The following is a 57,671-nucleotide window of genomic DNA, read 5'->3' on the forward strand; positions in this document are numbered from 1 at the left end:
AAGCACAAAGCAACAGGGCGGATAGACGGAATGCAAGCGTTAGCTATGGCTTTTGGTGTAACAAATAAAGAAGATGAGTTGGAAAACAATTTATCAGATCACATCCTAAACGTAGGAATACGGTCCTTATAATGAATATTTTTAATTTATTTAAACGTAAATCGCAAGGCGTTACCACCTCTCAAGAGGTACCCAATTACATCGGTCTTTCACTAGATACTTACGCGGGTCGCAGAGTTAGCCCAGCCCTAGCTATGCAGCTAACAGCGGTGTTCGGTTGCGTGAGGGTATTAACAGAATCAGTTGGAATGTTACCTTGTTTTTTATATCAAGCGACCGATAAAGGGCGCAAGAAAGCACCTAAAGAAAAACTGTACTCGCTTTTGTACGTTGCACCAAATAACTATATGACACCGCAGGAGTTTTGGGAGTATCTAATCGGTTGTCTTTGTTTGCGAGGTAACTTTTACGCTTACAAAGTTAAAGTATTCGGTGAGGTCGTTGAGCTACTCCCGCTTTTACCTGGTAGCGTACAGCCCAAGCTTAATGAGAAATGGGAACCTGTTTATCAAGTCACATTCCCCGACGGCTCTTGTGATGTTTTATCCCAAGAGGAAATTTGGCATGTACGCACATTCTCAATGGATTCTTTAGTTGGACTAAGCCCTATTAGTTATGCACGGCACGCTATAGGGCTAGGTTTAGCAACGGAAGAACACGGCTCCAGACTGTTCAGTAATGGTGCGGTATCAAGTGGTGTATTACAAACTGACCAAGTGTTAACTGATGAAGCGTACAAACGATTAAAAGACAATTTTCAAGAGCGCCATCAAGGTTTATCAAATGCACATAAGCCAATGATTCTAGAAATGGGTTTAAAGTGGAGCAACATCAGTATGTCCGCCGAAGATGCCCAATTTCTAGAAACAAGGAAATTTCAATTAGAGGAAATATGCAGAATATTCCGAGTGCCGATGCACATGGTGCAAAACACAGACAGGGCTACATTTAATAATATTGAAAATCTAGGTATGGGATTTGTTAACTACTCATTAGTACCGTATCTAACACGTATTGAACAGCGCATAAATGTTGGTCTGGTTAATAAAGAAAAGCGAGGACAGTTTTATGCCAAATTCAATGTAGGAGCTTTATTGCGTGGCGATATGAAATCACGTTATGAATCGTACGCCACAGGTATTAACTGGGGCATTTTGTCACCGAATGAGTGCCGAGATTTGGAAGAGCGTAACCCAAGAGAGGGTGGTGACATCTATCTAACCCCAATGAATATGACTACTAAACCACAGGATAATAACAAAAATGCTAAACAAAAAGAGACTTGATATACCCTTTGAAATTAAGTCAATCAGTGATACAGGTGCGTTTACGGGCTACGGCTCGGTGTTCGGCGTAAAAGATAGTTATTCCGATATTGTGATTAAAGGTGCTTTTACGAATTCGCTTAATAAGTGGAAAGAAAAAGGGCGTTTACCTGCACTCCTTTGGCAACACAAAATGGACGAACCTATCGGCTATTACACAAAAATGGTTGAGGACGATAACGGATTATACCTTGAGGGGCAGTTATTAATTGATGATGATCCACTCGCAAAACGAGCACATGCTCATATGAAAGCAAAATCATTATCGGGATTGTCAATTGGCTATATATTAAACGATTATGATTATGACAAGGAAAAATCTGCATTCATTTTAAAGGATATTGACCTTTGGGAGGTTTCCGTTGTCACGTTCCCTGCCAACGATGAAGCAAGGATTGATAACGTAAAAAGTATTTTCGAAAGTGGGGATATACCGCCGCCGAAAGAAATAGAAAGAGTACTGCGTGACGTTGGACTCTCCAGAACTCAGGCAAAGGCGTTTATGTCTGAGGGATACTCTTCACTAAAACAGCGAGACGTTAGTAATAGCGAAGAAAACGCATTAAATATTTTAAAATCTATTTTTAACTAGGAGTTTATATATTATGGCAGTAGATCAAAAAGATGTTGAACTGGTCGCGCAAGAAATTAAAAATCAATTTGAGCAATTTAAAGCAACAAATGACAAGCGATTAGACGCTATCTCACAAGAAAAAAGTGCATTAGCTGAAAAGGTTGAAACCTTAAATGGCAAATTATCAGAATTAGATAATGTAAAAAATATGCTAGAAAACGAACTAAAAGAGGTCAAACGCCCTGCAGGCGGTAACAAACAAGCCTCAGCACATAAAGAAGCGTTTGCCATGTTCATCCGCAAAGGTGACGAACAAGGATTAGCCGAACTGGAACGAAAAGCAATGCAAACGGGTACGGATGCTGACGGTGGCTTTGCAGTACCAGAAGAACTAAATACTGATATTTTAGCCGCATTGCGTGATGAAGTTGTGATGCGTCAAGAATGTACGGTAATGACGGTTGGCACACCTGATTGGAAAAAGCTAACCAGTAAAGGTGGCATTGCTAGTGGTTGGGTCGGTGAAACCGATGAGCGAACAGAAACAGGAACACCAAAACTCGGTGTTATTTCTCCTGTCTGGGGTGAAATCTACGGTAATCCATACGCCACGCAAACCATGCTTGATGATGCCTTTTTTAATGTTGAATCTTTTATTGTGAATGAGCTTTCTCAAGAGTTTGCAGAAAAAGAAGAAGAGGCATTTACACTCGGTGACGGAAATAAAAAACCGAAAGGCTTTTTAGCTTACGAAACTACAGCGCAAGCAGATAAAGATCGCGATTGGGGTAAATTACAAAACGTTGTAGCAGGTGCGGCGAATCTAACAACTGATGATATTGTGAAGTTAACTTACACACTGCGTAAGGTCTATCGTTCAGGTGCTAAATTTATGATGAACAATCAATCATTGTTAGCGGTTCGTTTACTAAAAGATTCTAATGGTAATTACATCTGGCAACCAGGCTTACAAGTTGGCCAACCATCATTATTATCGGGTTTTGCTGTCGCTGAAAATGAGCAAATGCCTAATATCGGCGACAGCTCAGGCAAAGCACCAATCGCATTTGGTAACTTCAAACGTGGCTTTTATATCTTTGATCGCATTGGTATTCGTATGTTACGAGACCCATACACTAAGAAGCCATTTGTTGGATTCTATACAACCAAACGTGTTGGCTCTATGTTGAATGATAGCAATGCTATTAAAGTGTTAACTATGCCAGCGGTTCAATCACGTTCAGCAAAATCTTAACTGAAATGACAAGGCCCTTTATTAAATAAAGGGCTTAGAGGTTTTTATGTCTACCATAACTTATAAATTTCCAACGCTAGATGAAATCAAAAACCAATGTCGAATTGATAATGATGATGAAGACAATTTATTAAATATATATTTAAAGGCCGCAATTAGTAGAGCACAGAATTACACCAACCGTATATTTTATGAGGATGAAATACCGGCTGACGCATGCCCATCAGCCATGTTAGTTGAACCAGATGTAAAAATTGCAATTTTGTTGGCTGTGGGGTATTGGTATCAACAACGTGAAGATGTTGCTAACGAACAGTTATATTCTATTCCTCTTGGCTTCAATGCCTTATTAAACTCTTACAGGTATATACCAATATGATTAGAGCGGCAGGCAAACGAAATCAAAAAATATTGATTCGCCGAAGGTTTGATATTCCTGTTGGTTTTAGTGATGTAGATCCTGAATACTCAAAAGGTTTTTACAAATGGGCTAAAGTCACACAACCGAACTCTGCAACCTATTTTAATTCAATTCAGACCGAGAATGTAATCACTCATTATTTCGAAATAATTGCCAACGACGGGATGCCAATATCTGTTGATTATGAAATTGTTTGGAACTGTTCAGTTTATCGAATTAAACGATGTCGTTGGTTAGATCAGTTAAAAAAATATCTTTTACTTGAATGTGAGGAGTTTGCACTAAATGAATGATTACAACGTTCATGTTGATTTTAAATTAACCGAAGTGGCTGAACTTGACCGAAAAAAATTGCGTAAAACCTTCGTCAAAATCGGTAGAAAAATTCAAGCAACATCACGCGCATTAGTCAGTAAAAAACAGGTTTCCAAAAGTGGTGAATATCCGGGATATCGAAGTGGTAAGTTGAGTCGTTCTATCGGTTATAAAGTGCCTCGTCCTACATCACGGCGACCAGGACTCATGGTTATTGTGATGCCGAATGTTAAAGGCGGAAACAATATGGAAAAGCTAATGGGTCCGTATTATCCAGCATTTTTATTTTATGGCGTTAGGCGTAATGCAAAACGAGGGAAAAGCCATAAAAAAGGAGCATCAGGTGGAACGCCTTGGCGCATTGCACCACGTAAAAACTTTATGATTGATGCGTTAAATAAAGAATCATCATGGAGTAAATACACGTTAGCTAAAGAGCTAGTCAACTCAATGAAGCAGGTTAAACAATGAAATTATCACATATCGTCCACACATTGCGTCATTTTAGCCCTAGCTTTGAAGGTCGTGTTGGGGGAGCTGCTGAATTTTCAGCTATTAAAGATACAGCATTTTTAAAATTACCTGCCGCTTATGTGGTTCCGCTTGATGATAGAGCAGAAGATAACCAGTCACAAACGGATTATTGGCAAAATGTGACTGAGGGGTTTGGAGTTATTGTTGCATTAAAGCCACTTGATGAGCGAGGACAACACGAAGCATACGACATTGTCGAAAACATAAAAACCGAACTTTGGCGAGCATTGCTTGGCTATGAACCTTCACCTGCGCATTATCCTATTCAATATGATGGTGGTGATTTACTTGATTTAGATCGAGGGAGAATTTTTTATCAATTTAATTTTAGCGCAGTGCGGGAAGTTGGGTTTGATGATACTCGACAATATTTTGATTTAAACGCTATTGATAACCCAATTCCTGATCCTGACTGGCAACCCGATATAAACAAACCAGATATTACCGAACCTCCGCAGTACAACCCGTTAAACATCGGCGACTTTGATACTTTAGCAGGGGCTGTTAATGAACAGGATTCAAAGGTAACCGTTAATTTTGAACACAATAATATCTATGAGGGCAATAATGATAATTAAACCAGTGAGTGGCAAGCAGGTATATGACCCCAATAGCGGGGATTATTTACCAGCAGACGGTCGTAATGTTGAGTTTAACCAATACTGGGCTAGACGACTAACAAATAATGATGTTGAAGAAGTTACAAACATCAAAGTAAAACAAGAAAAAAAGGTAGCTAAAAATGACAATTAGTTTTAACAACATTCCTAGCAATATAAAAGTGCCGCTATTCTATGCGGAAGTGGATTCCTCTGCGGCCAATACAATCCAAGATAGCGGTGCTTCATTAATTATTGCTTATCCATTGGCTGAAAGTCCAATTGAGCGTAATAAACTTATTATTATGCCAACAGCAGATCACGCTAAAAAACTAGCAGGACGAGGCAGCCAATTATCTAGAATGGTTGAAGCTTATCGCAACACTGATACTTTTGGTGAGCTTTTTGTTATTGCGGTAGATGAGCCAATTGCGGGGTCAAATTCAACTGGTACCATTCAAATATCGGGGACAGCGGAAGAAACAGGCACATTAAGTCTCTATATCGGCAACAGTAAAATTCAATCACGAGTAACTGTTTCTGATACTGCTGAAACCATAGCAAACGGCTTACATAATGCGATTAATACTCATCTTGATTTACCTGTTACCGCAACCGTGACGAATAGTACAATAACGCTAACAGCTAAAAACAAAGGGTTGAGTGGCAATGACATTCCTTTGTGCTTTAACTACTATGGCACAATTGGCGGAGAAGAAACACCTGACGGATTAAATATTACAATCGTGCAAATGCATGGCGGAACAGGTACTCCAGATTTAACGCCCGTTATTGCGGCTATGGGTGACAAACTCCTTGATTTTATCGCATTCCCATTTAATGACTTATCATCTTTGGCAACATTTAATCATGAAATGGATGATACTACGGGTAGATGGAGCTATGCGCGCCAATTGTATGGACATGCTTATACCGCTAAAAAAGGTGATTTATCCGAACTTGTAGAGTTTGGCGATAAATTAAATTACCAACATATTACCGTTGCAGGTTATGAGAAAACCATTCAAACGGGTATTGATGAATTAATTGCGATGCGAACTGCTCGTAATGCTGTATTTATTCGTAATGATCCGGCTCGACCAACGCAAACTGGATTATTAAATGGTGCATTGCCAGCATCTGATAGCAATCAGTTTACACTAACAGAGCAACAATCATTATTAAGCCATGGCATTGCGACAGCATATGTTTCTAGCGGTAATTTATTAATTCAGCGAGATATCACTACATATCAACGTAACAGTTACGGCATTGCGGATAATAGCTATCTTGATAGTGAAACACTTCATACACTTGCATATGTATTACGTAAATTACGTAGCGTGATCACATCGAAATACCCACGTCATAAACTGGCTAACGACGGAACCAGATTTGGTGCAGGGCAGGCAATTATTACACCCGCAGTAGCTAAGGCGGAAATCAACGCCACTTATCGTCAACTAGAATTATTAGGCTTAGTTGAAAATTTTGATGTATTCAAGAAGAACTTAATTGTTGAACGAAATGTTAACGACCCAAATCGATTGGATGTGTTATTCCCACCCGATCTCGTTAATCAACTACGCGTTTTTGCTGTGTTAGCACAGTTTAGATTGCAATATCCAGAGGAGAAAAACTAATGACACAACGACGTATTGCAGGAACAACTTACATTAAAGTTGATTCTATCCAGTTATCGTTAACGGGCGGTATTGAAGTCCCAATGAATACTAACGTTAAAGAAAGTATTTTGGGGTTAGATAATAGCGTTCACTATAAAGAAACATTCCGTGCACCCTACATTAAAGGGACTTTTAAAGTACCGAGTGATTTTCCAATCGACAAGTTAATGTCTAGCGATTCAATGACAGTTACAGCAGAACTTGCCAACGGTAAGGTTTACGTTTTATCTAATGCTTGGGTTGAAGGTGAAGTTAATCACAATGCCGAAGAAGGTACAGCAGAAATCGAATTTCACGGTGAAGAAGGATTTTATCAATAATGAAAGAAATTAAATTATCACAGCCGATTATGGCACACGGCAATGAGTTACATGTACTCGAATTAAAAGAGCCTACAGTCAAAGATATCAAAAAATTAGGCTTTCCATTTGATGGCAATATGATTGGTGACCCTAAAAAAGTGGCTGATTACATTGTTGCGCTAGGTAACGTTACGCCAAGCTCCGTTGAGCAACTTACACCCTATGATTTTTTAATGATTACGGGTGAAATTATGATGTTCTTCGGCCCAAAGGAGAAGGAGGAGAATACAGCGGAGGAACAACCGACAGCGGAATAATTACAATCGAATATCTTGTAAACCTTTGTTTTGACCTCGCCAAGTACTGGCAACTTTCCCCTTTTTATATCATAGAAGAACGTTCACTATCCGAAGTTTTTGAATTATGTGAACAAGCAAATCGCATAGAAAATAGCAAGGAATCATAAATGGCAGGCTTTAACTTAAAAGCAGTGGTGACATGTGTTGATAAACTGTCACCTCAATTAAATACCATGAAAGGCAAACTTGAAAAGTTCCAAAAAAAAATGAACAAATCAGGCTTTGGCAAACTTGGTTTAAAAGATGCTGTAACAGGTTTGGCTATTTCTGCGCCGTTTGTTAAAGGGGTGAAAGATGCGATGGCGTATGAAGAAGTGATGGCTGACATTAGGAAAGTCGTTGACTTTGATACGCCTGAACAATTTAAACAAATGGGCCAAGATATTCGTGAAATGTCATTATCATTACCGATGGCTGCGAAAGATATTGGAGCTATTGTTGCCGCAGGCGGGCAAGCAGGTATACCCAAAGAGGATTTAAAGCAGTTTGCCGAAGATGCCGTAAAAATGGGTATTGCTTTTGACACATCAGCCGAAGAAGCAGGTAGTACAATGGCTACTTGGCGCACAGCTTTAAAACTCACTCAAAGTGAAGTTGTTGGGCTATCCGACAAGATCAATTTATTGAGTAACACACAAAATGCAAAAGCAAAAGATATATCAAGCGTTGTATCACGGATCGGTACACTTGCAGCAACCTCAGGGGTTAGTGCAGATAAATTAGCGGCATTAAGTTCAACAATTATTGCAACGGGTACCAATACCGATCAAGCGGCTACAGGTATTAAAAACTTTATGCTGACGCTAACATCAGGAAAAGCAGCGACAGCGAAACAACAAAAAGCTTTGCAACAGTTAGGTTTCACATCAACTCAAATAGCGAAAGGGATGCAGAAAGACGCCGAAGGGACGATCATGTCGGTACTTGAATCGCTAGGTAACGTGTCGGAGGACAGGCGTACTGCTGCATTAACGGTTTTATTTGGAAAAGAAAGTGTTGCCGCAATATCGCCATTACTCAACAATATGGAGTTATTAAAGGAAAACTTTAAACGTGTCGGTGATCAATCGCAGTATGCTGGATCAATGCAGAAGGAGTATGAATCCCGTTCAAACACGACGGCAAATAAACTACAGCTTTTTAACAATGCGCTAACCAATATTAGTTTATCAATTGGTGATGCGCTGTTACCTGAATTTACTGAGTTATTAAATCAAATGCAGCCGCTAGTTGTTTCATTCGGTCATTTCATCCAAGAAAACCCTGAACTAGTGAAGATGGTTGCAATGGCGGTTGCGGGGTTAATTGGTCTTCGTGTTGCGTGTGCGGGGGTGAATATCATTGTTGGCGCGCTATCAACAGGGATCAGTATTTACAACGGCGTGCTCAAAGCTAATGAATTGGCAACAAAGTTTCATTCGGCAGCTCAAATAAAATTATCAAATGTATTTAAAAAGGTACGTGCAGCATCAATGGCTTTAAATGCGGTAATGGCGGCGAACCCAATAGGATTTATTATGACTGGCATTGCTATCGCCGCAGTGTTAATTATCACATACTGGGATGATATAGTTAAATTTTTTAAGTGGTTGTGGGGGGTGATTAAGCCTTATGTAATGCCGATTATCAATTTCTTTATTGAAGGGTTCAAAGTTGGAGCTTCTTTTATTGTTAATGCTTGGGGTGCTGTTAGTAAGTTCTTTAGTGGATTATGGGAATTTATCAAACCCTTTGTCATGCCTATCATTAACTTCTTTATAGCAGGTTTTAAAGCAGGCGGTGAAGGGATTGTAAAATCATGGGAAGTTGTAGGTAAATTCTTTAATGGTATCTGGGAGTTTATCAAGCCTTATGTAATGCCGATAATTAATGTATTTGTCGAACCATTTAAAAATGCGGGGGAAGCTATTCCAAAAGTGTGGGAAAGTGTTCAGAATTTCTTTAAAAACTTGTGGGATAACGTTAAGTCAGGCATCCAACCGCTACTAGATGCGTGGGACTATATTTTTGGTGATGATGAAAAGGAAGTAAAAGTTAAGATTGATACGGCAAATTTACCGAAAGAAATGGCGAAACCAATGGTTACATATCCGTATTATCAAGCACCACAAATGCCACTAAACAACTTTTCAAATAATAATGTAAATCGCAACAGTAAAGGCGAGCTTGTTGTTAAGTTTGAGAATGCACCGAATGGCACAGTAGTAAAAGAGACAAAACAGGCATCAGGTTTTAATACTAAAACTGACGTTGGCTGGAATCCCTACGCTAACTTTGGGAGAAATTAATGAGTTTTATGAGCTTTATGAACTTAAACTGGTTAAATAATTTATTGCCGGCCAGTTTCCGAGGTGTTCCTTTTCAAGTTAGCGGTACATCATCAGAGTTTGGACGGCGGAATCAGACGCATGAATACCCGTTTAGAGATGTACCCTATACCGAAGATCTGGGACGTTCAGCACGTAAAAATAAAATTGACGCCTTTGTGGTTGGTGATGATCACAAAGAACAAGCTGAAAAACTTGTAGAGGCAATTGAAGAAGAGGGAGCAGGAACATTAATACATCCTATTCTTGGCGAACTTAATGTCAATATTGTGGGTACAGCAACAGTCAGCAACTCCGTTGAAAACGGTCGAATGAGTGTTATTTCATTTTCATTTGTCGAAGCTGGTGAGTTAATATTCCCTGATTCGTCGGTAGCGACTGATGATGTAGTTGATGAAAATGCAGATAATGTAGATCAGGCACTATTAGATGCGTTTGAAGATTTTGACTTAATTGATGCGCCTGATTTTGTACAGCACAGCATTCTTGATGACACCATGTCAATTTTAAATGACATCGCTGATGCTTATAATGCGATAACTCCGTATGTTAATGATGCGGTTAAAATCCTAAATGGTGACTTGTCGCCAATCCTTGGTGCGGGTGGTTCATCCATTATTAATTCAATCAAAAATGTTTGGAAGAGTGCAACAAAATTTTCCAATTCTATAAATGGGTTGATAGCAAGAGCAAAAGTATTTAACGGTATATCATTTATAAAAAGCATTTTACCCGGTGCTATTTGGTCAACCGATAGCAAATCAACTAAAAAAAGAAAGAAAAATCAAAACTTAATTAATACTGCTATTCGAGTAACCGCACTAACAGAAGCATCACGAATAATCGCATCACTACCGAAACAGGTTGAAGATAAAAGGAAGCAAGCTTTTGCTCCTGTGGCATTAGAATCAACAAAAGGTAAAAAAGAGCATTCTTTTGACCAAGATCATACGTTACCAACTCATCATTCAACGGCTAACATAACAAACACTCCCGTATCAACATCATCAACAGTTGAAAAAAGTAACACAATTTCATTTGATGATTTACTGGATATCAAAGAATCCATTAATGAATCCTTTGATAAAGAATTGTCACGAACCGAGCATGATGGTTTATACATTGCGCTAGTAAAATTAAAGGCTGCGGTTAACCAAGATATCAATGCACGCTTAATCAAAATAGAAAAAACAATTGTCTATATTCCTAATGAAGTGTTGCCTGATTTGGTTTTAGCTCACTATCTTTATAACAATGCTATGCGTTGTGAGGATATATCGATTCGCAACAACATTCTTCATCCTGGTTTTATTCCTGTTAAAGAGCTGCGAGTACCGAAACCATGAATCAAAATAAAGTTTTTTTGAAAGTTAACCGTCAGTATTTTGGTGGCTGGACTGATGTAAGTATTTCGGCAGGTATTGAACGGCTAGCCCGTGATTTTAATGTCACTATCACCCGTCAATGGCCTTCATCAACTGACAATACAGAAACAAAAATTGATGTTAAAAATGGTGATTTAGTTGAAGTGTATATCGATGATGATGTGGTTTTAACCGGTTACGTTGAAGCGTTGCCGATTCGGTACGATGCAGGGTCGCTATCAATGGGCATTGTCGGTAGGAGTAAAACGGCTGATTGTGTTGATTGTAGTGCGGTACCCAAACAATATAGCGGTAGTTCAACTATTCAAGTTATTCAAGATTTGGTTAAACCATTCAAACTGAATGTTATTAATCAAGGCAGTGATGCAGGTTCCGTTAGTATTCAAGCGGATCAGGGGGATACCGTTTTTGATGTCATTAGTAAAATAATGGGCATGCAACAAATTGTTGTGTTTGATGATGAGCAAGGGCAAGTAATAATTGGTGATATTGGTTCAGATGAGGCAAACACAGCTTTGGTTTTAGGGGCTAATATTTTGTCTGCGGATACTGAAAAGAGTATCAAAGAACGGTATTCCGATTATTTTGTCTCAGGGCAAGGCGTCGGTGATGATGAAAACTTTGGTGAAGCAACACTAGCATCAGTTAGATCCACATCTAAAGATGAAGGGATCTTAAGATACCGCCCTCTAATCATTAAACAGTCTGGCGATTCGAATAACGGTACTTGCCAAGAACGCTGTGAAATGGAAAAAGTGCTGAGAGCAAGCAAAACCAGAGAAGTTACATACACGGTTCAAGGTTGGCGGCAAGGTGATGGAACGTTATGGAAACCGAATCAAATGGTTGTCGTTGATGATCCGCTACTGGGTTATGATAATGAAAAACTGGTTATTGCCGAAGTTAAATACAGCTTAAGCAGTCGAGGAACGTTATGTGAATTAAAAGTAGGACCCGTTGAAGCATATTTGCCAGATAGGAAGAAAACCAAGAAGAAAAAAGGTAAGAAAGCCGATGGCGAGGTATTTTAATGCGTAAAGTTTTAAATAAAATAATGAACCTTGTATCTCGTTGCTATATCACATTCAGTAATAGCGCAAGCAAATGCCAGACGTTGCAAATCAAAATGTCGGGAGGTGAACAAAAAAGTGATGTCGAGCATATCGAGCCATACGGGTTCACATCAAGACCATTGGATGGCGCAGAAGCAGTGGCGCTATTCTTAGACGGCGATAAGTCGCATGGAGTTGTTCTGGTAGCGGGCGATCGTCGCTATCGTATTAAGTCGCTTAAAAAAGGTGAAGTTGCTGTTTATACAGATGAAGGCGATTACATTATTTTTAATCGCAATAATGAAATCAATGTAAAAACAAAAAAATTTATTGTGAATGCTGATGATGCAATAGAGTTAAATACAAAAAGCTTAACAGTTAACGCATCATCAGGAACACAATTTAATACACCATCATTAAAATCTTCTGGGGAAATAGAGGATAAAACTAGCACTATTTCAGATATCAGAACCGTTTATAATGGTCATACACATAACGAAACAAACACGGTAACACGCAATCCAAATCACAAAATGGGTTAGTTTGTATAGACGTTTAATTCAAAGGGGACAAATTGCGCCTTTATTCTGTCAAAATAATACGTCATTTCAAAAGGCGCATCTTTTGCTAATACCCACAGATGTCCCGCTTGTTTTAAAGCATCGTCTTTGGATGCCAGTTTAGGCTGTAACATCCTCATTACAGAATATGTTGAACACAACATACCTTGTCGTGCTTGCTCATTTTTAGCATTGCCAGTAGATGTTATTTGTATGTTGGTTAATTTATCTTTTTCGTTAATTTTTAATATGACAGTAAACGTAACGTTACCTAGATTAAATTCTTGATAACCGTTTGCACCATCATTTATTAAACGCAACTCATCTACTTTCATTTCTGCACATTGTGGAATTGTGTTGAAGTATTTTTTTACCCCTTTATCAAACTGTTTAGCGGTTAATGACAGAGCTTTTTGTTCTGCGCTCGCTGAGGCTGTTAATAAAACTAAAACTAACAAAAACAATCTTTTCATTCTTTATTCCTTATTCTGTGAGTTAGTAACATGTTTATAAACGTTAATGACAAATTGATGTCAATGTCATCACATACAAAACCACTGTATCGATCTTTAATAATTTCGCTATTCACATGGCGAAGAAAAAACGCCAGTGATGATTCAGAACACCCTTACGGTTGGTGGGGCGATTCTTATCCTAGTATAGCAAATGACAAAATTGGGTCACGCCTTTATTTATTGGCTCGCTCAAAATTAACCAATCAAACAGCGAACTTTGCAAAAATTTATATAAAAGAGGCTGTGCAATGGATGATTGATGACGGGATAGCTTCTCGAATAGATGTTTCAGTAAAGCGAACCGATTTAACTGTTTTAGTTGCTACTATCAATATTTACAAAAAAGATGGCAGCAATGAAGAATTTAGGTTTGACAATTTATGGAGTGATATTAATGTCTAGTGGATTTTCAAGACCAACATTACCCGATTTAATCACAACAATACGCAATGATTTATATGCTCGACTAGCTGTTGATGATGAATTAATTTCACTGCGACGCAACGATCCTGAAGTCTATGGGCGAGTTATAGCGGGGGCTACCCATGTGTTATTGGGCTACATTGAAAATATGGCTAAAAATATTTTACCTGATCAGGCCGATGAAGAGTGGTTAACTCGACATGGAAATATGAAGCGTTGCTATAGAAAACAACCTACGCCTGCGGTTGGTTATATTCGATTTGATGAAGTGGCTGATGGCATTGTTATTAATAAAGACCAAAAGGTCAGGCGTCAAGTTGATCAGTGCATGTATACAGTTACCAAAACGACAACATCAGCAAATAATGTTTTAAGAGTGCCTGTAGTGTGTGATGAGGTAGGCAAAAAAGGGAATTGTGATGATGGTACCAGTATGTCACTGATTACCCCTGTTACTGGTCTATCATCAACTTGTTTTGCTGATTCTATTGAGTCAGGTGCTGATGTCGAGGATTTAGAATCTTTTAGGAAACGAGTTATCGATAGATGGTATTACACACCTCAAAGCGGCGCAGATCAAGATTATGTACAGTGGGCCAAAGAGGTTCATGGTGTTACACGAGCTTGGTGTTATCGTCATTGGGCTGGGGCGGGTAGCGTTGGCGTGATGGTTGCAAATAGTGATCCCGTTAATCCCGTTTTAGACAATACCACAATTCAAAATATCAAAAAACATATCGAGCCATTAGCCCCCGTTGCCGGCTCTATGCTAATTGTTTTTTCACCGATACCTAAGCCAATTAATTTTAAAATTATGGTCACACCTGATAACCCAGAAATTCGTTACCAAATAGAAGCCGAGTTAAAAGAATTTTTGCTACGGGAAGGGAAACCACAATCAACAATATTTAGATCGCGTATTAGCGAAGTGATTAGCTCTTCATTCGGCGAGTATGCTCATGAATTAGTTTACCCCGATAAAGATATTTTTGTAGAAAAAAATCAGGTAGCTGTCTTCGGAGGTATTGAGTGGATTTAGAAAAACAATACCGAAGCATGGTAGGGCACCTATTACCATACGGCCCAGCATGGAATAAATCAGAGCCAATCCTTTTATCGCTAGCATTAACACTATCAAAAACTCACGTTCGATTAGATGATTTAATGCAAGAGATTAATCCTAAAACGACGACAGAGCTGATAGATAGATATGAGCAAATTTGCGGATTACCAGATAGTTGTTACCCATCCGAGGTTCAGACACTAACTACTCGGCGCAACCGTTTAGACTCTAAAATAAATTTGATCGGTGGCATAAGTAAAAAATTTTTTTTACAAGTTTTAAAAGCCAACGGCTATTCAGACGCCACGATTACAAACTATAACAATGATGTTTTTACCTGTGAATCAACATGCCAAGACTATTTATATGATGAAGAGTGGCGTTTTTATTGGATTGTAAACATACCTCACAATTATCAAATAACAGAAATGACCTGTAACGACGGGTGCGATTCGCATTTGAGAACGTGGGGGGATAAACAAATCGAATGCATAATTGAAAAATTATGCCCATCACATACTTATGTAATTTTTAAATACGGAGCAATCAATGCATAGAATTGACACATCTACTGCCCAAAGAGATAAGTTTGGTCAAGGGAAAAATGGCTTTACTCGCGGTAATCCACAAACAGGCACGCCAGCAACACAACTAGACTATCTATATTGCGATGCCATTCAAGAAGAAATCGCCAACGCGATTGAGTCAGCAGGCATTAAACTGGATAAATCAAAGCATGACCAACTCGCTACAGCCATTAAAGAATTTGTCAAAAAAGGTAGCGTAAAGCTTAACTCATCAACTAACAGCACATCAGAAACCGAAGCAGCAACACCGCTGGCTGTGAAAAAAGTGAATGATCAGGCTGTTACAGCGTACGACAGAGCAAATATAGCAAACGCAAATGCTATTTCAGCTAACAGTAATGCTAATAATGCACACAGAAATATTGAAAACCTCGGTGGTAGAATATCAAACATTGAACATAAATTTGTGCCAACTACTACAGAATCACGAGTGTACTCAAATGATAAGAAAACGTATTTATTAGTGCGCGATGATGGTATTGTCGCCGCGTATAATACAGATAAAAATCAAATGGTTTGGGGGTTTGATGCGAAAGGAGAACTCGGGGTTGGCACTATTCATTCGAGTCATATTTTGGGTTTGTCTGAGCACGTGACAAACATGTTTAATCAATCTTTTGGTCAGCACGGATACACTAAGATGCCGAACGGATTAATTACACAATGGGGTATAGCGAACAGTCTCGGAGCGGATGGAAAAAATGGCACATTACAGTCGTTTTTTATTGCATTTCCGAATGCGTGTTTTTCAGTAGTCACGAGCGATGTTGGTAACGGCGTTAACCCAACCGCTGCTGCGCCGGTGTCAAATTCACAATTTAGATGTTGGGGGAAAACCCCAATAAACGGCGCCCCCTACTCAAATACATCAATGTTTTACATAGCGATAGGATTTTAAATATGAAACATTTTTACAGTCATACAACACAATCATTTTATATAGATGAAATTAATCATGAAATACCAACTGATTCTATTGAAATCACTGAAGAACAGCATAATGAGCTATATAACGCAATGAACAAAGGTTGCGTTATATTTAATGATTTAACGTACTCTGATGCGCCACCTTCATCATTTCATAAATGGAACAAGAAAAATAAGAAATGGATGTTAGATAAAGAAGCTGAAAAAGAGTTTAAAATCAAACAACATGAAGCTTTTAGAGATTCTTTATTAAATGAAGCTAATGCTGAAATTGATATTCTGAATCGTGCAATTAGATTGCGTCGTGCAACAGATGTAGATAAAAAACGGCTAGAACAATTAGAAAACTACACAATTGATTTATATGAATTAGATGTAAATGATATTAATGTAGTATTTCCAGACAAGCCTTAAAAAGTAAAAGTGGCAATTACGCCACTTTATCTTTATTTTTTATCATTTCAACTTGTTCAATTGCTTTTTCAATATCACTGAAATCGATCATTTCTTTATTTAGTAAATGATGTTCCAAATCCCACCATTTCAATTCCAATAATTTATCTATGATATCATCTGAAAAACGATATCGTATAATCTTTGCAGGAATGCCTGCTACAATAGCATATGGAGGAACATCTTTAGTGACAACTGCTGATGAACCAATAATAGCTCCGTCACCTATTTTTATTCCTGTTTGTATAACAACATTTGCACCGATCCAAACGTCATTGCCGATTGTTGTGATTTCTAATGAATTGAATTTGTCGGTTTCATTATATTGAAATGGGTGTGTTGACAGCCAATTTGTGGGATGTCTATCTGCGCCTATGTTGATATTTGCAGCAATTGAGCAATATTTACCAATATGCGCATTTTTAATCAAACCGCTGATAATATACGAATGAGCGCCAACCTTACAATTATCACTAATAGAAACTTGCGCCCAAACAGTTGCTGTCTCAGCGATTGATTGAGATTTTCGAACACTATAGTCTAAATTTTTTCGCAGTTTAAATCCTGTTTTTTTATAAAACCAATATCTAAATCCCATGCAATTAAATCAATTATACTAACAATATTAAAATTATAACAAAATATTAATAACAAACACACTATCAATTATTTCGGATAATTGTATTTGTTTTTTGCGTATAAACAGTGCAGTTATCTGGAATATCTTTATTTACAAATGACATTGCACCAATTTTTACATTATTACCTATTTTTATTTCACCACCCAAAATAACGGAGTTTGAGCCAATATAAACATTATCGCCCATAATAATATGCATGTGCCCATGACCATAGCCTATGGTAACATTCTGATGAATAAATAAATTTTCACCAATTGTTACATTTTCTCCAATTGTTATTGAATAAGGATGTGGGAAATGTAGATTTTTACCTATTTTTGCACCAAGATGAATATCGATTTTAAATTTATATACTAATTTTTTTTGAATATTCCAAGCGATTTCCTTTTGTTTTTTATTTCCATGCATATACATTTCATGAGCTAAACGCCACCAAAATAGGTATTTTTTATGTGTTGAATTTATTCTGATATGTGATATTAAAATACGGTAAATAGATACCCTTTTACGTCTAGTAAATTCTGCTTGCCAGCATTCTTTCAAATGCGTCAAATCATAAGTCATTAAAAATTTAATTATATGTATGTATTTCATAGGACTATTCGATTTAATTAGATAATTGAGATATTAACAAACACACTATCAATCTTCAACTTAGACTTTTTAGTACTTGAATTTAGTATTAATACAATCCCAATAATTTGTTGAATAAATCTTTCCTATTTAGATAACTTAAATTATAATCGCTCAAAGTTAACAACGTGAGTTGTGGATAATTTTCTAACAAAAAGGTTGCATATTATGACAAATTTAACGTGCTTTGATGTAGCAAACTACATTCTTTCATTAAATGATAACGATGCCGGTGACCTTATTTCAAATTTGAAGCTACAAAAACTAGTTTATTACACTCAAGGCTTTTCTTTAGCTATCTTGGGTAAACCTTTATTTAATGAAAAAATAGAAGCATGGATGCACGGACCTGTTATTCCCGACCTATACCATAAGTACAAGAGTTTTGGTTCTGGAGCAATAGATACAGATAACCTCGACATTGATTTTAGTAAGTTTTCTGAAGATGAAAAAGAGTTAATTCAAGATGTATTTAATATGTACGGACAATACTCAGCATGGAAATTACGAAATTTAACGCATGAAGAACCAACATGGATTGGTGCATATGGTCGAGGTGATTCTACAGAAATTTCCTTAGATAGCATGAAAAAATACTTTTTAACGCAAATAGAAAATTAACTTTTTGTTCATGGCCAAAATAAAGTACCCAAACAAACAAGATAATTCAATAATAAAACCAAGAGAAAATAAAAAGGTTTCTACAAACACATTCACACCCATATTTTCATTTGAGCACATGATAGACAAGTGTCATTGTGTAGATTGTTGTGAAAATGATGATTTAGTTGCATTGGTCAAGAGAATAAGATTATTGAGCAAAATAACATGGAATCAAATACTTTCATCTTCCAGACATAAATTGGGGTGTGAAAAAATTGCTAGGGACTCCATTAACGAAAAAATTCCAACAAAATTACATGGTCAGGAAGACATTAATTTTTTATCTTTAAGGTTTAATGGAATGAAGCCGATGATTGGATTTAGAGAAGATCGTATATTTCACATAATTTGGATTGATTTTGATTTTAAAGTTTATAAGCATGAATAAATCATTATAGTTAACTCATCAAATAGACCAAACACCATTCTCAATCTTCAACTTACAATACTCAACAGCGTCATGTAACATCACAAAATCGGCGATATCGTATAGCGTTTTTGCTGTTTGATAGAACACATAATTGTGCTCGTTGTCGCTGTTGATAATGTAGCATTCGCCCGATAGCTCTATTTCGAAATCGTGTAATCATATATATGTTGTATTGAAGTATAAAAGTGAGTACATATTTGAGTACAGATTTAATTGCGTTTGAAGTTAAAATCTATAATAAACAAAGTTATACGTTAGATGTTTCATAATCGTGGAAGTAAAAAGTTGGCTGTACTTGGTTATTTTTCATTTTGTAACCATATATTTTATGTTTTCTGTAAAGAAACTCATAAATTTCATTATATATACTCAAAATAATCAGCTTCTTTTCCCCATTTTATATGGGGGGTTAGAATAATCTATTATTTACAAGATAGAAATTAATCAATTCAAAATTTTCAATGAAATCTATCATTACACAGAATAAACATTTTGAATGATTTAAAATGAGTATAATTTATTCTTAATTGGTTGGTGCACTTTCGATAATGTCGGCTAATTTTTCAAGTGTTAGCCTTAAAAATTTTGGCATAGCTTCCAACTCTATAGAATCCATTAAGTTTTTTACATATAACCCTAATTCAGTATCACCTTCAACAATCAAACGACGTTGAAAAAATAGCGTATCGGGATCTTGTCGTCTAGTTGCTATCATAATCAAATCATTAGCATTACCTATAAAGCTTACATCAGCAATTTCTTCTCGGCTAACAACTAATTTGTTAACGATTAAACTAACAAACCACACAAGTTCCAGATCAGTAACTTGAATTTTAAGCCAACGATTTTCTAAAAAATCCAGTTCACCATCTTCTAGAGAATGTTCAAATTGTAATTTCAATAATTGCTCTATGGTTTGTTTTTTGACATTAAAAGGAATGTATCGTAAGGTAAGCCCCAAAATATGGGGCGCTTTATTGACAAACTGTGAATGAATTTTGTTTAGAATTTGGCTTTTTGCTCCAATCATTTATGCATCCCCAGAAATCATTTTTTCATAAATATCCAGATCGTTATTTAAATGTTCATAAACTTCTTCGCTCACTTCATTACGAACTTTCATTTGTAGTAAAGCTGTACGTTCTGCACCAATTGCAACTAGACGCATACGTCTTTCTAAGTTTTCAGCCTCTAGTGCTTTTTGTTCTAAATCTTTAAGTCCAGTTCGGCGTCTTAATGAACCAATGACACGAGAACCAATTTCATGTATAATTTCCTGATCTAAGCCAGATTCAGACGTTTCTTGCAATAAATTATTTTGCATTTTTTCAAGACTGATAATCGCTTCTTCTGCCATTTGACCTTTAACTGATAAAATTTCATTTTTTTGTTCAGAATTATCTAAAATTACACTACCTCGTAACAAGATAGGTAAGATTATCACCGCTGCAATCAATGATATTAATATGATACCTGTCGCAATAAAGACCAGTTGATAACGTCCATTAATTGTCATTGGAATAGATAAAACACCAGCTAGAGTGATAGCTCCTCTAACGCCAGCAAATGTTGAAATTAAAAGATCTCTGGTTGAGTATGCCCTAAATGCAAGAGGTCTCTTAGTTCCAAAAGGCATCGTTGGCATATGTTTCATTGACCATAACCAAGCAAATCTAGTTCCCATCAATACAGCAAAAACGAATAAAACAATTAAACATAGTTGCCATACCTCAATTGAGGTATCAATTTGGTTTTCTACAAAAGTATTATTAAAAATGCTTGGTAGTTGAATACCTAATAAAACAAATACAAATCCATTAAACACAAAGGTTAACATTGACCATGTACTATCTGATTGCAAACGTGCAGTTAAAGGTGCGTTTCGCATCATACCAGAATGGTTGACTGTCATACCTGCGCTTACTGCTGCTAAAATACCAGAGCAATGACATTCCTCAGCAATGATATAGGCGGCAAAAGGTAGTAAAAATAGTAATACTATTTGAATAGCGGGATCATTGTGAGTAAGCTTATTTATTTTACGCATGATACGTGCATATAACCAAGTAAATAAAACACCAATAGCTAATCCACCAATAGCAACTACAAAAAACTGGACACTAACATCAAAGATATTGAATACTGCATCACCAACGGCAATAGCAATAGCAAATTTTAAAGAAACCAAACCTGAAGCATCATTCATCAATGCTTCACCTTCGATGATTTCCATCTTTTCTTTTTCAATACGACCTTTACCTACAATTCCACTTAATGCTACGGCATCTGTTGGCGATAAAACTGCGGCTAATGCAAATGTTGCAGCTAGATCGATTCCTTTTGGTAACATCCAATAAAGTAAATAACCAACAGCTACAATTGTTATTACAACTAAAACTAGCGCTAGCCCAACAATTTCTCTAACATTGTGCACAAAATCTTTTACCGATGTTTTGCGCCCATCGGCAAAGAGTAAAGGTGGAATGAATAAAACAAGAAATAACTCTGGGTCAAATTTGACATAAACTCCAAAGGCAGCCAATATACAACCTAATAATATTTGCATTAGAGGCAATGGGATTTGTATTGGTAGCATTTTAATAACAACACCAGAAAGTGATACAATTAAAACTAGTAGTAAAATTATTGAAAAAAGATCCATAGTTCCTCTTTTATTTATCCTATAATCCTATTGTTTACATTGATTATATCGGATCTTTAACTAAATTTCAGTTGAAAATTTCATAGATTTATCTAAATTTTGCTCAGATACAATTATTAACCAAAAAACAGTAGTGTAATTGAAAGGTATTTTGAATGGAAAATTGGCAAAGAGCATTTATACTACATACTCGTTCTTATACTGAAACTAGTTTATTAGTCGATCTATTTGTTGAAAATATTGGAAAAGTAAAGGTATTAGCTAAAGGTGCTAAGCGAAAAAGCTCTGCCTTGAAAGGTATGTTGCAACCTTTTACTCCACTTATTGTGCAATACTCAGGCCAAGGTGAAATAAAAACATTGCGTCAGGTTGAAGCTATGTCGCTTGCATTGCCATTGGTATCTGTTTTTTTGTATAGCGCATTTTATTTAAATGAACTATTACATCGAGTTTTAGTTGCAGAAGCAGAAATGCCAACTCTTTTTGATGATTATCTAAAAAGTCTGCAACAATTAGCCCAACAGGTTCCTGCTGAAAATGTGTTGCGAGCTTTTGAATTATCGTTATTAGAAAATTTAGGATATCACGTTGATTTTTTTCACTGCTGTGTAACTGGCGATGACATTGTTAAATCGATGCATTATCAATATCAATCGGAAAAAGGATTTATCAGTAGTTTATTACAAAATAGCATCAGCTTTACTGGCGAGCAGGTTTTAGCTTTAGGAAAACGTCAATTTGATAATATCGATACGTTAAAAGCAGCTAAACGCTTTACTAGGATGGCGTTGAAACCTTATGTAGGATCAAAACCATTCAAAAGCAGAGAGCTATTTCTAAAAATTTAGTTTTGCTAATTTGGCTGCTCGATTTAAAAGAGTTATTAAATTCATTTCGATGTTGAATTAAGTAATATATCAAGCTGATTAGCAAATTTTTCTCGGTCTTTGCTGGAAAATGGAGCTGAACCTTTAGATTGTATTCCACTTGCTCGCATGGTTTCCATAAAATCTCTCATAATTAATCGTTCTTTAATTGTATCTAGTGTATATTGTTCACCTCGTGGCGTGAGCACTAATGCATTTTTATTTAAAACTTCAGATGCAAGTGGAATGTCTGAGGTAATAACTAAATCATTTTTTTGAACCGACTCAATTATTTTTCTATCTGCTACATCAAATCCTTTTTCAACTAATAAAGTTTTAATATAAGGTGACAAGGGGATAGTTAAACATTGATTTGCAATTAATGTTGTATTTATTGCTTTTCGATTTGCAACTCGATATAAAATCTCTTTAATTGGGTTAGGGCAGGCATCAGCATCAATCCAAATATTCATAGCATATGTGTTCATATTATAAACTTTTATTAGTTAATGATTATAACCTTTGTTATACAAAAATAACCATTTATTTGTAAAAAAGTTTCCGGTAACTATGTGTTTTAGTATATTTATTAAGCTCATATAAATATGATTCTTTCTATTTTAAATCCAGAGGATAAGTGGTAGTATATTCGACCTATTTTTTAAGTAAGCAAGTGCGCTTTCGTGTGGTGCACCACTGTTATAAGGATTTGTTATGCCAATTATTACTCTTCCTGACGGAAGCCAACGTCAATTCGATAAACCCGTTACTGTTTTAGAAGTTGCTCAAAGTATTGGAGCAGGTCTTGCTAAAGCTTGTATAGCTGGGCGTGTAAATGGCGTGCGTAAAGATGCCTGTGATGTCATTGATCAAGATGCAATATTAGCCATCATTACAGCCAAAGATGAAGATGGACTCGAAATTATTCGCCATTCTTGTGCACATTTATTGGGTCACGCAATTAAACAACTATGGCCTAATACACAAATGGCTATTGGTCCAACAATTGATAATGGTTTTTATTATGATGTTGATTTAGATCACTCTTTAACTCAGGAAGACCTTGATGCACTAGAAAAACGCATGCATGAATTGGCTAAAAAAAATTATGAAGTAAAAAAAGAAGTGGTTAGTTGGGAGCGCGCTAGAGAAGTTTTTTGGGAGCGACATGAACCATATAAAATTGCTATTTTAGATGAAAATATTCCAAAAGATTCAAAACCAGCACTTTATCATCACGAAGAATATATTGATATGTGTCGTGGGCCACATGTACCTAATATGCGTTTTTGCCATCATTTTAAATTGCAAAAAATTGCTGGAGCTTATTGGCGCGGTAACAGTGATAATAAAATGTTACAACGTATTTATGGAACAGCATGGGCAGATAAAAAACAACTTGATAGCTATTTACAATTTTTAGAAGAAGCCGCTAAACGAGATCATCGCAAAATTGGTAAGCAACTAAATCTTTATCATATGCAAGAAGAGGCGCCTGGTATGGTGTTTTGGCATAATGATGGTTGGATTATCTTTCGTGAACTTGAGGTTTTTGTTCGCACGAAATTGAAAGAATACGATTATCAAGAAGTAAAAGGTCCATTTATGATGGATCGTGTTTTGTGGGAAAAAACAGGTCACTGGGGTAATTATAAAGAGTTAATGTTTGTTACTTCTTCTGAAAATCGTGAATATTGTATTAAACCAATGAACTGTCCAGGACACGTACAAATTTTTAATCAAGGCTTAAAATCTTATCGTGATTTACCATTACGTATGGCGGAATTTGGTAGTTGCCATCGTAATGAACCTTCAGGATCTTTACATGGTTTGATGCGCGTTCGAGGTTTTACACAAGATGATGCACATATCTTTTGTACTGAAGATCAAATTCGCAGTGAAGTAAATAGCTGTATCAAAATGGTTTATGATACTTATAGTACTTTCGGTTTTAATGATATTACTGTTAAGTTATCAACCCGTCCTGAAAAACGAATTGGTAAGGATGAAACTTGGGATCTTGCTGAAAAAGATTTAGCTGAATGTTTAACAGAAAATGGCATTGAATTTGAATATTTACCAGGTGAAGGCGCTTTTTATGGTCCAAAAATCGAGTTTACCCTGCATGACTGTTTAGGTAGAGCATGGCAATGCGGTACAGTTCAGCTTGATTTTATGCTACCTGAACGTTTAGATGCGACTTATGTAGGTGAAGATAATGAACGTCATGTCCCGGTTATGATTCATAGAGCTATTTTAGGTTCTATGGAGCGTTTTATGGGTATCTTGACTGAAAACTGTGCAGGATTTTTCCCTACTTGGCTTGCTCCATTGCAAATTGCAGTAATTAACATTACCGATAATCAAGCTGAATATGCCAAACAATTAACCGCACAATTACAAAAAGTTGGCATTAGAGCAAAAGCGGACTTGAGAAATGAGAAAATAGGGTTTAAAATTCGTGAGCATACTCTAAAACGTGTTCCTTATATGTTTGTTTGTGGAGACAAAGAAATGGAATCGGGAACAATTTCAGTTCGAACTCGTCAAGGTAAAGATCTTGGTAGCTTTGAAGTGAAACATGTTATAGAATTGTTGCTTAACGAAATTCATAGTCGTTCATTAGAACAAATGAATTAATGATAAATTAATTTGGAGGAATGAGATATTAAAGTCAGTAAACGAATTCAGTCAACACGAGCACATAAAATCAATGATGAAATTACAGCTCGTGAGGTGAGGTTAACCGGCGTCGATGGTGAGCAGCTCGGTATAGTAAGCTTAGATGAAGCTTTAAAACAAGCTGAAGAAGCAACTTTAGATTTAGTTGAAATAAGCCCTAATGCAGAGCCACCTGTTTGTCGAATTATGGATTATGGCAAGTTCCTCTATGAAAAGAGTAAAGCAACAAAAGAGCAGAAGAAGAAGCAAAAGGTTGTTCAGGTTAAGGAAATTAAGTTCCGACCTGGTACAGACGAAGGCGACTATCAGGTAAAACTCCGCAGCCTGATTCGCTTTCTTGAAGATGGCGATAAAGCTAAAGTAACGTTACGTTTTCGTGGTCGTGAAATGGCTCACCAACAGTTAGGTTCTGAAATGCTTGATCGTATTAAAAAGGATTTAGCTGATTTGGCGGTTATTGAATCTTATCCAACTAAGATTGAAGGTCGACAAATGATTATGGTGCTAGCGCCTAAGAAGAAATAATGGTTCAACAAGCTAGATTTTGATACTATTGAAAACTACACCATTATTTTGTTTTTATTAACAATGCGAAGTGGAAATTAATAAAATGCCTAAAATTAAAACTGTAAAAGGCGCAGCAAAGCGCTTTAAAAAAACAGCTTCTGGTGGCTTTAAGCATAAGCAAGCTAACAAGAGTCATATCCTAACTAAAAAATCAACTAAGCGTAAACGTCATTTACGTGGTTTGACTACTGTGTCAAAAGGCGATTTAGGTTTAGTTACTGCGTGTGTTCCATACGCTTAATTTATTGGTTAATTATTTAGAGGATATAGTTTATGGCTCGTGTTAAACGTGGTGTTATTGCTCGTGCACGTCACAAGAAAATTTTAAAACAAGCAAAAGGTTATTATGGTGCTCGTTCACGTGTGTATCGTGTTGCTTTCCAAGCTGTAATCAAAGCTGGGCAGTATGCTTACCGTGACCGTCGTCAACGTAAACGTCAATTCCGTCAATTATGGATTGTGCGTATCAATGCTGCAGCACGCCAATGTGGTCTTTCATATAGCCGTTTTATTAATGGTTTAAAGAAAGCTTCAATTGAGATCGATCGTAAGATCCTTGCTGATATTGCAGTATTTGATAAAAATGCATTTGCTGCATTAGTTGAAAAAGCTAAGGCTGCACTATAATATTTATGAGAGCCGAGTTATCTCGGCTTTTATTATTTTAATTTTTGATTTTTATCATAAAGAGTAATTTAATTATGAATTTAGTTGTTTTTTGTTTCTTTTTTGGCTTCTTTAGTAATACTAATTCGTGAGGCAAAGAAAAAACAAAAAATGATTATAAAAGCCTCAAAAAGAGGCTTTTTTTATATAATGAACAATAAGCAGGAGAACTGTATGTCTCAATTAGTTGAACTGGTAAATAAAGCCAAATCCGCTATTGAAAGTGCTAATGACATTAATATGATCGAACAAATTCGAGTGGAATATTTTGGTAAAAAAGGCTATTTTACAATGCAAATGGCTTCTTTACGTGATGTTCCTGCCGATGAACGTCCATCTGTGGGTCAAAAAATCAATGATGCAAAGCAAGAAGTTGTTCAGCTATTGAATCAAAAGCGCAATTATTTAGAGCGTCAGGCTCTTAATGCAAAACTAGCCAATGAAACAATTGATATTACATTGCCTGGCAACTCACTTGAACTAGGCGGATTACATCCAGTTACAAAAACAATTAATCGATTAGTTGATTTTTTTGGTGAACTGGGTTTTGTTGTTGAAACCGGTCCAGAAATAGAAGATGACTACCATAATTTTGATGCATTAAATATTCCTGCTCATCATCCTGCTCGTGCAGATCATGATACATTTTGGTTTGATGCAAAACGCTTATTAAGAACGCAAACGTCAACAGTACAAATTCGCACAATGGAAAATCAAAAACCACCCATTCGAATAATTGCTCCTGGAAGAACATATCGAAATGATTATGACCAAACACACACACCAATGTTCCATCAAATGGAAGGTTTGCTGGTTGATAAAGATATCAGTTTTACACATTTAAAAGGGTTATTGCATGATTTTCTACACTGCTTTTTTGAAGATAATATGGAAATACGCTTTAGGCCGGGTTACTTTCCATTTACAGAACCATCGGCTGAAGTTGATATTAAAGCTAAAAATGGTAAATGGCTAGAAGTCTTAGGCTGCGGAATGGTTCATCCTAATGTATTACGTAATGTAGGCATTGATCCTGAAGTTTATAGTGGTTTTGCATTTGGTATGGGGATAGAACGATTAACTATGTTACGTTACGGCGTCACTGATTTGCGTTCTTTCTTTGAAAATGATTTACGTTTTTTAAAGCAATTTAATTAATTCTGGAGATCAAAACATGAAATTTAGTGAAAGTTGGCTACGTGAATGGATCAATCCAGAAATTAGTAGCGAAACGCTAGCAGATCAATTAACAATGGCTGGTTTAGAAGTTGATGATGTCGAAAAAGTAGCAGGTGACTTTACAGGTGTCGTTATTGGTAAAGTCGTTGAATGTATGCAGCACCCGAATGCTGATAAACTTCGTGTAACAAAAGTTGATATAGGCAAAGAAGAATTACTTGATATCGTTTGTGGCGCGCCAAACTGTCGACAAGGTTTGACTGTTGCATGTGCTACAGTGGGGGCTGTTTTACCAGGTAATTTTAAAATCAAATCAGCTAAGTTACGAGGTGAACCGTCAGAAGGCATGCTATGTTCATACTCAGAACTGGGGATTGCTGATGAACATAATGGTATTATTGAATTACCTGATGATGCTCCTTTGGGACGAGATATTCGTGAATATTTAAATTTAAACGATGTCACAATTGATATTAGTGTAACACCTAATAGGGCTGATTGCTTTGGTATTGTTGGGATTGCTAGAGATATTTCTGCAGTTAACAATATTCCAATGCAAGCACTTAAAGTTAACAGTGTACAGGCAACAATTTCCGACACAGTATCAATAAAAATAGATGAACCCACAGCATCACCTCGCTATTTGGGTAGGGTAATTAAAAATATTAATGTTAATGCTCAAACGCCACTATGGATGAAAGAAAAATTGCGTCGTGGTGGAATTCGTTCAATCGATGCCGTTGTTGATATAACTAATTTTGTATTATTAGAAATTGGCCATCCAATGCATGCATTTGATTTATCGCAGATTGAAAAGGGCATAATTGTTCGTTATGCACGCAAAGATGAAAAACTGACTTTACTTAATGGTAGTGACGTTAAACTTAATGATAAAACTTTAGTAATTGCCGATCACCAAAAAATCTTAGCGCTAGCGGGGATTATGGGTGGTGAAAAATCTGGTGTAACACAAACAACCAAAGATATATTTCTTGAAGCAGCATTCTTCAACCCATTAGTTATAACAGGTAAAGCACGTGAATACGGTTTACATACAGAAGCGTCACACCGCTATGAACGAGGAGTTGATCCTTTCTTACAATTTACAGCAATGGAACGAGCAAGCCAATTATTAATTGATATTTGTGGTGGAGAAGCAGGTCCAGTTATTGATGTGACACATGAAGCTGAACTTCCTGCACAAGCAACTATCCAATTGCGACGTAATAAAATTGATCGCATTATTGGTTATACAATCGAAACACAAAAGATTACCGATATTTTAATTAGACTCGGTTGTGAAGTTGAATATAAAGACAATGTTTGGATTGTAAAATCACCAAGTTGGCGTTTTGATTTGCAAATTGAAGAAGATTTAGTTGAGGAAGTTGCCCGTATTTACGGATATAACAATATCCCAAATGCCAATTTGAAAATTGAATCAGTAATGAAACCGAAACCAGAAAGTCAAATCCCATTACGTAGAGTAAAGGATTTATTGGTTGATAGAGGGTATCAAGAAGCGGTGACATATAGCTTTGTTGATCCAAAAGTTCAGCAAATATTATATCCTGAATATCCAGAAATTAAATTACCTAATCCGATTTCAAGTGAAATGTCAGTTATGCGTTTATCGCTTTGGTCTGGGTTATTAGATGCGATACTATATAACCAAAATCGTCAACAAACGCGTGCCCGATTATTTGAAACTGGATTGCGTTTTATTCCTGATGAAAATTGTGAATTTGGCGTACGTCAGGAGTTAATGTTAGCAGGTATTGTTACTGGTAATTTATATGAAGAACACTGGCAACTCCCTAAAAAAAACGTAGATTTTTATGATCTCAAAGGTGATCTTGAGTCAATTTTTTCTCTTTTAGGGTGCGGTGATCAAATACAGTTTAAAAAATCTGAACTCCCTGCTTTACATCCAGGACAAAGCGCAGCGATTTATTTAAATGATGAGTTATTAGGTCATTTAGGAGTCTTGCATCCAGAAATTGAAAAAAAATTGTCTTTAAATAGTAAAACGCTTGTTTTTGAAATAAATTTAGCTAAAATTAGTAAAAAAGAGGTACCTGTAGCTCAAGATTTATCCAAGTATCCGTCAAATAAACGTGATATAGCTATTATTGTTTCAAATACAATACCAGCAGCGGATATTATTTTAGAGTGTAAAAAAGCGGGTGGTGAGCAACTTATTAAAGTGACTCTTTTTGATGTGTATCAAGGTGAAAATATCAAAGAAGATCAAAAAAGCATTGCTATTAGTTTGATTTTACAAGATAAATCACGTACGCTTGAAGAAGAAGACATAACTAACATTGTAAGCAAATGCGTTACTGCCTTACAAAATCGTTTTAAAGCCCTATTAAGAGAATAATAATATGACATTAACTAAAGCAGATATTGCAGATCGTCTTGCCGAAAAATTTAATATTGATCGACAAGAATCTAAAATCCTTGTAGAGCTATTTTTTGAAGAGATTCGGGTAGCTTTAGAAAAAGGAGAACCAGTTAAATTATCTGGATTTGGTAATTTTACAGTACGTGATAAAAATTCACGCCCAGGTAGAAACCCAAAAACAGGTGAAAGTGTTGATATTTCAGCTCGTAGAGTTGTTACATTCAGACCTGGTATAAAATTCAGAGAGCGTGTTGAAAAAAATTTAGTAATCTAATTTCTGAATTACGTAATATCATTTCAAATAATGGCTTTCCTTTTGATATAACATCTAAAGAAAAGCCAAACAACTATTTTATGCTAAAAAGTAGTTGTAAAAAATTAATAATTCAAGCATAATATTTTCGCTTCTATGGAGGCTCTATGGGTTCTCTTGCAACATTTTTTGCTCACTAGGTCAGGTCCGGAAGGAAGCAGCCAAAGTAAAATATATGTGTGTGGGATGCAGCTGATAGGGTCTCCACCCACCTCATCAATTTATTATCAAATGTCTTATACTTATAAACATATATTATTAATATTGTTGTTTAATAAACGAGCACATTTCAAATAATTATTAAATATACTTCTATTGATAGTTGTATATATGTATTATTTTTGCGATCATACGTGTTTAACAATCGAGATATTGCGATTTCACTTAATTTAATCATTTTAAAATTAGTTTAAATAAAGAGAGAAGATAATGATGCGAATTGGATTATTTATTCTAACTAACTTAGCCGTTATGTTTGTATTTGGAATCATTCTAAGTATTTTAGGCGTTGATGCGCATAGTACTTTAGGATTACTTATATTTGCAGCAATCTTCGGTTTTGGAGGATCTCTTATATCTCTTCTATTATCTAAGAGAATGGCTTTGAGGTCAGTAGGAGGACAAGTCATTAGTCAACCTAGTAATAGTCAAGAACAATGGTTACTTGATGTTGTTCGTCGATTGTCAACTGAACTTAATATAAAAATGCCAGATGTTGCCATCTATCATGCTCAAGATGTTAATGCTTTTGCAACCGGCGCAACTAAAAATAGTTCTCTTGTTGCAGTAAGTTCTGGTTTATTAAATACTATGACTCAAGATGAAGCTGAAGCGGTAATCGGTCATGAAATGAGCCATGTTGCTAATGGTGATATGGTCACAATGACTCTATTACAAGGAGTTCTTAATACTTTCGTTATTTTTATTTCAAGAATGTTAGCATCTGTTGTAGCCCAAGCATTGGATGATCGTAATCGTGGTTTATCACAGTTAACCTATTTCTTGATAGTTATGGTTTTTGAAAGCGTATTTGGTATTTTAGCAAGCCTTATAGCTATGTGGTTTTCTCGTTATCGAGAATTTCACGCCGATGCTGGTTCGGCTAAATTAGTAGGCAGTACAAAGATGATTGCCGCGTTAGAAAAACTAAAAACTAGCCATGAACCAAGTGAAGATACTTCAATTTTAGCATTCTGCATTAATGGTGCGAAAAAAGCAAAATTTTCTGAATTGTTTATGTCTCATCCACCATTAGAAAAACGTATAGAGGCTTTAAGGAATGAAACTTATCGAAACTAAGACTAGATGATCTATATCAAATTTATATTCAAACACATACTTTCCTGAAATTTTTTTACAAGTATTATTAATATTATAATAATGCTTGTAAAATAAAAGCCAAATTATTCGCTAGTTAGATTTTCAAAGAGTTTATAATGTCATATCTTGTCACCAATAATAAATTAGAATTGCTTAGTCCCGCTAAAAATATTGAGATTGCACAACAGGCTATTTTACATGGCGCAGATGCAGTCTACATTGGTGGACCAAATTTTGGTGCCAGACATAATGCTGGTAATTCGGTCAGTGATATTGCTCAGTTAGTCGAATTTGCTCATCATTATTATGCAAAAGTATTTGTAACCTTAAATACCATTCTTCACGATAATGAACTAGAACCAGCAAGACAACTTATATGGCAATTTTATGATGCAGGTGTTGATGCATTAATTGTGCAAGATATGGGCATTTTGAGGATGGATATTCCTCCTATTGATTTACATGCTAGCACTCAAATGGATATAAGGACACCTGAAAAAGCCAAATTCTTATCTGATGTTGGTTTTTCACAAATAGTATTAGCTCGTGAGCTTAATTTAACTGAGATAGCTAAAATTCATGAGCAAATTGATGCAAAAATAGAATTTTTTATACATGGTGCGCTTTGTGTGGCATTTTCAGGACAGTGTTATATCTCACATGCACAGACAGGGCGTAGTGCAAATCGAGGAGATTGCTCCCAAGCTTGTCGACTTCCTTTTACCTTAAAAGATGATCAAGGGCGCATTGTTGCTTATGAAAAACATTTATTATCAATGAAAGATAATAACCAATCAGATAATTTGAACGAATTAATTCAAGCAGGTGTACGATCTTTTAAAATAGAAGGACGTTATAAAGATCTAAGTTATGTTAAAAACATTACAGCCTTTTATCGTCAAAAATTAGATACTATTTTGTCAAATTCGCCTGATTTACAATCAGCGTCAAGTGGCCGAACTGAGCACTTTTTTATACCAGATCCTCACCAAACATTTCATCGAGGAAGTACAGATTATTTTGTACATGGAAGAAAATCCAATATCGTTGCATTCGATTCACCTAAATTCATTGGTTTGCAAATTGGTGAGATAACTCAAATTACACCTAAAACTATCTATATTAAATCTGAGAAAATATTAACTAATGGAGATGGCTTAAATGTACTAATAAAACGAGAGATCTTTGGATTTAGAGCTGATAAGGTGGAGAAACTTTCGGCTAATCAATATCGAATTTATCCAAATGAAATTCCTAAGCCGCTTTTTTCAGTTAAATTACCTTATAGAGTGAATCGAAATCTCGATCATGTGTGGCAACAAAATTTATTGAAAGAATCAAGTAATCGCAGAATTGGTGTGTCATTTAAACTATATAATATTGAAAAAGGTATAGAGCTAATTGCAAAAAGCGAAGAGGGCGTTTGTGTCAAGGTAGAACTTAATGGGGAATTCGAACTTGCGGAACAACCAGATAAATCATTAAAAAATATTAGAAATAATTTATCTAAATTAGGAAAAACTATATATTATCTTACTGATTTTGATTTAAATTTATCAAAAATTTATTTTATTTCAAGTAGTCAACTAAATCAGCTTCGAAGGGATACTATTAATAAATTGACAGCTAAAAGATTAACAAGTTATTGTCGCCAAAAACGTAAACCAGAACAAAGCCCAGTTTCGTTTTATCCTGAAAATCATTTGAGTTTTTTGGCAAATGTTTATAATCACAAAGCAAGAGAATTTTATACACAACATGGAGTTGAATTAATTGAAAGTGCCTATGAAGCACATGAAGTTAAAGAAGATGCGCCCTTAATGATAACCAAACATTGTTTACGGTTTACGGTTTGCGTTTAATTTATGTCCAAAACAAGCAAAAGGAATTCAAGGTGTTAAAACTAAAATTACTCCAATGAAATTAATTCAAAATAATGAAGAATTATTGCTAAAGTTCAATTGTAAAGCTTGCGAAATGCAAGTATGGGGTAAAATAAAAAAACACATTTTAAAAATGCCACTTCCTGGAAGTGAGATTATATTTATGGCAAAGAAATAAAGTATTTGAATAAAAATATCTTATGATAAATGAGGGTGATTTAACAGTTCGTAATAATATACATTATTTAACATAATATACATTATACGAACCACGATAAACGTACGTGAATTCTGTAGATACAAACCATAAAATCTCATGCCGTCAATTCAAATTAAGCCACCAAAACCACTAACTCTATAATTAATCTGCAAATTAATAACACATAAACAATAAAATCAATAAAATCAACATGTTAAAATAATGTATATTATGTTAAATAATATTTTTTAACGAATAAATATAAATATTAATTAATGAGCAATTGTTGTTTTATTATAAAATATGCTACTCTAATAAATTAATAAATTTTAATTATTTCCTTTCGTTAATATGCAAAATATTTTTAAGACATTACGTTCAAAAAGTTATTCCGTTCCATGTGAATTATGTAGTATGGGATCTTTCTGCATTCCCATGTTGCTTAACAATAAATTAAACAGTATATTAGAAAGAAAAATATCTTATGCTAAAAATGAAATCCTAGCAAAATCTAATACGCCCTTTACTAAATTTTATATTATTCATTCGGGTGCATTAAAAACTTTTGTTACAACTTCTGATAATCATCAACGAGTTAATGGCTTTTATTTACCAGGAGATATTGTTGGTTTAGATTCAATTGCAACTCAAGTGTATAACAATAATATTCAAGCTCTTAGTAATACATTGGTTTGTGAGCTTTATTATGATGAGCTGATGTCGTTAGTTGATACCCAAAAAAATATTAGAGACCTTGTGTTTAATTTGTTAAGCTCTGATATTTATAATTACCAAAAATTAGTATTATGCTATTCTCAAAAAAAGGCTGATGAACGAGTAGCAACTTTTATTTATTCACTTTATCAGCGTTATGAAAAGAAAGGTCATTCTTCATTGAATATTAAGCTCATGATGAGCCGAGCCGATATCGCTAATTATTTAGGTTTAACAATTGAAACAGTTAGCAGAAATTTATCAAAGTTGCAAGAACAAAATATTTTATTAGCTAGAGGAAAATATTTATTTATCAAAAACTTAAACGGTTTAATAGATTTAGGTAATTAGATTTATTTATGTTAAAATAATCAGAATAAATTTTGTAAGGTCTTAATATATGGCAAGTTTAAAGAACACGCTTATTGTAGTTGCTATGTCCCTAACCTCTTTTTCTTCGTTTGCTGCTCAGCAATTAACGGAGCAACAAGCTAAAGGTTTACAGTCATTTAAAAGTATAACTATCCGCGGAGCTTTTTATACTGATAGTGATTATATCATGGCAATGTCGAGAGCTGCGGATAAAGAAGGAGCTGCTTCCTTTTATATAACCACAACTAATATCAGTCCTTCTAATGATACTTTAAGGATTGTGTATGCGAAATTATATAAAGCCGATGCTCCTAAAGCAGAAGAACAAGCTGAAAGCCTTCGCAAGTTTGAAGGTATTTATGAATATCCAAAATCTAAAGCCATACGTTTAGAGCCTTTCAACATTGTGCGTATTCGTGGTTATTTTCCCAGTGAATATGATATTAACCAAGCAATTGCTAGAGAAGCATCAGCAAAAGGTGCTTATGCTTATTATATTGATTCACGTAGTGAATTAGGTAGTAATATACAAGTTGCTGCTTATTTGTTTAAGAAAGATGCACCTGAACGTAAACTTCAACCTGAGGATGCAATTCCATATGACTCTGAAGCTGGTCAACAAGCTCTTGCACAAGGTGGTGATGCGGCTATGCAGGTAGAAAAACCTGGCTATTATTCTCCTTCAGCTTTTAATGAAAAATTTTATGCCGATAAATTTAATAATAAAGTAAAAGTCATTAATCAAGCCACACAAAAAGCAACAACTTCTGCAACAACTAATGCTTCTGCATCTCAAGTTACGACGATAACAACTGAGCCACAACGCATTACACGTTACACTGTCACTCTACCCGATGGACGAAAGATCCAAGAATTGAATGATGCAACTGCAGCAAAAATGGTTGCGTTTGATACAATTAAATTCAGAGGTTACTATGTAACTGATCAGGAAATTTCTTATCAAGCGGGTAAACGAGCTATTGATGCTGGGGCCAAGTATTATCATATTGCTAGAATTGCCCATGATTCAAATGGTCCAAATATAACTGTTTTTGTAGATCTGTATCGATAGTTTATATAGACAATCGGGCGCATAAGCGCCCTATTTTTTGTATGAAGCTATAGTTGTGATTTAACTACATCAATTTGCTGCTTGATGCGTTTTGCTGAAATTGGATATGATGTACCAAGCTGTTGCGCAAATAAATTTACTCTTAATTCTTCAATCATCCAACGGATATCTGTCACTTTAGTGTCCGATTGTTGATTGTTTGGTAAATTATTAATCCAATTATCATACTGATTTTGAACATCTTCTATAATACTCATTGATTGTCTATCTCTTGCCATATTTTGAAATAATTTTTCAATTCTTTTCTCAATTGCCGATAAATATCGAGAGATATCATTCAATCTTCTATAACTTGATTGAGCAACAAATCCTTTATAAACTAACTTATTAAGTTGTTGTTTGATATCTGATAAGGCAAATGCTAAAGATAAATCAACGCGCCCTTTTAACTTTTTATTAATGCTAAAATGCAAAGTTAGTATTGATTCGACTTGCTTAGCAATATCAACAACTATTTCATTAATATGAGTTTTTGTATAATCAAGTAATTGCTGATAATCATCAGTTGAATGTATTGTTTTATTATTTGTTTCAATTAAATAATCAATACCACAAGCAATACAATCATCAATAAGCATTAAAACGTTACCAAATGAATTAAAATATAAACTTAATTTCGATTTATTGGGTAATTTTTCATGTAAATACTTGATTGGAGAGGGAATATTAAGCATTAATAAGCGTCTTAAACCTAATTTAGTTAATCTTTGTTGCTCTGATTGATTATCAACTAACTTTATACTTACGGAATTTTGATTATCAATAATTGCTGGATAAGCCTTAACAGTATAGTTTTTTTGTTTTTCTTCATAAACACCAGGAAGTTTTCCAAATGTCCAATCTGTCAAATTATTTTGCTCAATTGAGTTATCTTTTTTATTGATAGTAATAGATGATAAAGCTTGTTGAAGTTGAGTTTTGAGTTGCTGTTTTAGCATATCAAGATCTTTACTTGAAGCTATTTCGCTATTATTACTATCAATAATACTAAAATTCATTTTTAAGTATTCAGGAACTTGTTCTAATTGCCAATTTTCTGATGTAATTTTCACACCAGTCATTTTATGAAATTCATTTTCTAAGCATTCAAGAAGCGGTTTTTCACTAGTATCTACCCTATCTAAAAATGCATCAGCATAATTTGGTGCAGGGACAAGGTTTCGTCGTAAAGATTTAGGCAATGATTTGATTAATGCAATTATTAAATCTTTTCTAAAACCTGGCACTTGCCAATCGAATCCCTTGTTTTTAATTTGGTTTAAGATATCAAGTGGAATTTTTATAGTGACGCCGTCACGGTTATGACCAATATCAAAGTGATAACTAAGTGCTAGCTTAAAATGATCTTGATACCAGAAATCAGGAAAATCATTTAAGTTAATTAATTGTGCTGATTGCCTGATCAGCATCTCTTTTTGTACATTAAGATAATCAGGATCAGATTTTTGTTTCTGCATCCACCATTTATCAAAATGTCTAGATGAAATAACGGATTTATCTATGCGTTTATCATAGAAATCAAATAATTCATCATCATCAATTAAAATATCCTGACGACGTGATTTATGTTCTAAATCTTCAACTTCATTAATCAATTTTTGATTTTGCTTGTAAAATTTATGACTTGTGAACCAATCACCTTCAACTAATGCATGTCGAATAAACAGAGTGCGACTTAGAATAGGATCAATTTTACTGTAATTTACTATTCTATTAGTAACAATTGGTAACCCAAATAAAGTTACTTTTTCGTTTGCTATTGTTGTGCCCTGCTTTTTAGACCACCTAGGTTCGTTATGGTCATATTTCACTAAATGTTTAGCTATAGGTTCAATCCATTCAGCTTCAATTTTTGCTGCTGTTCTTCCCCATAATCTATTTGTTTCAACAAGTTCACTAGCAATACACCATTTGGGTTGGTTTTTGAAAAGTGCTGAATTAGGAAAAATTGCAAATTTTATATTACGTGCACCTATATACTCACGCTTTTCAAGCTCTTTTATTCCAATATGAGATAGTAAACCGCTTAGTAACGAAATATGTAATGAATTATAATCAGCTTCTTTACTATTAATCGGAAACGCTAATTGCTTAATTGTTTGTCTAATTTGCGTATAGACATCTTGCCATTCACGGATTCGAAGATAATTTAAAAACTCTTTTTGGCATAATCGTCTAAATTGATTCCCTGATAATACGTTCTGTTGTTCGTTAATGTAGTTCCATAAATTAATTAAAGAAATAAAATCTGACTCCTTATCAACAAAACGACGATGTTTCTCATCCGAAGCTTGCTGTTTATCAAAAGGTCTTTCTCTTGGATCTTGAATCGATAAAGCAGCAGTAATTATCATTATTTCTTTAATGCACCCTAGGCGCCTTGCTTCAACCAGCATCCTAGCTAATCTTGGATCAATTGGTAATTGTGCTAAAATTTTACCTATTTCAGTTAAATGATATCTATTCTGTATGGTATGAATTGCCCCAAGTTCCTCTAATAAGCGAAGTCCATCACGAATATATTTTGAATTAGGTTTTTCAACAAAAGGAAAAGCGGCAATATCTCCTAAGCCTAATGATGTCATTTGTAATATTACTGAAGCCAAATTGGTCCGCAATATTTCGGGTTCGGTAAATTTGGGGCGAGATAAAAAATCTTGTTCATCATATAAACGTATGCAGATACCATTAGATGTTCGTCCACAACGTCCTTTACGCTGATTGGCAGAGGCTTGTGATATTGGTTCAATAGGTAAACGTTGAACTTTAGTTCGGTAACTATAACGACTAATTCTGGCTAATCCCGAATCGATCACATATTTAATGCCTGGAACAGTTAATGATGTTTCTGCCACATTAGTAGCAAGGACAATTCGACGTTTAGTATGTGATTGAAAAATTCGATTTTGTTCTGATGCTGATAACCTTGCATATAATGGCAAAATATCCGTATGACGAAGTTCTAACTTATTAAGTGTATCGGCAAGATCTCGAATTTCTCGTTCTCCTGTTAAAAAGATTAATATATCCCCAAGACTTTCAGTTGATAATTCATCAATGGCATCTATAATCGGTTGAAAATCACAACTTTTATCATTATTATCATCTTCTTTCTGGATTTGGGGACGATATCTAACCTCAACTGGATAGGTACGACCCGATACTTCAATAATTGGAGCCTCATTGAAGTGTTTAGAAAAACGTTCTACATCAATAGTCGCTGATGTTATTATGACTTTTAAGTCTGGGCGTTTAGATAATAATTGCTTAAGATAGCCTAAAATAAAATCAATATTCAAACTGCGTTCATGAGCTTCGTCAATAATAATAGTATCATATTGTAGTAAAAGTTTATCTTTCTGAATTTCAGCAAGCAATATACCGTCAGTCATTAATTTAATCAGGGTTGTGTCATTGACATGATCAGAAAATCTGACTTTAAAACCAACTAACTGCCCTATCTCTGTTTTTAGCTCTTCAGCGATACGATTAGCTACTGAACGTGCTGCTAATCGTCTTGGTTGGGTATGACCAATATAGCCTTTGACACCTAAGCCTAATTCTAAACAGATTTTGGGAATCTGTGTTGTTTTTCCCGAGCCAGTTTCACCTGCAACTATAACTACTTGATTATTTTTAATAGCATCATAAATTTCTTGTTTTTTTTCAGTCACAGGCAAATTTTTGGGAAAAATAATATTTTTCGGTAACGACTCTAGTCTGCTTTGATAATGTAAGTTAGCATTTTGTATGGCGGAATCTATATCAGCTATAGTTTGACTTTTCTTAGCTAATTTGATTATTTTATGCTTATTTAAGAAAGTCATTGAATCAAGATTTTTTAATTGCTGTTGAGATAGCATAGCGTTTCAGATATTTCAATTATAGTTACATTAATACACGATTATAACAAATTTAACCTATTATTAGGAGTTCAAATGAAAAAAACGTTTTTGTTAACTGCTCTATTTATGGCTTTACTGGCTTTATCAGGATGTAATGACTCAAGTACTTTACAAGAGACCGACCTCATGCACCACCGTTTTGTACTCACTAAAGTAAATGGTCAAGATATTCCGTTAGATGATCAAGCAGAGCTTATATTTGGGGAAAATATGACAATTACAGGTAAAATGTGTAACCATTTTTCTGGTAAAGTTACTTTAGACAACGGTAGCATAAAAGGTAGTGGAATTGTGATGACTAAAATGCTTTGTAATGATGATCAATTAAATCAATTAGATTATATTATTGAGAACTTAATTACTGAAGGTACAAAAATCAATTTAAAAAATAATCAACTAACCTTGAAAAATAACAATAATGAACTAATTTATCAACTTAAAGACTTAATGTAAGCCAAATGTTTAGTTGCTATAATTTAGTATGTTATTATAAATAACAAAATATATTAAAGATAAAATACTTTATTTAAAATACTGTTAAGAATATAATAAGAAGAATTTTAAAGGGTTTAACTTATTGATGAAATTATTATATTCTTCAAAGATTTTATGTGATTTTGGTAGCCATATTGAGCTACAAATACCTTTTTTAACCAATAAAACTACCAATGCTTTGCCATTGGTTTTTTTTTGCAAAAAGTTGGTTTATCGAATTTTTTAAATTGAATTAAAACATTAACCTTAACATTAAATAAATTACTAAGTAGATACTATTATGAAAAAGACAAAAATTGTTTGTACGATCGGACCAAAATCTGAATCAAAAGAAATGTTAGCAAAATTATTAAATGCAGGCATGAATGTTATGCGTTTAAATTTTTCGCATGGTGATTACGAAGAACATGGCAACCGTATCAAAAATTTACGTGAAGTAATGCAAGAAACTGGTTTAAAAGCAGCTATTATGCTAGACACCAAAGGCCCTGAAATTCGCACTATTAAATTAGAAGGCGGTAATGATGTATCCCTAGTTGCAGGTCAAACATTCACGTTTACTACAGACAAAAATGTTATCGGAAACAAAGACCGTGTAGCCGTAACTTACGATGGTTTTGCGCATGACCTTAAACCAGGTAATCGTGTTTTAGTTGATGATGGCTTAATTGCTATGGACGTTAAAGAAATTAAAGGTAATGAGGTTATTTGTACTGTTTTAAATAACGGTGAACTCGGTGAAAATAAAGGTATTAATTTACCTGGAGTTTCAATTAAATTGCCAGCACTAGCAGAAAAAGATAAAAATGACCTGATTTTTGGTTGTGAACAAGGTGTTGACTTTATTGCTGCATCATTCATTCGGAAACGTTCTGATGTAGATGATATTCGTACTCACTTAAAAGCTCATGGTGGTGAAAACATTAAAATTATATCTAAAATTGAAAACCAAGAAGGTTTAGATAATTTTGATGAAATTCTTGATGCTTCTGACGGTATTATGGTTGCACGTGGTGATTTAGGGGTTGAGATCGCTGTTGAAGAAGTTATTTTTGCTCAAAAAATGATGATCAAAAAATGTAATAAAGCATCTAAACCAGTCATAACAGCAACACAAATGCTTGATTCAATGATTAAAAACCCACGTCCAACTCGTGCGGAAGCTGGTGATGTAGCTAATGCAATTATTGATGGTACAGATGCAGTTATGCTTTCGGGTGAAAGTGCTAAAGGTAAATATCCGCTCGAAACTGTGAATGTTATGGCAACTATCTGTAACCGAACTGATAACACAATTCCAGCATCGTTAGAATTGACATCAAAAGAAGAGAAGTTGAGTATAACTTCAGCTGTTTGCTGTGGTGCTGTAGAAATTGCTGAGCGTTTAAATGCTCCATTAATTGTTGTAGCAACTCGTAGCGGTAAATCAGCTAGGGAAGTTCGTCATTATTTTCCTAGAGCTCGTATTTTAGCATTATCTTCAAGTCAAAAGACAGTTAATCAGTTAGCCGTGACAAAAGGTGTAGAGCCTATTTTAATTGATTCAATTAACTCAACTGACGATTTTTATCGTTTAGGTAAAGAGATGGCTGTGAAAGTATGCGGTTTACAACAAGGTGATATCATTGTAATGGTATCTGGTGCTTTAGTACCAAGTGGAACTACTAACACAACATCTGTTCACCGTATTTAAAACGGCATACTTATTATTTGTCCTGAAATAAAAAAGTTAGCTACATGCTAGCTTTTTTTTTTACATAAGATATCCTGTATAAAATACTATTAATAGAATTTGAAAGATTAAAATGATTGAAGAAAAAGTATATTTACCTAAGGAACTAAGTTGGTTATCTTTCAATCAGCGAGTTTTACAAGAAGCTGCTGATAAAAGTAATCCACTTATAGAGAGGATACATTTTTTAGGTATATACTCAAGTAATCTTGATGAATTTTATAAAGTACAGTTTGCCAACTTAAAAAAATATGTACTTATTGAACAAGAACAAGCCAACTCATCTTCTAACTCTAAAAACTTATTACGCCAAGTAAACCAAAAAGTTATTCAACTAGAATTACAGTTTGACCAGCTTTATAATGAACTATTATTAGAAATGGCGAGAAATCAAATCTTTTTGATTAACGAAAGACAACTTTCTTCTTATCAAGAAGGTTGGATAAAAAACTATTATAAACAAAATCTTAGACAATATATCACCCCTATTTTACTCGATAGTCATACCGAACTTATTCAATTTTTAAAAGATGATCATGCCTATTTGGCTGTAGAAATTATTTGTGAAGATAAAACCAATTATGCGTTACTTGAGTTACCGACGGATAATATTTCTCGTTTTGTTTTATTACCGTCAGAAGTTTCAACTAAAAATAAATCGATCATTTTTTTGGATAACATATTACGTTACTGTTTACCCGATATTTTTAAAGTGTTTTTTGATGCCAAAGAATTAAATGCCTATTCTATTAATATTAATAGAGATGCTGAATACGAATTAAACACAGAATTAGACAGTTTGCTTGAACTTATGTCACAAGGTTTAAAACAACGTTTGACTGCTCAGCCAGTTCGTTTTACTTATCAAAAAGATATGCCAAAAGCATTATTTGAGTTATTGATTAATAAATTGTTATTAACTGAACAAGACGCAATGCCAAGTGGACGCTATCCTAATTTTAAAGATCTTGTGAAATTTCCTGATTTTGGTCAAAAAAAGCTATTAAATAAAAAAATTCCAAGCCTAAGCTATAATCGATTTAAACAATTTCGTAATTCGTTTGATGCGATTAAAGATCGAGATGTATTGCTTTATTATCCCTATTACTCTTTTGGACATGTATTAGAGATTATGCGCCAAGCTTCGTTTGATCCATCTGTTACGCATATTCGCATGAATATCTACAGAGTTGCAAAAGATTCCCGCTTTATTCATGCGGCCATTAATGCTGCCAATAATGGTAAAAAGGTCACTGTAGTTGTTGAATTGCAAGCAAGGTTTGATGAAGAGGCAAATATAAAATGGGCAAAACGATTAATTAGTAGTGGAATTAAAGTTATCTATTCACAACCAAAACTAAAGATCCACGCTAAATTATTTTTGATTGATCGTAAAGAGAATAACGAAATTGTTCGTTACGCCCATATTGGTTCAGGTAATTTTAATGAAAGGACTGCAAGAATTTATACCGATTTTTCGTTATTAACTGCAGATCCTGTAATTACAGATGAAGTTAAAAATGTATTTAATTTCATTGAAAACCCATTTAAACCAGTTTCATTCCATCATTTACTTGTGTCTCCACAAAATACCCGATTGAGATTTTATGAATTTATCCAACAAGAAATAAATAATGCTAAAGCAGGTAAAGTAGCTGGTATCTATTTAAAACTCAATGCAATAACCGATAAAGATATGATAGACCAATTATACCGTGCATCTTGTGCAGGTGTAAAAATTAGAATTGTAGTAAGAGGAACTTGTGTCTTGATACCCAAAATTCCTAATTTAAGCGAAAATATTACTGTCACAAGTATTGTTGATCAGTTTTTAGAACATGCTCGTGTGTATATTTTTGAAAATGATGGGAAAAAAGATACTTATATTTCTTCTGCTGATTGGATGCCTCGTAACCTAGATAATCGTATTGAAGTAGGTGTAAAAATCTTCGATCCAATAATAAAATCAACTATCCATAATATTTTTAATATTCAATGCAATGATAATGTAAAGGCTCGTATTATTGATAAAGATGCAACTAATAATTATGTACAAAGAGGTAATAAGAAAAAAATTAGAGCACAATATGCCATTTATGATTATTTGAATCAGTTAGAAACGGTTGAATAAGGGATTTAAAGTGAATAAATTCAATGAATATGCGGTAGTTGATCTTGGTTCAAATAGTTTTCACATGGTTATTGCTCGTATTATAGATGGTGCTATACAGATCATTTATAAAAATAAAAAAAATATTCATCTTGCCACAGGGCTTAATGCTAATAACCATCTAAGTGAATCAAGCATTATGCGAGGTCTGGAATGTCTTACACTATTTTCCGAAAGATTAATTGGCTTTCCTCCCGAAAATGTTCGTGTTGTAGCAACTCATACATTACGGGTTGCAAAAAATAGATATAAATTTTTAATGGCTGCGGCTAAAGTATTTCCATTTCCTATAGAAATCATATCAGGACAAGAAGAAGCACGTCTTATTTATTTAGGTACTATGACATCAGAATCAACATCGACAAATGATACTAAATTTGTAATAGATATCGGTGGAGGCTCTACAGAAATTGCAATAGGTAGAGGAAATGATCTAAAACCGTTGATTGTTGCTAGTCGCCCTATGGGATGCATAACTTATGCTAAACAGTTTTTTCATGAAAAAAAAATTAACGTTATTTCATTTGAACGAGCAAAGCTTGCCGCCGAACAACAAATTGAAAGCTTGATTAATATTATAAAAAAACAAAATATTACTGTTGCATTTGGTACATCAGGAACCATCAAGTCTATTTATCGTATCTTATTAGATATTGGGGTTTGTGATGGAATTATTACCCAAAAAAGGCTCGATGATTTAATTAGTTATGTTTTAGAATTCAACTCTTTTCAAGATATTAACTACCCTTCACTTTCTAGTGAAAGAAAAAGTGTATTTGTCAGCGGGCTAGCTATATTTAGTGGGGTTTTTAACGCATTTGGATTAAATACTTTACAATTTAGCCCATGCGCATTACGTGAAGGGGTGCTTTATGAGTTGGTTGGAGGTCTTAATTTCCGAGATATTAGACAAAATACCGCGCAAACTCTTTCTGAACATTACAATATAGACCAACGCCATGCTACGCAAGTCGTTAAAACTGCAAAATATTTATTTTCTCAATGGCAACAACAAGCACCAACATCTATTCCGGCAAGCCTTGAATCTATTTTATATTGGGCTGCTTTGTTACATGAGGTAGGGTTAAAAATTAACTTTTCTTCAGTTCATAAACATTCAAGCTATATTTTACAAAATAGTAATTTACCCGGATTTAACGAAGAACAGCAATTACTTTTGTCTACTCTTGTACGTTACCATAGAAAGACTATCAATATAGATACACTACCCTATTTTAGTTTGTTCGAATACAAACATATAATACCGCTAATGCAAATCCTAAGATTATCTATACTCATCAATAATCAGCGAAATACAGAAATTAATTTACAAGCATTTCGTTTAAAATTAATAAAAAATAAACTAACTAAAGTGACTATAGAAATTAATCGGGAATTTGTTGAAAATAATAAATTGATATTATTTGATTTAGAACAAGAAAAAAAATATTGGAAAGAAATTGAGGATTGGAAACTATCGATTGTAGTCTGTTAATTATAAAAGCCCCTGTAAATCAATTTATATGTAGAAAAAAACGTGTTGTTTACACTTCATAGTAAACTAAACCCACCCTAAATTTTGTATATTTGTAAGTTTGTAACTATTTTGAATACCTCAAACTTAGTACAAGATTCAAGTATAAAATATGGTAATACTGTGTGAGGTTGATAATAGTAGACACAACGACTTAATTACACAATGTGACAGCTAATGGCAATTGAGATTAATTTAGTGGCTTGTAGCTCTCTTGCCCATGTTTTTCGTTGCATTGTGGGCACTACAGCTTTTTTATGATCTCTTCCTGAGGCTGCGATTTTAGATTTAACTCGGCAAGCATTTGTTACTATAGAGAATTTTCTACTTTCTTGCTGTACTATTTTAAGGGATAGTTACAGTTACGGCTTTTGTTTTTCGTTGAAATAATTTCCTAATACCTCAAATTGATTTTTAATTTATTTGCTTTATAATTGGCAAATCTTAAACAACCATAATAAATAAAGGAAATAAAATGAAGAAGACATTAATTGCACTAACAACTTTTGCTTGTTTTTCAAATTTTGCTTATGCTGAAACAAATGAACTTTACCTAGGAGGTCAATTAGGAGCTTCTATAATAAAAGTGAAAAATATTAAGGATACCTTACATTATAATCACGGCGGTGTTATCAACGATGGTATTTTTGACTCAATGCATAAAACTAAATTAGCAGGTGCTTTAAATTTAGGTTACAACTTTTCTAATTATGATATTCCTGCACGTGTAGAATTATCTCTTACCTTACGTGGCAATACAGATAAAAAAGAAAATAGATACACTGATTATGAAGAATATCGTCTTCGTACTACTCAAAAAGTCAAAGCCCGCATGAATACATTAATGTTAAATGGTTATTATGATATTGATATTGACTCACCAATTACTCCATTTATTGGTGCGGGATTTGGTGTTGCCTTCACTAAACTAGAAAATAGCCATAAGGAAAAATATAACGTTTCTGTTGATGGTGTTGATTATGAACGTTCATTATCAAAAACAAAAACAAAGTTTGCATGGAATGTTGCTGCTGGCGTAGCTTATAAGTTGAATAATAATATGGTTGTTGATTTCACTGCTCGTTATGTGGATGCAGGTAAAGTAAACATCAAAAAACATAATGAATACTATCGAACTAATGCTAGTGCTGAGCTAAGTTCAATTGATTTATTAGCTGGTGTTCGCTATAGCTTCTAATTAATAAACTAAAAAAACAATGGCTCTTTTTAGTTTAGTTACCAATATTATCGCTACATTTCTTGCTACTGTTAATATGTAGAAAAAAACTGGGTTATTTACACTTCATGGTTAAGTAACCACTCCAAAACCCCATAAGGCGTTTTTTCTAAAATCACCTTATGGGGGTTAACAAAATTATAATAATTAATCAATTAAGACTTAGTCTTCACCTTTTGAATCATTATATACTTGTTGATTATGCCGTATTTTAATCCAAAGTTGGTATTACTCTTTTTACTTTTCCATTCATTTGTAAGCAGCAAGTTTAGTTGATTTTCGAAATACGGTGGTTATTATTACTGTAAACAACCCGAGTAATTCCAGCATGGATTGCCAAAGAAACGTGTAATTGATAATAAAAGCTCTCATCTAAAATTAAATGAGAGCATTTATATTTAGCTTTTAATTAAGCAACACCTGGAATGGTGAAGTCCATAATAAGCAATAAGGTTGGTAAAATGAAGATAGATAAAACTGTTGATGCAAAGAAAATGCTTGATGCTTGTTCTTGCTCAACATTCCAATTGTAAGCCAAAATAACCGCTGTTGATGCCGTTGGCATTGCCAATAAGAAAACTAATTCTTCTGCTTCCATACCTGTTATGCCAAATAGATATACGGAAATAAGTGCAACAATTGGTGTAATAAAACTTTTCAACACAACATTAATCATTAATGGTTTAGATAATTTCAATTTAACACCATGAATACCAACACCGACCGCAATAAGTGAAATGAAGTTACAGGCATTTGACATAATATCAAAAGTGTTAAACACAAAATGTGGTAGCCATTTAGTTCCATCGGTAACGCTCACAATTAACCCTAAAATAACGGCTAAAAACATTGGCTTCATAAGTGAATTTTTTACTGCACTAAAGATCATACCACCGGTGACTTTACCACCAGACAATTTAGTATCACAAAGTTCTAATAAAAATATTGTCATTGGAATCAATGATAATGCAACAACAAAATTAGCAATCGCAACGGAAATAGTTGATGCGGCTCCTAACATTAACGTCAAGAAAGGAACACCCATCCCGCCCATGTTTGGAAAACAGCATAGCATTGCATTCATAGCTGTTGACTTTAACTCTTTATGCAAAATGTATTTATTGGTTAAAAAACAAATTATCCATAAAAATGACATAGTACAGAAAAATGCAATCATCCAAATGCCATTGAATATTTGCGATGGCTTAGCATGAGACGTATGCACAAAAAGTAAAGCAGGAAAGACAAAGTTTGATACCAGTCCTGATAATAATTTTTTAGAATCCTTCGAAAAGATCCCTTGCTGCACACATAACCAACCAAGAAAAATTAACAAAAAAACCGGAAGACAAGAACTAACAACTTGCCCAACTGCTGACCAGATCAGATTCATTTTTTAAAACTCCTAAAATAATATTACTAAAAATACAAATTCGGTAAATGGTCGGTAACTTCAGATTAGATATTATATTTATAGACCTAGCTAAAATAAGTGGGTAACAAAATCAAATATATTTATTACATGTAAAACGATATTTTTCGTTGTTGAAACTTGATATTATTAAATGCGATTTCGCACTCATTATGTTTAATTAAAGACATTCTTTAATGAAAACCTTTGTTATATTCAAATGTAAAATATAGTAACTTAGGTATTATTATACTTATTCTTTTCGATCTTGTGTAAATCAAGATCTACTAACTGTCTTAAAAACTCAAAAAAACATTAAAACTTTGCTCTAAGCTTGTTAATAATAGAGTTTTATTTCTTTAAAAAACAATCAATAAGAAAATATAAAACATGAGTGTTAAATTATAGTAAAAATTAATATTGCACTAAAATTTCTTAAATGATGCTTTTTTATAATGTGTTATTCATTATAAAAAAACATACCTATTATAGATAATAATTTGATTTACTTTATTTATATAGAATTGCTGCCACAAAGCCTTATTATTGATATTCATATAATGACAATAAATCTTGAAAACAATATATAGTAAAGATTGTTTCTGAATAATCAATTAATAACTAGCATAATGTAAATCATTTCTGTGTTATTGTAAAATCAGTAATACATTTGACTATTTTTTGTCTAAAGATTTTTTACATATCAAATAATAACGGTTATGTTTTAACTAACTGACCATTGATAATTTTTTAGTTCGCTAACTAAAAAATCGATTAAACATCGAGTTCGGAGCGGTAATAATTTACGGCTTGGATAAACGGCATAAATATTCAAATTCTCGACTTTATAATTCAACAAAACACGAACTAAACGGCCTATTTTAATATCTTTACCAATAATAAAATCAGGTTGCAACGAAATACCACCTCCTTGTAACATAATTTGGCGGCAAGTATCGCCATTATTACAATAGATATTCGCTTTTAAATTCACCGAGTAATGGGCATTGTCTTTATAAAAATGCCATTGCTCTTTTTTTGCCCACTGACTATACATCACAATTTTATGATTCAACAAATCATCAGGATCATTCGGCATGCCATATTTAGCAATATAATCAGGCGACGCGGCGGCTATGATTTGCGTAGTTGCCAACTTACGGCTAATCAGCGACAAACTTTCTAGCCGACCAATTCGAACAGCAAGATCGTAGCCCTCCTCAAGCAGATCAACCACACGATCTGACAACGTAATATCTAGCTCAATTTTAGGGTATTTATTGATAAATTTTTGCCATAAAGGCGCCAAATGCAAAATACCAAAACTAACAGGCACATTAACCCGAAGAATACCTTGTGGACTTGCATGATCTAAAGTGAGGCTATTTTCTGCTTCTGTAGTAGCATTAATAATGGCTTTAGTTTGCAAATAAAAAATTTGCCCCTCATGGGTAATGACCATTTTGCGAGTTGTACGTTGTAACAACCGAACTTGCAAGCGATTTTCTAATGCTTGAATATAACGTGACACTGCCTGCTTAGACATATTTAACTTAACTGACGCATCAACAAAACTATTACAATCAACTACCGCCACAAAAACCATCATTTCTAGTAATTTATTAGATCTATCCATCTGCCTTTCACCAACACCAAACAATTGTCCCACTTATTTTGACAATAAATCACATAATAGCTTATTTATCTACAAAATAATAACCATTATCATAAACAAATGGTGCTAACCAATCACAATAATTAACTTACAGGAAAAATAAAATGAAACAATATCAAACAGATCTAGCTTCACTCATGTTACGAATTGCCTTGGGTGTCATGTTCTTGGCGCACGGTTTTACTAAACTACTCGTCTTTACTCCCTCAGGTACTGCGCAATATTTTCAATCACTTGGCTTTCCTTGGTTCCTTGGTTCATTGGTTATTTAGCGATTATGTTTGAAATTGGCGGCGGTTTGTTATTGCTTTTAGGTCTTTTAACCCGCATTGTTAGTTTATTGGGAGTGATTCAAATGATTGTTATTACATTTATTCACTCAGTGAATGGTTGGTCATTTAGTAACGCAGGTGGCGGTTGGGAATATCCTGCCTTTATGGCGCTAACAGCACTCAGTTTAGCATTGCTAGGAAGTGGTCGCTTTAGTGTATTAGCTAAATATTTGGCGTATTAGAGGGGGAGATATTAGTTGTTTTTTTGACAAAACAGTTGAATAAAAACCTCAATAAAATAAATACTTTTTCTGACTGATCTTTACTTAGGGTTGAGTGGGTTAATCGAGCCAATTTAGATTGTTTATAATTATGTTATCGCTTTTTTGGCATCCATTATCCATAATCATTTAATTACAATGCTATAATTTATAAAATAGCCAGTTTGGTTTGAACAAACATTTCACAACTTACAACCGATGCAAAATTGGTTAAGGCAGACATAAAGTTGTTATGTACCACTTGGGATGGAATCGTTTTACCATCAAATTCGAGATCACAAGTTGTACAAGCATCGTGGATTAATATCGGTTGATAACCTAGTTCGGATGCGTGACGTGTTGTTGAGTCAACACACATATGGCTCATCATTCCACAAATAACCATCTGCTGGATCTGTTCTTGTTGTAATTTTTTTTGTAGCTCAGTTTGATAAAAACTATTAGGGAATGTTTTTTTGACAAGATACTCATGCAAGTTACCAAGCGGTAACAAACTTGGATGAATTTCAGCGCCTAAACTTCCGTTAGCAAAAAAATCCGCATGAGGATCAGACTTTATATGCTGAATATAAAAGATCGGTAATTGTTGTGCTCTAAAGTGTTTTTGTAGTTTTAAGGTATTTTGTAAAGTTAATTCTGTATTGTTTAAAGTAAATTTACCCGTTGGGAAATAGTCATTTTGTACGTCGATAATTATTAAACCTTGTTTCATTGTTTTGTCCTTAAATTATGTTTGAGTTGATAATTATGCGATAATTACGCTATCTGTTACATAATGAATTGAAAGTATTATTACTTACCTACTTTCAAAATGAAAAAGATAAACAAGTATGGATAAAAAAGATCGCGCTATTTTAGATGAACTTAAAAAAAATAGTCGTCAATCATGGAAAGAAATTGGCGAAAAAGTATATTTGTCAGGACAGGCTGTTGGACAGCGAGTTCAAGAATTGTATGATAATCATATTATTGAAAAATTTACTATTAAAGAAAAAACAAATCAGCTTCAGTTTATAACTATTTATATGAATTCAAATCAATTCACCTCGTTCGAAAACATGGTCATGTCGTTTAAAGAAATCATCGAATTTTATAAAATCACAGGCGATGGGTGTTATTTTATAAAAAGTGAATTTACAGACCAAAACTTACCACATTTTTTAGACAAACTTGAGCTCTATTGCCGTTATAAAGTTAGTCATCAGTCAAAAGTGATTAAATAACGCTATTTTAAAAATTTACACCTAAACTTGTTGACTATTTTTTGTATAAAGATTTTTTTACATAAAAAACAAAAAAAAGTTGCGAGCAAATAAATTCTGTTATATTTTGTTCAGTAGCTTTAATTATCAACTCAGTTAAAGGTTTTTTATTTTTATGAATTGTTTTTGCGTTTTTATTACTAATGCTATTAGTACACATCATCACCATCATTCCTGAATAGTCTTCGGGCAATTGGTGCTGGAAGACTTTGGTCTTCCGGTGATGTCGCAAAAGCAAGCAGAAACCCTCGGAAGATCAAACTTCCGAGGGTTTTTTGTTTGTAGTTTATAAATTTTTAGATAACTTTGGAGAAAGATATGTTGGATAATTCGCGTTTACGCATTGCTATGCAAAAGTCAGGTCGATTAAGTGACGAATCAAAAAAGTTACTTGCCCAATGTGGTATTAAAATTAATCTTCAAGAACAGCGTTTGATTGCTTTTGCTGAAAATATGCCCATTGATATCTTGCGTGTTCGTGACGACGATATCCCCGGATTGGTTATTGATGGCGTTGTCGATATTGGGATTGTCGGCGAAAATGTTTTAGAAGAGGAAGTATTAGATAGGCAGGCCGAAGGCGAAGATCCACAATTTAAAAAATTGCGCAGTTTAGATTTTGGTGGCTGTCGGTTGTCGATCGCAGCACCTCGTGATTTTGAGTATACAGGACCAGAATGTTTAAATGATTTGCGTATTGCCACCACTTACCCTCACCTGCTCCGCCGTTATCTTGCTCAATATAATGTTACTTTTAAAACATGTTTGCTTAATGGTTCGGTCGAGGTTGCCCCCCGTGCTGGGCTTGCCGATGTAATTTGTGATTTGGTTTCGAGTGGTGCAACGCTTGAGGCCAATGGACTAAAAGAGATCGAAGTTATCTATAAATCAAAAGCCTGCTTAATTCAACGTCAAGGCGAAATGTCACCAATAAAACAGGCGTTAATCGATAAAATCATGACACGCATTCAAGGCGTTATTCAAGCTCGTGAATCCAAATATATTATGCTCCACGCCCCTACTGAGGTGTTAGATGATATTGTTGCGCTATTGCCGGGTGCCGAAAATCCAACCATTTTACCGTTAACAGGCGAGCAAAATCGTGTTGCGCTACATATGGTGAGTAGTGAATCTCTTTTTTGGGAAACCATGGAAAAATTAAAAACATTAGGCGCAAGTTCAATTCTTGTATTACCAATTGAAAAAATGATGGAGTAATAAGATGAAACTTTCTTATTGGCAACAATGTACTGACGTTCAACGAAAGAAACTACTGACTCGCCCTGCAATTAATGCTTCAGATTCGATTAGCAAGGCAGTAGCCGATATTTTGGCACAAGTAAAACAGCACGGCGATGAGGCTTTAAAGGTTTTAAGTCGCAAATTTGATAAAGTCCAAATTGAGCAAATAAAGCTTACAAAAGAAGACATAAAAGCCGCCGCAAATCGTGTTAATCCTGAATTAAAACAAGCCATGCAATTAGCGGTTGCCAACATTGAAAAATTCCACCAAGCGCAAGCCTATCAACCTATTACGGTTGAAACAATGGCAGGCGTAAAATGTCAGTTAGTAACGCGCCCTATTGATTCAGTTGGGCTTTATATTCCGGGTGGTTCTGCCCCTTTATTATCTACTGTGTTAATGCTTGCAACACCTGCTAAAATTGCCGGTTGTCGTCAAGTTATTTTATGTTCACCACCGCCCATTGCTGACGAAATTTTATATGCGGCACAATTATGTGGTGTTAGCGAGGTTTATCAATTAGGCGGTGCACAAGCCATTGGCGCAATGGCGCTTGGCACCAAGTCGGTTCCTAAAGTCGATAAGATTTTTGGTCCTGGAAATGCCTACGTTACCGAAGCCAAACGACAAGTCAGTCAGCGATTTGATGGCGCAGCCATTGATATGCCAGCTGGTCCGTCTGAAGTGTTAGTGATTGCAGATAGTTCAGCAAATCCTGCTTTTATTGCTGCTGATCTTTTGTCGCAAGCTGAACATGGTCCTGATTCACAAGTTATTTTGTTAACACCTGATGAAAAAATAGCACAAGCAGTATCGATTGAAGTCGATAAGCAACTTACGCAACTATCGCGCCAAAATATCGCTAAAAAAGCATTACAAGAAAGTCGCCTTATTGTAACTAAAGATTTGGATGAATGTGTTGCTATTAGCAATCGCTATGGTCCCGAACACTTAATTATTCAAACTGCGAATGCGGATGAATTAGTTGAACAAATTACTAGTGCTGGCTCGATCTTCTTGGGTGATTGGTCACCGGAGTCAGCAGGTGATTATGCATCAGGAACCAATCATGTATTACCAACTTATGGTTATACAGCCACATATTCTAGCCTTGGGCTTGCTGATTTTCAAAAACGTATGACGGTGCAAAAATTATCACCAGAAGGTTTAAAAGCCATTGGTCATGCGGTTGAGTTGATGGCAGAAGCAGAACAACTCACTGCCCACAAACAGGCGGTTAGCCTTAGGCTTGCGGTATTAAATTCAATAAATCAAAAATAGGTGGCTTAAATGGATATCAATCAATTAGTTCGAAAAAATGTTCAGCAATTAACACCTTATCAATCTGCTCGGCGAATTGGTGGTCAAGGCGATGTGTGGCTAAATGCAAACGAGTATCCCGTTGCTCCACATTTTGACTTGACCGATCAAACCTTAAACCGTTATCCAGAACCACAGCCTGAAAAAGTAATTCAGCGTTATGCACAATATGCAGGGGTTAAAACTGAACAAGTGCTTGTTAGCCGAGGAGCTGATGAGGCCATTGAGCTTTTAATGCGTGCATTTTGTGAGCCTAAAAAAGACAGCATTTTGTACTGTCCACCAACTTATGGTATGTACCAAGTAAGTGCTGAGACATTAGGTATTAAAACCAAAACTGTGCCAACCACTTCTGATTGGCAGCTTGATCTTGGGGGTATAAAACAAAATATTGATACTGTGAAACTAATTTATGTCTGTTCACCAAATAATCCGACCGGTAATTTAATCGATTCTGATGATATCAAAGCTTTACTTAATATTGCCAAAGATCGTGCTTTGGTCATTATTGACGAGGCTTATATTGAGTTTTCGCCTGAATCTAGTGTCGTTAGTTGGCTTAATGACTATCCTCACTTGGTGATTTTACGAACATTATCCAAAGCCTTTGCTTTGGCTGGATTACGTTGCGGTTTCACCATTGCTAATAAACCTGTGATCGAAGCCTTACAGAAGGTTATTGCACCATACCCTCTAGCAACCCCTGTTGCTGATATTGCAGCTCAAGCATTGAGTAAAGATGGTGTGAATACCATGAAGCTACATGTGGTAAATTTAAATAATCAAAAGGAAAAATTTGCCAATTTACTTCGACAATTGCCAATTGTCGAAAAAGTTTATCCAAGTTATTCCAACTATTTGTGTGTTAAATTTCAACATGATAAAGATGTATTTAATATTTTATGGCGCCAAGGTATTATTTTACGAGATCAAAGTAGATCTATTGGGCAACAAAATATTATTCGTATTACCATTGGAACCCAAGCCGAGTGCGAAGCAGTCATTTCTGCGCTCAAAACAATTAAATAGGAGCAAAAATGTTACAAAAGTACTTATTTATTGATCGAGATGGCACACTAATTACTGAACCTCCAGTTGATTTTCAGGTTGATCAGTTTGAAAAATTGGCTTTTGAACCTAATGTGATCCCAGCCCTACTCAAGCTACAAACTGCGGGATACCATTTAGTGATGGTCACCAATCAAGATGGGCTCGGGACTAGTAGCTATCCACAGGCTGATTTTGATGGTCCACACAATTTAATGATGCAGATTTTTAAATCGCAAGGTGTTAATTTTGAGGATGTATTAATTTGCCCACACTTTCCAGAAGATAATTGTGAGTGTCGTAAGCCTAAAATCCAATTAGTTTTGCCATATCTTACTAGTGGTAAATTAGATAAACAAAACAGTTATGTTATTGGTGACAGGGTCACAGATATTCAATTGGCTGAAAACATGCAAATCCAAGGATTACGATATCATCCTGAAAATTTAAATTGGGACGAAATCGCCCAACGATTAACCACTAAAGATCGTTATGCAAAAGTTGTACGCAATACCAAAGAAACTAAAATACTTGTTGAAGTGTGGCTTGATCGCCAAGGTGGCAGTCAAATTAATACTGGAATTGGTTTTTTTGATCATATGCTCGATCAAATTGCGACTCATGGTGGAATTAAACTCAATATCCAAGTTGATGGTGATTTACATATTGATGATCATCATACCATAGAAGATACTGGACTAGCTTTAGGAGAGGCACTAAAAATAGCACTCGGTGATAAACGTGGTATTACCCGTTATGCCTCTGTTATCCCTATGGACGAGTGTTTGGCCAGATGTGCAATAGATATTTCAGGACGCCCTTATCTAAAATTTAAAGCAGAGTTTACTCACCCTAAAGTTGGCGATATGAGCACGCAAATGGTAGAACATTTCTTTTACTCAATAAGTTATGCTATGGCTATTACATTGCATATTGAAACAGAAGGCGATAATGATCATCATAAAGTAGAAAGTTTATTTAAATCTTTTGCTAGAACATTAAAACAAGCCATCAAAATTGAAAGTGACCGATTACCAAGCTCAAAAGGAGTGCTATAAATGAAGATTGTCATCCTCGATACTGGCTGTGCTAATCTATCTTCGGTCAAATATGCCGTGCAACGATTAGGTTATGATCCAATAATTAGCCTTGACCCTGATATCGTGCTCAGCTCAGATAAGTTGTTTTTACCTGGAGTAGGATCCGCAAGTTCAGCAATGGAAAAATTAAAAGAGCGTCATTTAATTGAACTTATCAAAGTCTGTACTCAACCTGTATTAGGGATCTGCCTTGGTATGCAACTTCTAGCCGATTATAGTACCGAAGGACATGTTAACACATTGGGAATTATTCACGAAAAAGTTAGAGAAATTCCTGATTGTGGTTTACCTTTACCACATATGGGGTGGAATCAGGTTTCACCTAAAGCCGGTCATCATCTATTTCGAGATATTCCTGATGATGCTTATTTTTACTTTGTACATGGATACGCGATGCCATTATGCTCAGCAACAATAGCAGAAACCAATTACGGCGAAAGCTTTACCGCAGCCGTGCAAAAAGACAACTTTTACGGCGTGCAATTTCATCCCGAGCGTTCTGGCTTGGCCGGTGCAAAATTGCTAAAAAACTTTTTGGAGATGTAGCTATGACAACTTTTCCAACCATCATTCCTGCTCTTGATTTAATTGATGGCAATGTGGTGCGATTACATCAAGGTGATTATGGACAAAAACGTGATTATGGTAACGATCCTCTTTTACGCTTACAGGATTATGAAAAACAAGGTGCTAAACTGTTACATCTTGTTGATTTAACAGGTGCGAAAGATCCCCAAAAACGCCAAATTTTACTAATACAAAATCTGATTAATGGTGTGCAAATACCAGTTCAAGTTGGTGGAGGAATTCGTACTGAAAAAGATATACAATCATTGCTATCTGCCGGCGCTGCTCGCATAGTAATTGGTTCGACAGCTATTAAGCAACCCGAATTGGTCAAACAGTGGTTTTCAAAATATGGTGCAGAAAGGCTAGT

Annotated in this window: 54 protein-coding genes, 1 other RNA gene, 3 pseudogenes and 1 other annotated feature (1 of these 59 running past the window's edge); of the genes and pseudogenes, 48 read left to right on the forward strand and 10 right to left on the reverse strand. The window is 34.8% G+C overall.

From position 1 onward, the window contains the following. Nucleotides 1-131: 131 nt before the first annotated feature. From ACGH6Q_RS03185 to ACGH6Q_RS03255, 15 genes are all read left to right on the forward strand, one after another. Nucleotides 132-1,346 carry a phage portal protein gene (locus ACGH6Q_RS03185; RefSeq protein ID WP_411591846.1) on the forward strand — a complete coding sequence of 405 codons (1,215 nt, stop codon included), beginning with the start codon at nt 132-134 and terminating at the stop codon, nt 1,344-1,346. Beyond that, a complete protein-coding gene (locus ACGH6Q_RS03190; protein WP_160425548.1) occupies nt 1,324-1,977 on the forward strand; it encodes an HK97 family phage prohead protease in 654 nt (217 codons plus the stop codon). The genes ACGH6Q_RS03185 and ACGH6Q_RS03190 overlap by 23 nt, the downstream gene beginning before the upstream one ends. 13 nt (nt 1,978-1,990) lie before the next feature. After that, complete coding sequence (locus tag ACGH6Q_RS03195) at nt 1,991-3,214, forward strand: phage major capsid protein (protein ID WP_411591849.1); 1,224 nt, start codon at nt 1,991-1,993, stop codon at nt 3,212-3,214. Between the two features lie 46 nt (nt 3,215-3,260). After that, nucleotides 3,261-3,593 carry a head-tail connector protein gene (locus ACGH6Q_RS03200; protein ID WP_065590930.1) on the forward strand — a complete coding sequence of 111 codons (333 nt, stop codon included), beginning with the start codon at nt 3,261-3,263 and terminating at the stop codon, nt 3,591-3,593. Then, the gene (locus ACGH6Q_RS03205; protein WP_411591852.1) at nt 3,590-3,928 is read left to right on the forward strand and encodes a head-tail adaptor protein; all 339 of its coding nucleotides are present in this window, start codon (nt 3,590-3,592) and stop codon (nt 3,926-3,928) included. Before ACGH6Q_RS03200 ends, ACGH6Q_RS03205 begins: the two co-directional genes overlap by 4 nt. After that, nucleotides 3,921-4,421, forward strand: a complete 501-nt coding sequence (locus ACGH6Q_RS03210; protein WP_267380569.1) for a hypothetical protein — start codon at nt 3,921-3,923, stop codon at nt 4,419-4,421. Before ACGH6Q_RS03205 ends, ACGH6Q_RS03210 begins: the two co-directional genes overlap by 8 nt. After that, a complete protein-coding gene (locus ACGH6Q_RS03215; RefSeq protein ID WP_411591855.1) occupies nt 4,418-5,062 on the forward strand; it encodes a hypothetical protein in 645 nt (214 codons plus the stop codon). Before ACGH6Q_RS03210 ends, ACGH6Q_RS03215 begins: the two co-directional genes overlap by 4 nt. Continuing rightward, entirely contained in the window at nt 5,052-5,237 is a 186-nt protein-coding gene (locus ACGH6Q_RS03220) for a DUF2635 domain-containing protein (protein ID WP_267380573.1), read from the forward strand. Before ACGH6Q_RS03215 ends, ACGH6Q_RS03220 begins: the two co-directional genes overlap by 11 nt. Continuing rightward, nucleotides 5,227-6,726 (forward strand): phage tail sheath subtilisin-like domain-containing protein, encoded by a 1,500-nt coding sequence (locus tag ACGH6Q_RS03225; protein ID WP_411591857.1) that lies wholly within the window; start codon nt 5,227-5,229, stop codon nt 6,724-6,726. The genes ACGH6Q_RS03220 and ACGH6Q_RS03225 overlap by 11 nt, the downstream gene beginning before the upstream one ends. Next, nucleotides 6,726-7,088 carry a phage tail tube protein gene (locus ACGH6Q_RS03230; RefSeq protein ID WP_091123698.1) on the forward strand — a complete coding sequence of 121 codons (363 nt, stop codon included), beginning with the start codon at nt 6,726-6,728 and terminating at the stop codon, nt 7,086-7,088. The genes ACGH6Q_RS03225 and ACGH6Q_RS03230 overlap by 1 nt, the downstream gene beginning before the upstream one ends. Continuing rightward, nucleotides 7,088-7,387, forward strand: coding sequence for a phage tail assembly protein (locus tag ACGH6Q_RS03235; RefSeq protein WP_411591860.1), 300 nt, complete (start codon nt 7,088-7,090; stop codon nt 7,385-7,387). The genes ACGH6Q_RS03230 and ACGH6Q_RS03235 overlap by 1 nt, the downstream gene beginning before the upstream one ends. A 149-nt stretch (nt 7,388-7,536) precedes the next feature. Next, nucleotides 7,537-9,717: a phage tail tape measure protein gene (locus tag ACGH6Q_RS03240; protein WP_411591863.1), complete on the forward strand. Its 2,181-nt coding sequence runs from the start codon at nt 7,537-7,539 to the stop codon at nt 9,715-9,717. Beyond that, a complete protein-coding gene (locus ACGH6Q_RS03245; RefSeq protein ID WP_411591866.1) occupies nt 9,717-11,102 on the forward strand; it encodes a DNA circularization protein in 1,386 nt (461 codons plus the stop codon). Before ACGH6Q_RS03240 ends, ACGH6Q_RS03245 begins: the two co-directional genes overlap by 1 nt. Next, the gene (locus ACGH6Q_RS03250; RefSeq protein ID WP_411591868.1) at nt 11,099-12,172 is read left to right on the forward strand and encodes a phage baseplate assembly protein; all 1,074 of its coding nucleotides are present in this window, start codon (nt 11,099-11,101) and stop codon (nt 12,170-12,172) included. The genes ACGH6Q_RS03245 and ACGH6Q_RS03250 overlap by 4 nt, the downstream gene beginning before the upstream one ends. Continuing rightward, nucleotides 12,172-12,735: a phage baseplate assembly protein V gene (locus ACGH6Q_RS03255; RefSeq protein ID WP_411591870.1), complete on the forward strand. Its 564-nt coding sequence runs from the start codon at nt 12,172-12,174 to the stop codon at nt 12,733-12,735. The genes ACGH6Q_RS03250 and ACGH6Q_RS03255 overlap by 1 nt, the downstream gene beginning before the upstream one ends. Here the strand turns inward: ACGH6Q_RS03255 and ACGH6Q_RS03260 are convergent. Continuing rightward, nucleotides 12,732-13,226 carry a hypothetical protein gene (locus tag ACGH6Q_RS03260; protein ID WP_411591872.1) on the reverse strand — a complete coding sequence of 165 codons (495 nt, stop codon included), beginning with the start codon at nt 13,224-13,226 and terminating at the stop codon, nt 12,732-12,734. The two genes, ACGH6Q_RS03255 and ACGH6Q_RS03260, sit on opposite strands and share 4 nt — an antisense overlap. Before the next feature lie 57 nt (nt 13,227-13,283). Here ACGH6Q_RS03260 and ACGH6Q_RS03265 point away from each other — a divergent pair, with 57 nt between their 5' ends. Genes ACGH6Q_RS03265 through ACGH6Q_RS03285 form a run of 5 tightly spaced genes read left to right on the forward strand, consistent with a single transcriptional unit; the run spans nt 13,284 to nt 16,682 of the window. Continuing rightward, complete coding sequence (locus ACGH6Q_RS03265; protein WP_411591874.1) at nt 13,284-13,670, forward strand: phage GP46 family protein; 387 nt, start codon at nt 13,284-13,286, stop codon at nt 13,668-13,670. Then, nucleotides 13,663-14,730 (forward strand): baseplate J/gp47 family protein, encoded by a 1,068-nt coding sequence (locus ACGH6Q_RS03270; RefSeq protein WP_411591876.1) that lies wholly within the window; start codon nt 13,663-13,665, stop codon nt 14,728-14,730. The genes ACGH6Q_RS03265 and ACGH6Q_RS03270 overlap by 8 nt, the downstream gene beginning before the upstream one ends. 17 nt (nt 14,731-14,747) lie before the next feature. Further along, nucleotides 14,748-15,311 (forward strand): YmfQ family protein, encoded by a 564-nt coding sequence (locus ACGH6Q_RS03275; RefSeq protein ID WP_411591952.1) that lies wholly within the window; start codon nt 14,748-14,750, stop codon nt 15,309-15,311. Next, the gene (locus ACGH6Q_RS03280; protein ID WP_411591878.1) at nt 15,304-16,239 is read left to right on the forward strand and encodes a phage tail protein; all 936 of its coding nucleotides are present in this window, start codon (nt 15,304-15,306) and stop codon (nt 16,237-16,239) included. The genes ACGH6Q_RS03275 and ACGH6Q_RS03280 overlap by 8 nt, the downstream gene beginning before the upstream one ends. A 2-nt stretch (nt 16,240-16,241) precedes the next feature. After that, nucleotides 16,242-16,682 carry a tail fiber assembly protein gene (locus ACGH6Q_RS03285; RefSeq protein WP_411591880.1) on the forward strand — a complete coding sequence of 147 codons (441 nt, stop codon included), beginning with the start codon at nt 16,242-16,244 and terminating at the stop codon, nt 16,680-16,682. 114 nt (nt 16,683-16,796) lie between these two features. Here the strand turns inward: ACGH6Q_RS03285 and ACGH6Q_RS03290 are convergent. Together ACGH6Q_RS03290 and ACGH6Q_RS03295 are read right to left on the reverse strand one after the other, a co-directional pair. Next, a pseudogene (locus tag ACGH6Q_RS03290) lies at nt 16,797-17,007 on the reverse strand (CatB-related O-acetyltransferase); the annotation flags it as partial. A 376-nt stretch (nt 17,008-17,383) separates the two neighbouring features. Continuing rightward, the gene (locus tag ACGH6Q_RS03295) at nt 17,384-17,956 is read right to left on the reverse strand and encodes a serine O-acetyltransferase (RefSeq protein ID WP_411591882.1); all 573 of its coding nucleotides are present in this window, start codon (nt 17,954-17,956) and stop codon (nt 17,384-17,386) included. A 207-nt stretch (nt 17,957-18,163) separates the two neighbouring features. On the opposite strand from ACGH6Q_RS03295, the gene ACGH6Q_RS03300 reads away from it, so the two are divergent. Both ACGH6Q_RS03300 and ACGH6Q_RS03305 read left to right on the forward strand, forming a co-directional pair. Continuing rightward, nucleotides 18,164-18,616 (forward strand): Panacea domain-containing protein, encoded by a 453-nt coding sequence (locus ACGH6Q_RS03300; protein WP_411591883.1) that lies wholly within the window; start codon nt 18,164-18,166, stop codon nt 18,614-18,616. Nucleotides 18,617-18,626: 10 nt separating this feature from the next. Further along, nucleotides 18,627-19,046: a hypothetical protein gene (locus ACGH6Q_RS03305; protein WP_297223815.1), complete on the forward strand. Its 420-nt coding sequence runs from the start codon at nt 18,627-18,629 to the stop codon at nt 19,044-19,046. Nucleotides 19,047-19,611: 565 nt separating this feature from the next. On the opposite strand, the gene ACGH6Q_RS03310 is transcribed toward ACGH6Q_RS03305, so the two are convergent. Together ACGH6Q_RS03310 and ACGH6Q_RS03315 are read right to left on the reverse strand one after the other, a co-directional pair. Beyond that, nucleotides 19,612-20,118: an SCP2 domain-containing protein gene (locus ACGH6Q_RS03310; RefSeq protein WP_411591886.1), complete on the reverse strand. Its 507-nt coding sequence runs from the start codon at nt 20,116-20,118 to the stop codon at nt 19,612-19,614. After that, the gene (locus ACGH6Q_RS03315; RefSeq protein WP_411591888.1) at nt 20,119-21,750 is read right to left on the reverse strand and encodes a Na+/H+ antiporter; all 1,632 of its coding nucleotides are present in this window, start codon (nt 21,748-21,750) and stop codon (nt 20,119-20,121) included. 155 nt (nt 21,751-21,905) lie between these two features. Here ACGH6Q_RS03315 and recO point away from each other — a divergent pair, with 155 nt between their 5' ends. Continuing rightward, the gene (gene recO / locus ACGH6Q_RS03320; RefSeq protein WP_034913129.1) at nt 21,906-22,598 is read left to right on the forward strand and encodes a DNA repair protein RecO; all 693 of its coding nucleotides are present in this window, start codon (nt 21,906-21,908) and stop codon (nt 22,596-22,598) included. 41 nt (nt 22,599-22,639) lie between these two features. On the opposite strand, the gene ACGH6Q_RS03325 is transcribed toward recO, so the two are convergent. Next, nucleotides 22,640-23,089 carry a YaiI/YqxD family protein gene (locus tag ACGH6Q_RS03325; RefSeq protein ID WP_065560286.1) on the reverse strand — a complete coding sequence of 150 codons (450 nt, stop codon included), beginning with the start codon at nt 23,087-23,089 and terminating at the stop codon, nt 22,640-22,642. Nucleotides 23,090-23,330: 241 nt separating this feature from the next. On the opposite strand from ACGH6Q_RS03325, the gene thrS reads away from it, so the two are divergent. The 12 genes and pseudogenes from thrS (at nt 23,331) to ACGH6Q_RS03385 (ending at nt 35,990) form a co-directional block, all read left to right on the forward strand. Next, complete coding sequence (gene thrS, locus ACGH6Q_RS03330; protein WP_411591890.1) at nt 23,331-25,256, forward strand: threonine--tRNA ligase; 1,926 nt, start codon at nt 23,331-23,333, stop codon at nt 25,254-25,256. Nucleotides 25,257-25,283: 27 nt separating this feature from the next. Next, nucleotides 25,284-25,823 carry a translation initiation factor IF-3 gene (gene infC / locus ACGH6Q_RS03335; protein WP_065560275.1) on the forward strand — a complete coding sequence of 180 codons (540 nt, stop codon included), beginning with the start codon at nt 25,284-25,286 and terminating at the stop codon, nt 25,821-25,823. A gap of 85 nt (nt 25,824-25,908) precedes the next feature. After that, the gene (gene rpmI, locus ACGH6Q_RS03340; RefSeq protein ID WP_034945602.1) at nt 25,909-26,106 is read left to right on the forward strand and encodes a 50S ribosomal protein L35; all 198 of its coding nucleotides are present in this window, start codon (nt 25,909-25,911) and stop codon (nt 26,104-26,106) included. Between the two features lie 32 nt (nt 26,107-26,138). Next, complete coding sequence (gene rplT, locus ACGH6Q_RS03345; protein ID WP_024496189.1) at nt 26,139-26,492, forward strand: 50S ribosomal protein L20; 354 nt, start codon at nt 26,139-26,141, stop codon at nt 26,490-26,492. Between the two features lie 213 nt (nt 26,493-26,705). Further along, nucleotides 26,706-27,689, forward strand: a complete 984-nt coding sequence (pheS, locus tag ACGH6Q_RS03350; RefSeq protein WP_411591892.1) for a phenylalanine--tRNA ligase subunit alpha — start codon at nt 26,706-26,708, stop codon at nt 27,687-27,689. Between the two features lie 16 nt (nt 27,690-27,705). Then, a complete protein-coding gene (gene pheT, locus ACGH6Q_RS03355) occupies nt 27,706-30,093 on the forward strand; it encodes a phenylalanine--tRNA ligase subunit beta (RefSeq protein WP_411591894.1) in 2,388 nt (795 codons plus the stop codon). 4 nt (nt 30,094-30,097) lie between these two features. Further along, nucleotides 30,098-30,391, forward strand: a complete 294-nt coding sequence (locus tag ACGH6Q_RS03360; protein ID WP_034913150.1) for an integration host factor subunit alpha — start codon at nt 30,098-30,100, stop codon at nt 30,389-30,391. A 145-nt stretch (nt 30,392-30,536) separates the two neighbouring features. Further along, an RNA gene (gene ffs, locus ACGH6Q_RS03365) (signal recognition particle sRNA small type) lies at nt 30,537-30,631 on the forward strand. A gap of 228 nt (nt 30,632-30,859) precedes the next feature. Then, the gene (gene htpX / locus ACGH6Q_RS03370) at nt 30,860-31,729 is read left to right on the forward strand and encodes a protease HtpX (protein ID WP_065635853.1); all 870 of its coding nucleotides are present in this window, start codon (nt 30,860-30,862) and stop codon (nt 31,727-31,729) included. 137 nt (nt 31,730-31,866) lie between these two features. Further along, a pseudogene (locus ACGH6Q_RS03375) lies at nt 31,867-33,811 on the forward strand (peptidase U32 family protein). Nucleotides 33,812-34,183: 372 nt separating this feature from the next. Beyond that, nucleotides 34,184-34,897 (forward strand): helix-turn-helix domain-containing protein, encoded by a 714-nt coding sequence (locus ACGH6Q_RS03380; protein WP_238786377.1) that lies wholly within the window; start codon nt 34,184-34,186, stop codon nt 34,895-34,897. A gap of 49 nt (nt 34,898-34,946) precedes the next feature. Then, nucleotides 34,947-35,990 (forward strand): YdgH/BhsA/McbA-like domain containing protein, encoded by a 1,044-nt coding sequence (locus ACGH6Q_RS03385; protein WP_085164050.1) that lies wholly within the window; start codon nt 34,947-34,949, stop codon nt 35,988-35,990. Nucleotides 35,991-36,037: 47 nt separating this feature from the next. Here the strand turns inward: ACGH6Q_RS03385 and hrpA are convergent, their stop codons facing one another. Then, a complete protein-coding gene (gene hrpA, locus ACGH6Q_RS03390) occupies nt 36,038-39,877 on the reverse strand; it encodes an ATP-dependent RNA helicase HrpA (RefSeq protein WP_411591955.1) in 3,840 nt (1,279 codons plus the stop codon). Nucleotides 39,878-39,988: 111 nt separating this feature from the next. On the opposite strand from hrpA, the gene ACGH6Q_RS03395 reads away from it, so the two are divergent. The 5 genes from ACGH6Q_RS03395 (at nt 39,989) to ACGH6Q_RS03415 (ending at nt 47,084) form a co-directional block, all read left to right on the forward strand. Beyond that, entirely contained in the window at nt 39,989-40,408 is a 420-nt protein-coding gene (locus ACGH6Q_RS03395) for an META domain-containing protein (protein ID WP_065590958.1), read from the forward strand. 322 nt (nt 40,409-40,730) lie between these two features. Then, nucleotides 40,731-42,143 carry a pyruvate kinase PykF gene (gene pykF, locus ACGH6Q_RS03400; protein ID WP_065590959.1) on the forward strand — a complete coding sequence of 471 codons (1,413 nt, stop codon included), beginning with the start codon at nt 40,731-40,733 and terminating at the stop codon, nt 42,141-42,143. A 112-nt stretch (nt 42,144-42,255) separates the two neighbouring features. Continuing rightward, nucleotides 42,256-44,313, forward strand: coding sequence for a polyphosphate kinase 1 (gene ppk1, locus ACGH6Q_RS03405; protein WP_296301616.1), 2,058 nt, complete (start codon nt 42,256-42,258; stop codon nt 44,311-44,313). Nucleotides 44,314-44,323: 10 nt separating this feature from the next. Continuing rightward, entirely contained in the window at nt 44,324-45,847 is a 1,524-nt protein-coding gene (locus ACGH6Q_RS03410) for an exopolyphosphatase (protein ID WP_411591896.1), read from the forward strand. A 514-nt stretch (nt 45,848-46,361) separates the two neighbouring features. Further along, nucleotides 46,362-47,084, forward strand: a complete 723-nt coding sequence (locus ACGH6Q_RS03415; protein WP_174798285.1) for an outer membrane protein — start codon at nt 46,362-46,364, stop codon at nt 47,082-47,084. Nucleotides 47,085-47,532: 448 nt separating this feature from the next. On the opposite strand, the gene ACGH6Q_RS03420 is transcribed toward ACGH6Q_RS03415, so the two are convergent. After that, a complete protein-coding gene (locus tag ACGH6Q_RS03420) occupies nt 47,533-48,516 on the reverse strand; it encodes an AEC family transporter (RefSeq protein ID WP_065590963.1) in 984 nt (327 codons plus the stop codon). 742 nt (nt 48,517-49,258) lie between these two features. Further along, entirely contained in the window at nt 49,259-50,170 is a 912-nt protein-coding gene (locus ACGH6Q_RS03425) for a LysR family transcriptional regulator (protein ID WP_174798286.1), read from the reverse strand. A gap of 143 nt (nt 50,171-50,313) precedes the next feature. On the opposite strand from ACGH6Q_RS03425, the pseudogene ACGH6Q_RS03430 reads away from it, so the two are divergent. After that, nucleotides 50,314-50,723 (forward strand): annotated as a pseudogene (locus tag ACGH6Q_RS03430) (DoxX family protein). A 187-nt stretch (nt 50,724-50,910) separates the two neighbouring features. On the opposite strand, the gene ACGH6Q_RS03435 reads toward ACGH6Q_RS03430, so the two are convergent. Further along, nucleotides 50,911-51,474, reverse strand: coding sequence for a cysteine hydrolase family protein (locus tag ACGH6Q_RS03435; RefSeq protein WP_034913065.1), 564 nt, complete (start codon nt 51,472-51,474; stop codon nt 50,911-50,913). 118 nt (nt 51,475-51,592) lie between these two features. Between ACGH6Q_RS03435 and ACGH6Q_RS03440 the strand changes: the two genes are divergently transcribed. From ACGH6Q_RS03440 to hisA, 7 genes are all read left to right on the forward strand, one after another. Beyond that, complete coding sequence (locus ACGH6Q_RS03440; RefSeq protein ID WP_065590964.1) at nt 51,593-51,985, forward strand: AsnC family transcriptional regulator; 393 nt, start codon at nt 51,593-51,595, stop codon at nt 51,983-51,985. A 198-nt stretch (nt 51,986-52,183) separates the two neighbouring features. Further along, nucleotides 52,184-52,303 (forward strand) — a sequence feature (His leader region). 39 nt (nt 52,304-52,342) lie between these two features. Next, nucleotides 52,343-53,242: an ATP phosphoribosyltransferase gene (gene hisG, locus ACGH6Q_RS03445; RefSeq protein WP_085164043.1), complete on the forward strand. Its 900-nt coding sequence runs from the start codon at nt 52,343-52,345 to the stop codon at nt 53,240-53,242. A gap of 4 nt (nt 53,243-53,246) precedes the next feature. Then, the gene (gene hisD / locus ACGH6Q_RS03450; protein WP_411591899.1) at nt 53,247-54,548 is read left to right on the forward strand and encodes a histidinol dehydrogenase; all 1,302 of its coding nucleotides are present in this window, start codon (nt 53,247-53,249) and stop codon (nt 54,546-54,548) included. A gap of 9 nt (nt 54,549-54,557) precedes the next feature. Then, entirely contained in the window at nt 54,558-55,616 is a 1,059-nt protein-coding gene (gene hisC / locus ACGH6Q_RS03455) for a histidinol-phosphate transaminase (RefSeq protein ID WP_296300639.1), read from the forward strand. Between the two features lie 8 nt (nt 55,617-55,624). Continuing rightward, nucleotides 55,625-56,692: a bifunctional histidinol-phosphatase/imidazoleglycerol-phosphate dehydratase HisB gene (gene hisB / locus ACGH6Q_RS03460; RefSeq protein ID WP_297223702.1), complete on the forward strand. Its 1,068-nt coding sequence runs from the start codon at nt 55,625-55,627 to the stop codon at nt 56,690-56,692. Then, nucleotides 56,693-57,280 carry an imidazole glycerol phosphate synthase subunit HisH gene (gene hisH, locus ACGH6Q_RS03465; protein WP_174798292.1) on the forward strand — a complete coding sequence of 196 codons (588 nt, stop codon included), beginning with the start codon at nt 56,693-56,695 and terminating at the stop codon, nt 57,278-57,280. A 2-nt stretch (nt 57,281-57,282) separates the two neighbouring features. Beyond that, on the forward strand, nt 57,283-57,671 hold the 5' portion of the coding sequence (hisA, locus tag ACGH6Q_RS03470; RefSeq protein ID WP_411591903.1) for a 1-(5-phosphoribosyl)-5-[(5-phosphoribosylamino)methylideneamino]imidazole-4-carboxamide isomerase. The gene runs 364 nt beyond the window's last position; only the first 389 of its 753 coding nucleotides appear in the window; the start codon lies at nt 57,283-57,285; its stop codon lies off the right edge, out of view.

This window comes from Gilliamella sp. BG2 (assembly GCF_046635645.1).
In the GTDB taxonomy this organism is placed as follows: Bacteria; Pseudomonadota; Gammaproteobacteria; order Enterobacterales; family Orbaceae; genus Gilliamella; species Gilliamella bombi.

What these genes read in the sequence shown, in the direction of transcription:
- ACGH6Q_RS03435 (WP_034913065.1), bottom strand. Translation starts at nt 51,474, where the DNA reads ATGAAACAAGGTTTAATAATTATCGACGTACAAAATGACTATTTCCCA.
- ACGH6Q_RS03255 (WP_411591870.1), top strand. Translation starts at nt 12,172, where the DNA reads ATGCGTAAAGTTTTAAATAAAATAATGAACCTTGTATCTCGTTGCTAT.
- ppk1 (WP_296301616.1), top strand. Translation starts at nt 42,256, where the DNA reads ATGATTGAAGAAAAAGTATATTTACCTAAGGAACTAAGTTGGTTATCT.
- ACGH6Q_RS03360 (WP_034913150.1), top strand. Translation starts at nt 30,098, where the DNA reads ATGACATTAACTAAAGCAGATATTGCAGATCGTCTTGCCGAAAAATTT.
- ACGH6Q_RS03195 (WP_411591849.1), top strand. Translation starts at nt 1,991, where the DNA reads ATGGCAGTAGATCAAAAAGATGTTGAACTGGTCGCGCAAGAAATTAAA.
- ACGH6Q_RS03315 (WP_411591888.1), bottom strand. Translation starts at nt 21,750, where the DNA reads ATGGATCTTTTTTCAATAATTTTACTACTAGTTTTAATTGTATCACTT.
- ACGH6Q_RS03310 (WP_411591886.1), bottom strand. Translation starts at nt 20,118, where the DNA reads ATGATTGGAGCAAAAAGCCAAATTCTAAACAAAATTCATTCACAGTTT.
- pheT (WP_411591894.1), top strand. Translation starts at nt 27,706, where the DNA reads ATGAAATTTAGTGAAAGTTGGCTACGTGAATGGATCAATCCAGAAATT.
- ACGH6Q_RS03305 (WP_297223815.1), top strand. Translation starts at nt 18,627, where the DNA reads ATGGCCAAAATAAAGTACCCAAACAAACAAGATAATTCAATAATAAAA.
- ACGH6Q_RS03415 (WP_174798285.1), top strand. Translation starts at nt 46,362, where the DNA reads ATGAAGAAGACATTAATTGCACTAACAACTTTTGCTTGTTTTTCAAAT.
- ACGH6Q_RS03240 (WP_411591863.1), top strand. Translation starts at nt 7,537, where the DNA reads ATGGCAGGCTTTAACTTAAAAGCAGTGGTGACATGTGTTGATAAACTG.
- ACGH6Q_RS03205 (WP_411591852.1), top strand. Translation starts at nt 3,590, where the DNA reads ATGATTAGAGCGGCAGGCAAACGAAATCAAAAAATATTGATTCGCCGA.
- ACGH6Q_RS03265 (WP_411591874.1), top strand. Translation starts at nt 13,284, where the DNA reads ATGTCAATGTCATCACATACAAAACCACTGTATCGATCTTTAATAATT.
- rpmI (WP_034945602.1), top strand. Translation starts at nt 25,909, where the DNA reads ATGCCTAAAATTAAAACTGTAAAAGGCGCAGCAAAGCGCTTTAAAAAA.
- hisG (WP_085164043.1), top strand. Translation starts at nt 52,343, where the DNA reads ATGTTGGATAATTCGCGTTTACGCATTGCTATGCAAAAGTCAGGTCGA.
- pykF (WP_065590959.1), top strand. Translation starts at nt 40,731, where the DNA reads ATGAAAAAGACAAAAATTGTTTGTACGATCGGACCAAAATCTGAATCA.
- ACGH6Q_RS03425 (WP_174798286.1), bottom strand. Translation starts at nt 50,170, where the DNA reads ATGGATAGATCTAATAAATTACTAGAAATGATGGTTTTTGTGGCGGTA.
- hisD (WP_411591899.1), top strand. Translation starts at nt 53,247, where the DNA reads ATGAAACTTTCTTATTGGCAACAATGTACTGACGTTCAACGAAAGAAA.
- ACGH6Q_RS03215 (WP_411591855.1), top strand. Translation starts at nt 4,418, where the DNA reads ATGAAATTATCACATATCGTCCACACATTGCGTCATTTTAGCCCTAGC.
- ACGH6Q_RS03380 (WP_238786377.1), top strand. Translation starts at nt 34,184, where the DNA reads ATGCAAAATATTTTTAAGACATTACGTTCAAAAAGTTATTCCGTTCCA.
- ACGH6Q_RS03440 (WP_065590964.1), top strand. Translation starts at nt 51,593, where the DNA reads ATGGATAAAAAAGATCGCGCTATTTTAGATGAACTTAAAAAAAATAGT.
- ACGH6Q_RS03235 (WP_411591860.1), top strand. Translation starts at nt 7,088, where the DNA reads ATGAAAGAAATTAAATTATCACAGCCGATTATGGCACACGGCAATGAG.
- recO (WP_034913129.1), top strand. Translation starts at nt 21,906, where the DNA reads ATGGAAAATTGGCAAAGAGCATTTATACTACATACTCGTTCTTATACT.
- thrS (WP_411591890.1), top strand. Translation starts at nt 23,331, where the DNA reads ATGCCAATTATTACTCTTCCTGACGGAAGCCAACGTCAATTCGATAAA.
- ACGH6Q_RS03220 (WP_267380573.1), top strand. Translation starts at nt 5,052, where the DNA reads ATGATAATTAAACCAGTGAGTGGCAAGCAGGTATATGACCCCAATAGC.
- ACGH6Q_RS03245 (WP_411591866.1), top strand. Translation starts at nt 9,717, where the DNA reads ATGAGTTTTATGAGCTTTATGAACTTAAACTGGTTAAATAATTTATTG.
- ACGH6Q_RS03300 (WP_411591883.1), top strand. Translation starts at nt 18,164, where the DNA reads ATGACAAATTTAACGTGCTTTGATGTAGCAAACTACATTCTTTCATTA.
- pheS (WP_411591892.1), top strand. Translation starts at nt 26,706, where the DNA reads ATGTCTCAATTAGTTGAACTGGTAAATAAAGCCAAATCCGCTATTGAA.
- ACGH6Q_RS03325 (WP_065560286.1), bottom strand. Translation starts at nt 23,089, where the DNA reads ATGAATATTTGGATTGATGCTGATGCCTGCCCTAACCCAATTAAAGAG.
- hisC (WP_296300639.1), top strand. Translation starts at nt 54,558, where the DNA reads ATGGATATCAATCAATTAGTTCGAAAAAATGTTCAGCAATTAACACCT.
- ACGH6Q_RS03200 (WP_065590930.1), top strand. Translation starts at nt 3,261, where the DNA reads ATGTCTACCATAACTTATAAATTTCCAACGCTAGATGAAATCAAAAAC.
- hisB (WP_297223702.1), top strand. Translation starts at nt 55,625, where the DNA reads ATGTTACAAAAGTACTTATTTATTGATCGAGATGGCACACTAATTACT.
- hrpA (WP_411591955.1), bottom strand. Translation starts at nt 39,877, where the DNA reads ATGACTTTCTTAAATAAGCATAAAATAATCAAATTAGCTAAGAAAAGT.
- ACGH6Q_RS03185 (WP_411591846.1), top strand. Translation starts at nt 132, where the DNA reads ATGAATATTTTTAATTTATTTAAACGTAAATCGCAAGGCGTTACCACC.
- ACGH6Q_RS03395 (WP_065590958.1), top strand. Translation starts at nt 39,989, where the DNA reads ATGAAAAAAACGTTTTTGTTAACTGCTCTATTTATGGCTTTACTGGCT.
- ACGH6Q_RS03210 (WP_267380569.1), top strand. Translation starts at nt 3,921, where the DNA reads ATGAATGATTACAACGTTCATGTTGATTTTAAATTAACCGAAGTGGCT.
- ACGH6Q_RS03250 (WP_411591868.1), top strand. Translation starts at nt 11,099, where the DNA reads ATGAATCAAAATAAAGTTTTTTTGAAAGTTAACCGTCAGTATTTTGGT.
- ACGH6Q_RS03230 (WP_091123698.1), top strand. Translation starts at nt 6,726, where the DNA reads ATGACACAACGACGTATTGCAGGAACAACTTACATTAAAGTTGATTCT.
- ACGH6Q_RS03260 (WP_411591872.1), bottom strand. Translation starts at nt 13,226, where the DNA reads ATGAAAAGATTGTTTTTGTTAGTTTTAGTTTTATTAACAGCCTCAGCG.
- ACGH6Q_RS03285 (WP_411591880.1), top strand. Translation starts at nt 16,242, where the DNA reads ATGAAACATTTTTACAGTCATACAACACAATCATTTTATATAGATGAA.
- htpX (WP_065635853.1), top strand. Translation starts at nt 30,860, where the DNA reads ATGATGCGAATTGGATTATTTATTCTAACTAACTTAGCCGTTATGTTT.
- ACGH6Q_RS03270 (WP_411591876.1), top strand. Translation starts at nt 13,663, where the DNA reads ATGTCTAGTGGATTTTCAAGACCAACATTACCCGATTTAATCACAACA.
- ACGH6Q_RS03385 (WP_085164050.1), top strand. Translation starts at nt 34,947, where the DNA reads ATGGCAAGTTTAAAGAACACGCTTATTGTAGTTGCTATGTCCCTAACC.
- ACGH6Q_RS03280 (WP_411591878.1), top strand. Translation starts at nt 15,304, where the DNA reads ATGCATAGAATTGACACATCTACTGCCCAAAGAGATAAGTTTGGTCAA.
- ACGH6Q_RS03295 (WP_411591882.1), bottom strand. Translation starts at nt 17,956, where the DNA reads ATGAAATACATACATATAATTAAATTTTTAATGACTTATGATTTGACG.
- ACGH6Q_RS03420 (WP_065590963.1), bottom strand. Translation starts at nt 48,516, where the DNA reads ATGAATCTGATCTGGTCAGCAGTTGGGCAAGTTGTTAGTTCTTGTCTT.
- rplT (WP_024496189.1), top strand. Translation starts at nt 26,139, where the DNA reads ATGGCTCGTGTTAAACGTGGTGTTATTGCTCGTGCACGTCACAAGAAA.
- ACGH6Q_RS03275 (WP_411591952.1), top strand. Translation starts at nt 14,748, where the DNA reads ATGGTAGGGCACCTATTACCATACGGCCCAGCATGGAATAAATCAGAG.
- hisH (WP_174798292.1), top strand. Translation starts at nt 56,693, where the DNA reads ATGAAGATTGTCATCCTCGATACTGGCTGTGCTAATCTATCTTCGGTC.
- ACGH6Q_RS03225 (WP_411591857.1), top strand. Translation starts at nt 5,227, where the DNA reads ATGACAATTAGTTTTAACAACATTCCTAGCAATATAAAAGTGCCGCTA.
- ACGH6Q_RS03190 (WP_160425548.1), top strand. Translation starts at nt 1,324, where the DNA reads ATGCTAAACAAAAAGAGACTTGATATACCCTTTGAAATTAAGTCAATC.